Annotated in this window: 52 protein-coding genes and 1 riboswitch (1 of these 53 running past the window's edge); of the genes, 11 read left to right on the top strand and 41 right to left on the bottom strand. The window is 53.4% G+C overall.

Annotation, left to right across the window (positions count from 1 at the left end; all coding sequences use genetic code 11):
* Positions 1–2,715, bottom strand: partial view of a transcription-repair coupling factor gene (mfd, locus tag FD25_RS05710; RefSeq protein ID WP_057802247.1) — the 5' portion only. It extends 843 nt beyond the left edge of the window; 2,715 of the gene's 3,558 nt are visible here — the first part of the coding sequence; it begins with the start codon at positions 2,713–2,715; its stop codon lies beyond the left edge, outside the window.
* A 17-nt stretch (positions 2,716–2,732) separates the two neighbouring features.
* Entirely contained in the window at positions 2,733–3,290 is a 558-nt protein-coding gene (gene pth / locus FD25_RS05705; protein WP_057802245.1) for an aminoacyl-tRNA hydrolase, read from the bottom strand.
* Between the two features lie 291 nt (positions 3,291–3,581).
* Between pth and FD25_RS05700 the strand changes: the two genes are divergently transcribed.
* From FD25_RS05700 to cbpA, 3 genes are all read left to right on the top strand, one after another.
* Entirely contained in the window at positions 3,582–4,547 is a 966-nt protein-coding gene (locus FD25_RS05700) for an L-lactate dehydrogenase (protein ID WP_057802243.1), read from the top strand.
* Between the two features lie 511 nt (positions 4,548–5,058).
* Positions 5,059–6,447 (top strand): L,D-transpeptidase family protein, encoded by a 1,389-nt coding sequence (locus FD25_RS05695; protein ID WP_057802268.1) that lies wholly within the window; start codon positions 5,059–5,061, stop codon positions 6,445–6,447.
* Positions 6,448–6,668: 221 nt separating this feature from the next.
* On the top strand, positions 6,669–7,310 hold the full coding sequence (gene cbpA, locus FD25_RS05690; RefSeq protein WP_057802241.1) for a cyclic di-AMP binding protein CbpA: 642 nt from the start codon (positions 6,669–6,671) through the stop codon (positions 7,308–7,310).
* Positions 7,311–7,378: 68 nt separating this feature from the next.
* Here the strand turns inward: cbpA and FD25_RS05685 are convergent, their stop codons facing one another.
* From FD25_RS05685 to acpS, 4 genes are all read right to left on the bottom strand, one after another.
* A complete protein-coding gene (locus FD25_RS05685) occupies positions 7,379–7,795 on the bottom strand; it encodes a type II toxin-antitoxin system PemK/MazF family toxin (protein WP_057802240.1) in 417 nt (138 codons plus the stop codon).
* A gap of 30 nt (positions 7,796–7,825) precedes the next feature.
* Positions 7,826–8,053, bottom strand: coding sequence for a hypothetical protein (locus tag FD25_RS05680; RefSeq protein ID WP_057802238.1), 228 nt, complete (start codon positions 8,051–8,053; stop codon positions 7,826–7,828).
* A gap of 82 nt (positions 8,054–8,135) precedes the next feature.
* Complete coding sequence (alr, locus tag FD25_RS05675; RefSeq protein WP_057802235.1) at positions 8,136–9,263, bottom strand: alanine racemase; 1,128 nt, start codon at positions 9,261–9,263, stop codon at positions 8,136–8,138.
* Positions 9,263–9,625: a holo-ACP synthase gene (acpS, locus tag FD25_RS05670; RefSeq protein WP_057802233.1), complete on the bottom strand. Its 363-nt coding sequence runs from the start codon at positions 9,623–9,625 to the stop codon at positions 9,263–9,265. Before acpS ends, alr begins: the two co-directional genes overlap by 1 nt.
* A gap of 287 nt (positions 9,626–9,912) precedes the next feature.
* Here acpS and FD25_RS05665 point away from each other — a divergent pair, with 287 nt between their 5' ends.
* A complete protein-coding gene (locus tag FD25_RS05665; RefSeq protein ID WP_057802231.1) occupies positions 9,913–10,629 on the top strand; it encodes a gamma-glutamyl-gamma-aminobutyrate hydrolase family protein in 717 nt (238 codons plus the stop codon).
* A 211-nt stretch (positions 10,630–10,840) separates the two neighbouring features.
* Here FD25_RS05665 and FD25_RS05660 read toward each other — a convergent pair whose 3' ends face one another.
* The 7 genes from FD25_RS05660 to lysA form a co-directional block, all read right to left on the bottom strand.
* Positions 10,841–11,893 (bottom strand): aspartate-semialdehyde dehydrogenase, encoded by a 1,053-nt coding sequence (locus tag FD25_RS05660; protein WP_057802230.1) that lies wholly within the window; start codon positions 11,891–11,893, stop codon positions 10,841–10,843.
* A gap of 33 nt (positions 11,894–11,926) precedes the next feature.
* Positions 11,927–13,123: an aminotransferase class I/II-fold pyridoxal phosphate-dependent enzyme gene (locus FD25_RS05655; RefSeq protein WP_057802227.1), complete on the bottom strand. Its 1,197-nt coding sequence runs from the start codon at positions 13,121–13,123 to the stop codon at positions 11,927–11,929.
* Between the two features lie 141 nt (positions 13,124–13,264).
* Positions 13,265–14,041 (bottom strand): 4-hydroxy-tetrahydrodipicolinate reductase, encoded by a 777-nt coding sequence (gene dapB, locus FD25_RS05650; protein ID WP_057802225.1) that lies wholly within the window; start codon positions 14,039–14,041, stop codon positions 13,265–13,267.
* Positions 14,038–14,928, bottom strand: coding sequence for a 4-hydroxy-tetrahydrodipicolinate synthase (dapA, locus tag FD25_RS05645; RefSeq protein ID WP_057802223.1), 891 nt, complete (start codon positions 14,926–14,928; stop codon positions 14,038–14,040). Before dapA ends, dapB begins: the two co-directional genes overlap by 4 nt.
* A 13-nt stretch (positions 14,929–14,941) precedes the next feature.
* Positions 14,942–16,090, bottom strand: a complete 1,149-nt coding sequence (locus FD25_RS05640; RefSeq protein WP_057802221.1) for an N-acetyldiaminopimelate deacetylase — start codon at positions 16,088–16,090, stop codon at positions 14,942–14,944.
* A complete protein-coding gene (gene dapD / locus FD25_RS05635) occupies positions 16,087–16,791 on the bottom strand; it encodes a 2,3,4,5-tetrahydropyridine-2,6-dicarboxylate N-acetyltransferase (RefSeq protein WP_057802219.1) in 705 nt (234 codons plus the stop codon). The genes FD25_RS05640 and dapD overlap by 4 nt, the downstream gene beginning before the upstream one ends.
* Positions 16,792–16,806: 15 nt before the next feature.
* Positions 16,807–18,108, bottom strand: coding sequence for a diaminopimelate decarboxylase (gene lysA / locus FD25_RS05630; RefSeq protein ID WP_057802217.1), 1,302 nt, complete (start codon positions 18,106–18,108; stop codon positions 16,807–16,809).
* A 106-nt stretch (positions 18,109–18,214) separates the two neighbouring features.
* Positions 18,215–18,399: riboswitch (Lysine riboswitch) on the bottom strand.
* A gap of 175 nt (positions 18,400–18,574) precedes the next feature.
* Between lysA and FD25_RS05625 the strand changes: the two genes are divergently transcribed.
* Both FD25_RS05625 and dapF read left to right on the top strand, forming a co-directional pair.
* Positions 18,575–19,951 carry an aspartate kinase gene (locus tag FD25_RS05625; RefSeq protein WP_057802215.1) on the top strand — a complete coding sequence of 459 codons (1,377 nt, stop codon included), beginning with the start codon at positions 18,575–18,577 and terminating at the stop codon, positions 19,949–19,951.
* Positions 19,948–20,949 carry a diaminopimelate epimerase gene (gene dapF, locus FD25_RS05620; RefSeq protein WP_057802213.1) on the top strand — a complete coding sequence of 334 codons (1,002 nt, stop codon included), beginning with the start codon at positions 19,948–19,950 and terminating at the stop codon, positions 20,947–20,949. Before FD25_RS05625 ends, dapF begins: the two co-directional genes overlap by 4 nt.
* Before the next feature lie 128 nt (positions 20,950–21,077).
* On the opposite strand, the gene FD25_RS05615 is transcribed toward dapF, so the two are convergent.
* The 6 genes from FD25_RS05615 to FD25_RS05590 form a co-directional block, all read right to left on the bottom strand.
* Positions 21,078–21,650, bottom strand: a complete 573-nt coding sequence (locus FD25_RS05615) for a hypothetical protein (protein WP_057802210.1) — start codon at positions 21,648–21,650, stop codon at positions 21,078–21,080.
* 264 nt (positions 21,651–21,914) lie between these two features.
* Positions 21,915–23,477: a degradosome RNA helicase CshA gene (gene cshA, locus FD25_RS05610; RefSeq protein WP_057802208.1), complete on the bottom strand. Its 1,563-nt coding sequence runs from the start codon at positions 23,475–23,477 to the stop codon at positions 21,915–21,917.
* Between the two features lie 202 nt (positions 23,478–23,679).
* Positions 23,680–25,065, bottom strand: coding sequence for a UDP-N-acetylmuramoyl-tripeptide--D-alanyl-D-alanine ligase (locus tag FD25_RS05605; protein WP_057802207.1), 1,386 nt, complete (start codon positions 25,063–25,065; stop codon positions 23,680–23,682).
* A 273-nt stretch (positions 25,066–25,338) separates the two neighbouring features.
* A complete protein-coding gene (locus FD25_RS05600; protein WP_057731243.1) occupies positions 25,339–26,124 on the bottom strand; it encodes a hypothetical protein in 786 nt (261 codons plus the stop codon).
* Positions 26,125–26,199: 75 nt separating this feature from the next.
* Positions 26,200–27,093, bottom strand: coding sequence for a zinc metalloprotease HtpX (gene htpX, locus FD25_RS05595; protein ID WP_057802204.1), 894 nt, complete (start codon positions 27,091–27,093; stop codon positions 26,200–26,202).
* Between the two features lie 8 nt (positions 27,094–27,101).
* Positions 27,102–27,680, bottom strand: coding sequence for a LemA family protein (locus FD25_RS05590; RefSeq protein ID WP_057802203.1), 579 nt, complete (start codon positions 27,678–27,680; stop codon positions 27,102–27,104).
* 107 nt (positions 27,681–27,787) lie between these two features.
* Here FD25_RS05590 and FD25_RS05585 point away from each other — a divergent pair, with 107 nt between their 5' ends.
* Positions 27,788–28,246 carry a low molecular weight protein-tyrosine-phosphatase gene (locus FD25_RS05585; protein ID WP_057802200.1) on the top strand — a complete coding sequence of 153 codons (459 nt, stop codon included), beginning with the start codon at positions 27,788–27,790 and terminating at the stop codon, positions 28,244–28,246.
* A 271-nt stretch (positions 28,247–28,517) separates the two neighbouring features.
* Entirely contained in the window at positions 28,518–29,129 is a 612-nt protein-coding gene (locus tag FD25_RS05580) for a LysE/ArgO family amino acid transporter (RefSeq protein ID WP_057802198.1), read from the top strand.
* 122 nt (positions 29,130–29,251) lie between these two features.
* Here FD25_RS05580 and FD25_RS05575 read toward each other — a convergent pair whose 3' ends face one another.
* The 21 genes from FD25_RS05575 to FD25_RS05475 form a co-directional block, all read right to left on the bottom strand.
* On the bottom strand, positions 29,252–30,283 hold the full coding sequence (locus tag FD25_RS05575) for a WxLIP family cell surface protein (protein WP_057802197.1): 1,032 nt from the start codon (positions 30,281–30,283) through the stop codon (positions 29,252–29,254).
* Positions 30,284–30,461: 178 nt separating this feature from the next.
* A complete protein-coding gene (locus FD25_RS05570; RefSeq protein WP_057802195.1) occupies positions 30,462–31,157 on the bottom strand; it encodes a WxL domain-containing protein in 696 nt (231 codons plus the stop codon).
* A 25-nt stretch (positions 31,158–31,182) separates the two neighbouring features.
* A complete protein-coding gene (locus FD25_RS05565) occupies positions 31,183–31,806 on the bottom strand; it encodes a WxL domain-containing protein (protein ID WP_057802192.1) in 624 nt (207 codons plus the stop codon).
* Positions 31,807–31,826: 20 nt separating this feature from the next.
* Positions 31,827–32,240, bottom strand: coding sequence for a hypothetical protein (locus FD25_RS05560; protein WP_057802190.1), 414 nt, complete (start codon positions 32,238–32,240; stop codon positions 31,827–31,829).
* A 538-nt stretch (positions 32,241–32,778) separates the two neighbouring features.
* On the bottom strand, positions 32,779–33,477 hold the full coding sequence (locus tag FD25_RS05555) for a class A sortase (protein WP_057802188.1): 699 nt from the start codon (positions 33,475–33,477) through the stop codon (positions 32,779–32,781).
* A 126-nt stretch (positions 33,478–33,603) separates the two neighbouring features.
* Positions 33,604–34,521 carry a dihydroorotate dehydrogenase gene (locus FD25_RS05550; RefSeq protein WP_057802186.1) on the bottom strand — a complete coding sequence of 306 codons (918 nt, stop codon included), beginning with the start codon at positions 34,519–34,521 and terminating at the stop codon, positions 33,604–33,606.
* A gap of 271 nt (positions 34,522–34,792) precedes the next feature.
* Positions 34,793–37,969 carry a carbamoyl-phosphate synthase large subunit gene (carB, locus tag FD25_RS05545; protein ID WP_057802184.1) on the bottom strand — a complete coding sequence of 1,059 codons (3,177 nt, stop codon included), beginning with the start codon at positions 37,967–37,969 and terminating at the stop codon, positions 34,793–34,795.
* Entirely contained in the window at positions 37,969–39,054 is a 1,086-nt protein-coding gene (locus tag FD25_RS05540) for a carbamoyl phosphate synthase small subunit (RefSeq protein WP_057802182.1), read from the bottom strand. The genes carB and FD25_RS05540 overlap by 1 nt, the downstream gene beginning before the upstream one ends.
* A 1-nt stretch (position 39,055) precedes the next feature.
* Entirely contained in the window at positions 39,056–40,342 is a 1,287-nt protein-coding gene (locus FD25_RS05535) for a dihydroorotase (protein WP_057802180.1), read from the bottom strand.
* A 2-nt stretch (positions 40,343–40,344) separates the two neighbouring features.
* Positions 40,345–41,280, bottom strand: a complete 936-nt coding sequence (locus tag FD25_RS05530) for an aspartate carbamoyltransferase catalytic subunit (RefSeq protein ID WP_057802178.1) — start codon at positions 41,278–41,280, stop codon at positions 40,345–40,347.
* Between the two features lie 163 nt (positions 41,281–41,443).
* Positions 41,444–41,986, bottom strand: a complete 543-nt coding sequence (pyrR, locus tag FD25_RS05525) for a bifunctional pyr operon transcriptional regulator/uracil phosphoribosyltransferase PyrR (RefSeq protein ID WP_057802176.1) — start codon at positions 41,984–41,986, stop codon at positions 41,444–41,446.
* Between the two features lie 591 nt (positions 41,987–42,577).
* On the bottom strand, positions 42,578–43,393 hold the full coding sequence (locus FD25_RS05520; RefSeq protein WP_057802174.1) for a transporter substrate-binding domain-containing protein: 816 nt from the start codon (positions 43,391–43,393) through the stop codon (positions 42,578–42,580).
* Between the two features lie 24 nt (positions 43,394–43,417).
* Positions 43,418–44,170, bottom strand: a complete 753-nt coding sequence (locus tag FD25_RS05515) for an amino acid ABC transporter ATP-binding protein (RefSeq protein ID WP_057802172.1) — start codon at positions 44,168–44,170, stop codon at positions 43,418–43,420.
* A gap of 9 nt (positions 44,171–44,179) precedes the next feature.
* Positions 44,180–44,875, bottom strand: a complete 696-nt coding sequence (locus tag FD25_RS05510; protein WP_057802170.1) for an amino acid ABC transporter permease — start codon at positions 44,873–44,875, stop codon at positions 44,180–44,182.
* A 14-nt stretch (positions 44,876–44,889) separates the two neighbouring features.
* Positions 44,890–46,041, bottom strand: coding sequence for a trans-sulfuration enzyme family protein (locus tag FD25_RS05505; protein WP_057802168.1), 1,152 nt, complete (start codon positions 46,039–46,041; stop codon positions 44,890–44,892).
* Positions 46,042–46,273: 232 nt separating this feature from the next.
* On the bottom strand, positions 46,274–47,392 hold the full coding sequence (locus tag FD25_RS05500; protein ID WP_057802166.1) for a 5-methyltetrahydropteroyltriglutamate--homocysteine S-methyltransferase: 1,119 nt from the start codon (positions 47,390–47,392) through the stop codon (positions 46,274–46,276).
* Positions 47,393–48,869: 1,477 nt separating this feature from the next.
* A complete protein-coding gene (locus FD25_RS05495; RefSeq protein ID WP_057802164.1) occupies positions 48,870–49,121 on the bottom strand; it encodes a type B 50S ribosomal protein L31 in 252 nt (83 codons plus the stop codon).
* A gap of 102 nt (positions 49,122–49,223) precedes the next feature.
* Positions 49,224–50,513, bottom strand: a complete 1,290-nt coding sequence (locus FD25_RS05490; RefSeq protein ID WP_057802162.1) for a UDP-N-acetylglucosamine 1-carboxyvinyltransferase — start codon at positions 50,511–50,513, stop codon at positions 49,224–49,226.
* Positions 50,514–51,005: 492 nt separating this feature from the next.
* Complete coding sequence (locus FD25_RS05485) at positions 51,006–52,613, bottom strand: CTP synthase (protein WP_057802159.1); 1,608 nt, start codon at positions 52,611–52,613, stop codon at positions 51,006–51,008.
* Positions 52,614–52,778: 165 nt separating this feature from the next.
* Positions 52,779–53,441 (bottom strand): DNA-directed RNA polymerase subunit delta, encoded by a 663-nt coding sequence (rpoE, locus tag FD25_RS05480; protein ID WP_057802157.1) that lies wholly within the window; start codon positions 53,439–53,441, stop codon positions 52,779–52,781.
* A gap of 44 nt (positions 53,442–53,485) precedes the next feature.
* Positions 53,486–53,926 (bottom strand): YwiB family protein, encoded by a 441-nt coding sequence (locus FD25_RS05475; RefSeq protein ID WP_057802156.1) that lies wholly within the window; start codon positions 53,924–53,926, stop codon positions 53,486–53,488.
* Positions 53,927–54,201: 275 nt separating this feature from the next.
* On the opposite strand from FD25_RS05475, the gene FD25_RS05470 reads away from it, so the two are divergent.
* The 3 genes from FD25_RS05470 to yidA are packed head-to-tail and all read left to right on the top strand — an operon-like array spanning position 54,202 to position 57,224.
* Entirely contained in the window at positions 54,202–55,032 is an 831-nt protein-coding gene (locus tag FD25_RS05470) for a lipoate--protein ligase family protein (RefSeq protein ID WP_057802154.1), read from the top strand.
* 14 nt (positions 55,033–55,046) lie between these two features.
* On the top strand, positions 55,047–56,411 hold the full coding sequence (locus FD25_RS05465) for an HD domain-containing protein (RefSeq protein WP_057802152.1): 1,365 nt from the start codon (positions 55,047–55,049) through the stop codon (positions 56,409–56,411).
* 3 nt (positions 56,412–56,414) lie between these two features.
* Entirely contained in the window at positions 56,415–57,224 is an 810-nt protein-coding gene (gene yidA, locus FD25_RS05460) for a sugar-phosphatase (RefSeq protein WP_057802150.1), read from the top strand.
* A 58-nt stretch (positions 57,225–57,282) separates the two neighbouring features.
* On the opposite strand, the gene FD25_RS05455 is transcribed toward yidA, so the two are convergent.
* Positions 57,283–57,477, bottom strand: a complete 195-nt coding sequence (locus FD25_RS05455) for a hypothetical protein (RefSeq protein ID WP_057731325.1) — start codon at positions 57,475–57,477, stop codon at positions 57,283–57,285.
* Positions 57,478–57,671: the final 194 nt, after the last annotated feature.

Below are 57,671 nucleotides of genomic sequence, written 5' to 3'. Positions count from 1 at the left end.
TTCCACGAACAGGGTGTTGGCGTTGGGGATGTCGATCCCCGTTTCGATGATGGTCGTGGTGACCAGGACGTCGTATTCCCCGCGTAGAAAGTCAAATAAGACCCCTTCGAGTTGAGCCTCGGTCATCTGCCCGTGAATGTACCCAATCTGGGCTTCGGGCACTAAGGCCTGCAACTGGCTTACCGTTTTTTCAATATCGTCCACCCGGTTGTGCAGGTAGAAGACTTGGCCCCCGCGCTGCATTTCCCGACGAATCCCGTCCTGAATGGCCCCCGCGTTTTGCTCCATCACGTAGGTCTGAATCGGGAACCGGTTAGCCGGTGGCGTCTCAATCACCGACAGGTCGCGGACCCCGAGCATCGACATGTGCAACGTCCGGGGAATCGGTGTCGCCGTCAGCGTCAAGACGTCAACGTTAGCTTTCAATTGCTTCAAGCGTTCCTTATGCTTCACGCCAAACCGTTGTTCCTCATCGACTAAGACCAGCCCTAAGTTCTTAAATTTTACATCCTTGGACAGGAGCCGGTGGGTCCCCACCACGATATCCAATTGACCGGTTTCTAAGTCCTTGATCGACTGGTGAATTTGCTTCGTGGTCCGGAACCGCGAGAACATTTCCACGGTGATCGGGTAACCTTCAAACCGGTTGACCATGGTGTCGTAGTGTTGTTGCGCTAGAATCGTCGTTGGCACCAGAAAAGCCACTTGTTTGCCGGCTTCGACCGCCTTAAAGGCCGCCCGTAAGGCAACTTCGGTCTTGCCGTAGCCCACGTCGCCGACCAACAAGCGGTCCATCGGCCGCGGTTTTTCCATGTCGTGCTTCACTTCGTTGATGGAACGCAACTGGTCCGGCGTTTCGGCGTAGGGGAAGCTGTTATCGAAGTCGGTTTGTAAGCTATCATCGGCGGGAAAGGCGTACCCCTTCTCGGCCGCTCGTTTGGCGTACAAATCGACCAGCTCGTCGGCGATGTCTTCAATCTTGGCCGCCACTTTGCTCTTGGTCTTAGCCCATTCGGACCCGCCCAATTTGTTAATTCGCGGCTTTTTATCTTCGGATGAGACATACTTTTGGATCAGGTTTAACTGGGTCACCGGAATGAACAACTGCGCGTTGTCCTGATAGTCGATGGTCATGTAGTCCTGGTGGACACCATCGACCGTTAACGTCTGCATCCCGATAAACTTCCCGATCCCGTGATTGACGTGTACCACGTAATCCCCGGGCTTCAGGTCGGTGTAACTCTTCAACCGTTCGGCATTGGCCATACTCTGGCGCCGCGGGCGTTTCTTGGTAATTTTCTGGAACATCTCGGCTTCGGTGATAACCACCAATTTGGCCTCGGGGAGTTCAAACCCCGTCTGTAAGCGTTCCGGCACTAACTGGGTCAAGCCTGGTTGCAGGTTCTCCCGTTTGGTCAACACGACCTGAATCTCAAAATCGTCGAGCGTTTTTTCGATCTTCGCCAGCCGCTCTTCGTCCTGGACCAGCAGCACCACCGTTTGTCCCTGCTTGTGCCACCGGTCAATTTCGGTCTTCATCACCGGTAATTGACTGAAGAACTGTTGCATCGCCCGGGTCGTCACGTTGGTGATCGCGGTAAACCGTAAGCTCCCCATGCCCTTTTGAAACAGCGAGAGCATAATCTGCGCGTGCTTATCGTCACGCACGATGGGCCGGAGTTCGCCGCCGAAGGTCTGCTGCGCAAAAATCTGGTGGTGAGCCAACTTATCGGTCGCCCAATTGGCCTCGTCTTCTAGGAGTTGGCGCTCGCCGTCCTGTAACCGGGCGTAGTCGCCAAACAACACCGTTCCAGCCGCATCTAAGTAGTCTAAGATCTGGTGATGGGCCGGAAACAGGTAGTCGGCAAATTCCAGGAGTTGGGGATCGACCGACCCCTTCTTCAGGCCGTCAATCAATGGTTGGACTTGGTTGGTCAGCGTTTCAGCGTCTTCGGCCGATAACGTGGCCGTCTGGGCCGCCAACTCCTGCGTTAGTTTGTCCGCCCCCGTCTGGCGTTCAGCCGCCGTTAAAATAAAGTCGGTCGCCGGTAAGACTTCGACCTGATCGACGTTTTCCACACTTCGCTGGGTCGCCGGATCGAAATACCGCAGGGAATCGACCTCGGTATCGAAAAAGTCAACTCTGACCGGATAGTCCGCGGCCAACGGATAAATATCGACAATTGACCCGCGGACCGCAAAGTCCCCGGGTGCTGCCACTAATTTTTGATGGGTGTAGCCCATGGCGAAGAGTTGCTTTTGCAACGCCTCTAAATCAAATTCATCGCCCACCTTGACGGCAAATCGTGCCGCCGCAAAGTTCTGGGGCGCCGGTAAAAACCGCCGCAGGCCGGACAACGCGGTGACCACCACCACGGGCCGGTCGCTTTGAAGCGCCCGTAAGGCGTCAATCCGATCCGCTCGATATTCCGGTGAACTGGTCGCCACTTCCGCCGCTAAGAGTTCCTCGACCGGAAATTCATAAAGTTCATTCTCGCCCAGTAGGTTTGCCAAATCATCGACCAACTGCCCTGCGTGATACAGGGTATCCGTCACGTAGATCAGTGAGCGGTGTTGATCATGAAGGAGACTGGCAATGAGGAGCGTTTCGGCCGAGCCGTTCAGCCCGGTCACCAGTTGCCGCTGGCCCGGGGCGATGGCCTGGTGAATGGCCATATAAGGTGCCGTTTGGGTCAAAAATCCTTCTAAATTCACTAGAATAACTTCCTATCTTAATTGTACCGGTTCATCAATTGGGCAAAGTCCATCCCGGCCACCCAGTCTTCCAGCGCAGCGACCGCGTGATCACTAGCCTGGTTAAAGACCGGTTGCTGGTCCGCCGTGAAGCGACCCAGCACGTAGTCTACGACCGTGTGTTGTTGGGGATGGGCGATGCCGACCTTAATCCGGGCAAAGTCTTGGGTGCCGACATGCGCAATCAAGCTCTTGATTCCGTTGTGGCCCCCCGCGGACCCGTGATCTCGTAAGCGAATGCGGCCCAACGGCAGGTCCATGTCGTCTTGCACGACGATCAGATCTTCCACGGGTACCTTGTAGTACTGCATCAACGGGTGGACTGCCCGTCCCGACTCGTTCATAAACGTGGTCGGTTTCACAATCATGACCTTTTCCCCGTTAATCACGCCCATACCGTACCGGGCATCCATCTTGCGGGTGGTTAGGTCGATCTGGTGGGCCTGTGCCAAAGCGTCGACCACCATGAAGCCGGTGTTGTGCCGGGTATTATCGTATTGGGGACCAATGTTTCCCAAACCAACAATCATTTTCATTTTTAAGTAAGTTCTCCCTTATTACTATTGAATTTAAAATCAGAAACAAAATAGCCGGACGACCGCGTGGCCGTTCAGCTGGCTGTTTACTTTTTCGTTCTTAGTCAACCGTCATTAGTATAGCATAGTCCCCTAGCAACTTCACTCCTGGCGACTAGGCTTAGCCGTTGGGCGCCAAAACAATTCAATTTGTGAAATTTACGCCTTTGGGTCGTGGCCGCTGGTTAAGTTACATGTTATACTTACATTTGGGTATTTTAGCGTACCTGGATGTCAAAATTTATTTAGGAGATGAAGAATTTGACTACTAAGAATCATCAAAAAGTTGTTTTAGTCGGTGACGGTGCCGTTGGCTCGTCTTACGCCTACTCAATGATGAACCAAGGTATTGCCGAAGAATTCGTAATTGTGGATGTTATTAAGGAACGGACTGAAGGAGACGCTTTAGACCTTGAAGATGCCCAAGTCTTCACGGCACCTAAGAAAGTCTACTCTGGTGACTACTCCGACGCCAAGGATGCTGACGTAGTTGTCATCACCGCTGGTGCCCCACAAAAGCCAGGCGAAACGCGTTTGGACTTGGTTAACAAGAACTTGAAGATCTTGTCTTCCATTGTTAAGCCAATCGTCGACTCCGGTTTCGATGGTATCTTCGTTGTTGCTGCTAACCCAGTAGACATCTTGACCTACGCTACTTGGAAGTTCTCTGGCTTCCCTAAGGAAAAGGTTATTGGTTCCGGGACTTCTTTGGACACGGCTCGTTTACGGGTTGCTTTGGCTAAGAAGCTTGACGTGGACCCTCGCGACGTGAACGCCTTCATCATGGGTGAACACGGTGACTCCGAATTCGCCGCTTACGACGAAGCCTCAGTTGCCGGCAAGCCATTGAAGACCATTGCTAAGGAAAAGGGCATCACTGATGACGACTTAGCAAAGATCGAAGACGATACGCGGAACAAGGCTTACGAAATCATCAACCGTAAGGGTGCAACCTTCTATGGTGTCGCGACCTGCTTAATGCGGATCACGCGGGCAATTTTACGCGACGAAAACGCCGTATTGCCTATCGGGGCTGCTCTGAACGGTGAATATGGCTTGAACGATATCTTTATTGGTACGCCAGCCATCATCAACGCCAGTGGTTTAGCCGGAGTCGTTGAGTTACCACTTTCCGCTAAGGAAAAGGACTTAATGGCCAAGTCCGCTGAAACCTTGAAGAAGGTTACGGCCGACGGTTTAGCTAACTTAAACAAGTAATCTACCTAGATTACGGCAAAAGGTCATCCCGCGGGATGACCTTTTTTGTGTCACCATGTGTCTTGCTTCCAATTTTTAGCCGTTCTGGTGGTCACTCCCGGCTTATTTACGAAGACCTTCCCGGGCGGAAAAAGCTCCCTAATACTTCAGGCTGTTAAAGTTTTTCAAAACCGGTCACTTCCCTGTAACGTCAACGATGAAACCCCTCTCAAAAATTGCTTTTCCATTGTCTTTTAAGGCTATTTGAAGTAACCTGATGATATGATATCGGTGATTGAACGAGTTGCCAGCTAGGACCTTAGTTGGTCGCTGGCGCCAATTAATGAGGGGTTTGGATTGGCGTTGTCAGCTCGTTAACTTACCTATTGTTGCTCTGGGACGCACCGAGCTCATTAATTCTGTCATCGGAAACGAACTCACGTTCAAAAAGGGGCTTCACACTATTTAATCCAGGAGGTGAACCGGATCTCTCTGCGAAGGTTAAGTGACCGGAGCAGCCGATCCGAACTTAATGAAAAAGCGAAAAGCAGTCGTTATCGGCATCGTCACCGCCTGCGTGGCGGTCGGTGCCATTTACGTTGGCCAAGCACTCCACTACTCGTCAGCCAACGTCTTCTTTAAGGATACCCAAATTGCCGGCGTCAACGTCGGTGGGAGTACGGCCAAACAAGCCGCAACTAAGTTAAAGGCCGCCATGCAGGATCAGAAATTAACCTTAAAGGACGGTCAGAAAACGGTCGCGGCGTTCAACACTCAGCAGGCCGACCTAAAGGTGACGTCGACCAAGGCCTTACAACAACTCATCAATAAGCAAAACGCTTGGAGTTGGCCCAGCCACGTGACCACGGCCACGGCGGATAGCATCAAGCTCAACGCCAGCAATGAGAATCATCAAAGCATTTTAACCCTGGCTAAGCAGATTACGACCAAAGCTAACCAGACGCGGACGGCTTCGAAGGACGCCTCGTTCACTTACCAGAACGACCAACTCCAGGTAACTAAGGAAGTTAACGGGAACCAACTGGACACCGCCAAGGTTGCCAGCTCAATTACCGCAGCCATCGAACAGGGCCACACCACAGTCAACGTCGACCGGGATTACATCAAACCCCAGGTCACCACGACTAGTGCCAGTTTCAAGACGGCCAAGGCTAAAGCCCAAGCCATCACCAAGCAAACCTACGTTTATAAATTAAGCAACCATAAAATTACTTTGTCCGCTAACACTTTGGGCAACTGGTTGACCTTGAAGAATGGCCAACTCACGACCAACCAAACGGCCATCAAACAATACCTGACCAAGCTGAGTCATCAGTACGGCACCATCAACAAGACCCGGACGTTCAAGTCCACGAAACGAGGCACGGTCAAGGTTAAGGCTGGGCTGTACGGCTGGAGCATCAACGTCAAAAAGGAAACGCCAGCCCTCAGCAAGTTGATCCTCGCGGGTAAGGGCATGACCCGGACCCCCGTTATCCAAGGCTCCGGCTACCACAGTAACGGAACGGATATTGGTAACTCCTACGTGGAAGTCGATAAGACCAACCAACACATGTGGGTCTACAAGAACGGTAAGGTCGTCGTGTCAACCGACGTGGTCACCGGCTTACCGACGACGGCTCATCACACCCCGACCGGTGTCTGGGTCATCTGGAGCAAGCAACGAAATACGACGTTACGCGGACAAAACGACAACGGTTCCAGTTACGCTTCCAAGGTGAAGTACTGGATGCCCGTTGACGATACCGGTGTCGGGATTCACGATTCGTCGTGGCAACCGCAATACGGGGGCACGTGGTACAAGCAACACGGTTCCCACGGGTGTGTCAACACACCACCTTCTCAGATTGCGTCAGTTTACGCAAACGTGAAGGTCGGGACCCCCGTCATCATTTTCTAAAATTTAATCATATTCTCAAAAAACGGCAGTCGTTTTCAGGCGACTGCCGTTTTTTTACTGGGGGAGGTTCGTACGGTACGGTTGATTTATCGGGACCGTCTTCGTCAATCTTAACCCGTCGTTTACCACCTTTATTAAAAATAAACTACCTAATAATCGCCGAATATGGTATCATTAGAAAAGATTATGAGAAGTTTTCTAATTTTAGGAGGTCATCTGCTATGTTGCTTAAATCCCTAGTGAAACCGAAGGAACGCTTAGTGACGGTTCGCGAGGATGTTACCCTGGAACAGGCCTTAAAAGTCCTTGAAGATTCCGGGTACCGTTGTGTGCCGATTCTAGATGAAACGGGGCAAATTTTCCGGGGGAACATCTACAAGATGCACATTTACCGCCATAAATCACGGGGCGGCGATATGCAGTTACCAGTGACGTCCCTGTTAAAAAATGCCACGAAATTCATTTCCGTAAACGCCGCTTTCTTCAACGTCTTCTTCTCGATTAAGGACTTACCTTACATCGCGGTGTTAGACGACAAGAACGCCTTTTACGGGATTCTGACCCACACCCGGTTGATGGACATGCTGTCCCAATCCTGGAACGTCAACATCGGTAGTTACGTCTTAACCGTCGTTTCAGCCGGTGAACGCGGTGACCTAGCTGGCATGGCCAAGGTCATCACCAAGTACACCTCGATTGCCAGCGTCATCAGTCTGGATGCACAAGAAGGCGAACTGGTTCACCGGACCATGTTCACCCTCCCCGCCGAAGTCGACGAAGATAAGCTCGACCGGATTGTGCACGCCCTGGAACGCAAAGAATTCCACGTGCCCGAAATTGAAGATTTACGTCACGAAAACTAAGCTATTACGTAAAAACGGGCGGTTCCCAAAAGGACCGTCCGTTTTTGTTTGACCAAAAACGCGCAGCATCACTGCACGCGCGTCTGTCGATTACTATGTACTTTTTTAGTTGGTCGTTTCTTCCGGGACCGATCCGCCAGACCGATGCTAGTGGCCAACGCCGCGTCAACCGCGGCCATGGTCTTAACATCTAAATGTGTCACCTGGTCTTTTAACCGTTGCTTATCAATCGTCCGGATTTGTTCAAGCAAAATGACGGAATCCCGCTCAATGCCGGTATTGTCCGCCGAAATACCGACGTGCGTCGGCATTTTGGGCTTCTCAATCCGGGCGGTGATTGCCGCCACGATTACGGTCGGACTGTAGTGGTTCCCCACGTTGTTTTGAATCACCAACACGGGGCGCATGCCACCCTGTTCCGAACCAACGACCGGTGATAGATCGGCGAAGAATACGTCACCGCGTTTAACTTCAACACGGGCCATGGGCCGCCATCCCCTATCTCTATTATATTATTAATGTTGTGTCATGCGAAATTGAGTCAACCGGCGCTCTGCTTCTTCCTCACAGGGCGTAAAGGCCCGCGTTAAATCGCGATTGATCAACGCCATTGCCTGGTAACCAATAATCAAGGCCAACTGCTGCGCATCCGCCGCCGGTAGGGGCACTAACGCCTGTCGCCGAACATTCCGAGAGATCTGCACCCGAAACTTAGGGTGAACTGCTTGCTGAGAACGGATCATGATAACCCTCCTAGTGGTTAATCAACTCTTCTCATACAGTTTACCACGAATCAATTACCCTTGAAACGACAATCCATATAAATTAATTGAGATAGTGTCGCGGCAAACGACTGGTGAAGCCGCACGCAATCTCGTAATGGATCGTCCCACAGTAGTCCGCCACATCTTGTAACGTGATCGTCTGGCCACCATTTTGACCGACCAACGTTACCCGGGTCCCCCGCACGTAATTCTGCGGTAAGCGCACCATCAGTTGGTCCATGCAAACCCGGCCGACGATTTCGCAGAACTGGCCCCCGACGAGCACGTGGAAACCCTGAAGACGACGTTCGTAACCGTCCGCGTACCCAATTGGTACCGTGCCGATCCATTCGTCGGCTTGCGCCGTATAGGTCGCGCCGTAACTCACGGATTCGCCCGCGTGTAACCGTTTCGTGTAGACCAGTTCGCTGACCAATTGCATAGCGGGCTGTAACGGATAAGGCGTGGTGGTAATGGCCGTCCCAGACGGGTTTAGCCCGTAACCGGCGACCCCAAACCGGACCATGTTGTCGTTGCAAGCGTCGTGCCACAGGCTCGTGGCGGAATTCGAGACGTGCACGTAACGTGGCCGGAACGGCAAGACTGCCGTTAAGGCTTGCCACTTCGCGACCTGTTGTTTAAAGTACGTGTCGTCCGGATCGTCGGCCGTGGAGAAGTGGGTAAAGATCCCTTCAAAGTTAAAGTCGTCGACCTTAACGCTCAGAAAGTTCAGGGCGGCCTTCAGGTCATCGGTAGTCCGAAACCCAATTCGGCCCATCCCGGTATCTAAGCCTAAGTGGACGTTAAGCGGTCGGTTATGGTGTGTAAGTTCCAGATAACGACTGGCCTCTTGCAACCACTTCAGGTCCGCCACCACGGTCGATACCTGGGCTTGGGCCATTAACACGGCATCCTCTGGTCGCGTCACGCCCAAAACCAGAATCGGTTCGTTAAAGCCGGCAGCCCGTAATTCTAATGCTTCGTCTAAAATCGCCACGCAAAAACCCGTGGCCCCCGCGTCCTTAGCCGCTTGGGCGACCTGCGCGGCCCCGTGACCGTACCCGTTAGCCTTGACGACCATGAAGAGTTCACAGTCCGACTTTAAGCGTTTAACCTCTGTCTGAATGTTGTGCCGTAAGGCTTGGCGATCAATCACCAAGCGCGTTGGCCGATGTTTCCCTACTGCCATTATGCCTGCCCTCTTTCTAGAATAACCTGTGTCATGACCACGCTCGCGGTGTGGGAAATCGACACGTGAGCCATGCCCCCAAATGGTTGAAACTTAACGACGGGACGTCCCGCGGTATTGTCGCGCACCTCGAGGTCTTGAAACCCAAAGTCGTGCCCGATACCGGTGCCCAGAGCCTTCCCATAGGACTCCTTAACCGACCAACGCCCACCCAGATACTCGATGGCCCGCTGACCACTTAATTGTTGATAATCGGCAAGTTCGCCGGGCGTTAATACCCGCGTCAAAAAGTTGGGATACTTCGTCACCACTTCTTTGACCCGGGCTAAATCCGTAATATCAATACCGGTGCCGTAAATCATGGTCTCGCCCCCTAAAACGTCTAAGCCATATTTTAACACAGCAGCGGATTGATGGGTGCACCGTTTAACTGGTTAGCCTAAAATGTTACCAAATCACTAGAAATCCCGCGGTTAAGGTGCTGAGTGGCCACCCTAACGTGATGAATTTTCACGTTTCCCTAGGACTTTTCTCGTAACGGTTACGGACCTGACCACCACAACCGTCGTCAGAGAAGAACACCAGTTGACAATCAGGGCCCTTCAGCTAGAATTAGCTCTATGACAACAGCATAAGGGAGTTGGCTTTAATGCGTAAACTTATTGGGATCACGGCGGATGTCCTCTTCGAAACGACACCCGTCATCAACGAAAAACACGCCGACTTCGTCCCCCGTGACGCGGTCAACGCGGTACTGGCGACCGGTGGCATTCCCGTCAGTCTGCCCCACTTACCGGCAGACCAGGTAGACGGCCTGCTCAGTCGACTGGACGGCATCATCTTTACCGGCGGGCCGGACATCGACCCCACCCTCTTCGGGGAGGACCCCGTTCCGGCGTTAGGCCTCACCTACCGCCCCCGCGACCTGTTCGAAGTCGCTCTGGCTCAGCACGCGGTGGCCCAGCACATCCCCATTCTAGGCATCTGTCGGGGAATGCAAATCATTAACGTCGCCCTGGGGGGCACCCTCTATCAGGATCTGGCCTCCCAATACCCTAGCGACTATCGGATTCAACACCACCAACAGGCGCCCGGAAATCTGCCGACCCACCACGTCACGGTCGGTCCTTCGGCACTCCAACGGGCGGTGGGTCCCCACCCCTTCGTTAACTCGCGCCATCATCAGGCCATCAAGACCCCGGCGCCCGGTGTGCGGGTGGTTGCCCGGGCCAACGACGGGGTGATCGAAGGCATCGAAACGCCCAACGTCAACGTTCAGGGCGTTCAGTGGCACCCCGAAAACATGTGGGCGGAAGACCCGCGGCAACGGGCCCTGTTTCAGGCCTTCGTGGATCGTTTGAACTAGCCTGCAAAACTAACCGGAAACGTTAATAGGGGACCTTCGCAACTTGCGAAGGTCCCCTATTAGTCTGGTCTGAATTCAGTTGATTGGGAATGCCCAAACCCGGTCATGAAACACCAGCCGGATATCCCCTTTTCTAACGTGTCGTTTGGCTCACCGGTACCCGTTTTGCCCACACGCACCGGTCAAACGTTTCTTCACTTTAAGACAATACTTAGACCAGCTTTTGGGCAACTAAGCGTTCCGCGATTTGAACCGTGTTCCACGCCGCACCCTTTAACAGGTTATCGGACACAATCCAGAGATTGAACGCCCCCGGATTTTCCAAATCGGCACGAATCCGCCCCACGAAAGTCTCGCGCTTGCCGGTCGCGTTGATGGGTTGCGGGTAGACCTGATGGGCCGGGTCGTCCTGTAAGACCACGCCGGGCGCCGCGTCGATCGCCGCTCTGAGTTCGTCGACCGTGGCGTCCGGATCGCCGGTATCGATCCAGACGGATTCCCCGTGACTAATCGGGACGGGCACCCGCACACAGGTCGCCGTGACCTTAATGTCGGGCGCGTCCATGTCGTTCAACATGATTTTCTTGGTTTCGTGAATCATTTTCCACTCTTCGTGGGAGTAATAGTTATCTTCCAACACATCAATTTGCGGCAATAAGTTAAAGGCTAACGGGTAGTGCTTGGGTTCCCCCTTGGTCGGGAAGATCGTCGCTTGCATGTCTTTGTGATCCAGGTAATCCTGGGCTTCACTGTACAGTTCGTTTAGTGCGGACTGGCCCGCACCAGAAGCGGCCTGATAGGTCGACACGATGATCTGCTTGAGTCCCACGGCCTGACGAATCGGTTCCAAGGCCACCATCATCATGATGGTCGAACAGTTTGGGTTGGCGATAATACCGTGATGCCGCGGCAACACGTTCTCGTTGACCTCGGGAACCACCAACGGCACGTCTGGCTCCATCCGAAAGGCACTGGTGTTGTCGACACAGACCGCCCCGCGCTTAACGGCTTCCGGCAGGAATTTCTTAGACACGCTCCCGCCCGCCGAAGCTAACACGATGTCGACGCCGGTAAACGATTCCGGCTTGGCTTCTTCCACCGTCACCTGCTGGTCCTTAAACGTGAGCACCTTGCCCGCCGAACGTTGGGAGGCTAATAACTTCAACTTGGCGACCGGAATCGTCGAAGCGGCTAACTGTTGAATCATCCGCGTTCCCACGGCACCCGTCGCCCCTAAAATTGCCACTATATACCCTTCACTCATAAACCTGTCACCCTTTCTCATATGCCACTAAATCTAAGCGTGTTGCGTTAATTTCTCCGTAAAGACGGCCAACCGAGCCATCGCCGTTTGAATATCGGCCATGGACGCCGCATAGGAAATCCGGAAGTAGCCTTCACCGCTCTCCCCGAAACAGTTCCCCGGCGTCACCCCCACCTTGCCTTCTTCGGCTAGCTTCTCGGCAAATTCAACCGAACTCAACTGAAATTCGGCGGGAATCTTCGAGAAGGTATAGAAGGCCCCGGCAGGTTTTAAGGTCTGGTACCCTAAAGCGTTTAACTTTGCCACCACGAAGTCGCGCCGTTGACGGTAGGCTTCGCACATGGGCTTAGCATCGTCGCGGCCGGTGGTCAACGCCGCTAGCGCCGCGTACTGGGCCGGGTTCGACACGCTGGTCACGGCAAACCCGTGGACCTTCGTGGCGTTGGCGATAAAGTCGGCCGGACCCACAAAGTAGCCCACCCGGTAGCCGGTCATCGCGTGCGATTTGGATAGCCCGTTAACTAAAATGCTTTTACCGGGCAGCAGTTCGGCCATCGACACGTGGGGTTGGTCGTACGTTAATTCGGCGTAAATTTCGTCGGTCATCACGTACATGGATTGATCACGTACCACGTTGGCGATCTCTTCCAGTTGCGCCCGGGTGTATTCAAATCCCGTGGGGTTGCCCGGGAAGTTCAGGACCAACGCCTTCACGTTCTCAGCACCTTCGCGATCGATCACCGCTTGTAAATGCTTACCGGTCAGTTGAAACCCGTCGGCCGTGGTATCGATTTCCACCGGAATGGCCCCGAACAGCTTCACCACCGCCATGTACAACGAAAATGTTGGCGTGGGAATTAAAACCTTGTCACCGGGGTTTAAGATGGCCCCGAACGCCGCGAAGATGGCCTCCGTCGCGCCGACCGTGACCACCACTTCCGTTGCGGGATCGTAATGCACCCCAAACCGGTCGTCTAGGTAGTCACTAATGGCCTGCCGCAAGGGTAAAATTCCCTTTTGCGGGGCGTAGTGGGACTTGTTGGCCTTGATACTGTCGATGGCGGCCTGCTTGACGTGTTCGGGCACGTTAAAGTCGGGTTCGCCTAACGTTAACTTGATTAAATCGGGAATCTTTGCGAACTTCTGGGCGAAGTATCGAATCGGGGAAATCCCGATGGGAGCTACGGTTTGGTTCACGATATCCTTGACGTTTGCATCTAATTGGGGCATGCGCCCTCACCTCATTCGTTAAATTTTCGCTGGTGCTGGTCGTCTAATCAGCCAGCCTGCTACTAGCATACCCTGAAACCATTCACTTGTCTGCGTTTTCACAAATTGTTCATTCTTTCGTCCGAAGCACTTATCGGCGCCCTAAATCAATTGCTCCAACCCCACGATTAATTCATCGCGCGTCATCACCGCATCCAGCGCCAGCCGCACACCGGTCATAAATGACGTCCGGTCGGTGGTGCTTTGCTTGATGGTCAACGTTTCACCGGGCCCACCGAAAATGGCTTCCTCGTCGGCCACAAAGCCGGGTAAACGAATCGCGTGGATCTTGATGCCGTGATAGTCCCCACCGCGTGCCCCCAGGGGATCTTGTTCCCGGGGATTTCCGGACTCGTCGTGGCCCTGAGCGTCGTAAATCAACTTGGCCGTGTTCAGGGCGGTGCCGGACGGTGCGTCTAGCTTATCGTCATGGTGGTATTCCACCACCTCGGCGTGAGCGAAGTACTTAGCCGCCAATTGGGCGAACTTCATCATTAGTACGGCCGAAACCCCGAAGTTGGCGGCAATGATCCCGCCCACGTGCCGTTGGTCGGCCAAGCGTTTCAGGTCCGCAATCTGGGCCTCACTCATCCCGCTGGTCCCGATAACGGGTCGGATTCCGTGTTCAATGGCGAACTGGGTGTTGGCAAACGCCCCACCCGGCGTACTGAAATCGATCCACACGTCGGCGCCAATCGTAATCTGCTCGAGCTGGTTAAAGACCAAAACGGTCGGTTCTAGCCCGTACGTCGTGGGCGTCAAGTCCGTCACGGACGGATTGTAGACGCCAACTAGTTGGAGTTGCGCGTCCGCTTGAAGCATGGCAAGGACCTTTTGCCCCATGGCGCCGGTAAACCCGGACACAATCGCTGAAATCATTCCTGGACCTCCTCTTTGTCACCTAACGCCTGGTAAAGCCGAGCCTTTTCGTCGGCCGTTAGGGTCTGAATCGGCAACCGACAGCCGCCAACTTGATAACCCCGGTCGTTCAACACGGCCTTGACCGGCGCCGGTGACGGGTACATAAACAGTGCCGCCATCTTGGGCGTCAATTGGCGTTGCAGTGCCCCGGCGTGTTGCACGTGGCCGGTTTCTAGACTGTGATACATCGCCGCCATCTGATCGCCGTAAAGGTGTGAGGCCACGGAGACCACGCCGGTCGCCCCGATCACCTTGGCGAACAAGGCTTGGGCGTCTTCACCGGTGTAAACCAGAAAGTCCTGCGGCGCGTGTTCCACAATGTATTCCAGGTCACTCAGCGACCCACACTGCTTGATGCCCGCCACGTTAGCGACCTGCGCCAATTCCACGACAGTTTCCTTGGTCATGGTGACCCCGGTCCGGCCGGGAATGTTATAGATGATGATTGGCAAACCCGCCGTGGCCGCGATGGCCTTAAAGTGGGCAACCATCCCCCGTTGATTAGGTTTATTGTAGTACGGTACCACTTCTAAGGCGTAGTCGATCCCCGGAATCTGGGCGACCTGCCGGGTAAAGTCAATGGTCGCTTGGGTATTGTTGCTCCCACAGCCAGCAATGATCATCGCCCGGCCGGCCACAATTTTAGCGAACCGGGTGTAAAGTTCTAATTTTTCGGCCGTGGTCAACGTCGGGGTCTCCCCCGTGGTCCCGCCGATGACGAATCCGTTGGTCCCCGTGGCCAGCAACCGGTTGGTCAGGTGTTCTAGGGCCTCGTAATTGATGGCCGTTGCGTCAGCGTTAAACGGTGTGATGATTGCCGTGATTAAATCTGCTGTTTTCACCATGTCCACTCCTTTTTTAAGCTTGCATGCGTTGTTCTAAAAATCCGGTCATGGCCGTCACGCCCGCTATGATGGCTGCCTCGTGCGGCACAAAGGTCGCGGCGTGCAGCGCACCGGGACTATCCACGCCCAACCAGAACATGGTCCCCGGAATCTGCGCGAGTAGGTAGCCAAAGTCCTCACCCGTCATGGCCGGTCGGGTCTCCTGAAAGGCCACTTGCGGCGCCCGTTGCATGTACGTGATGAATCGTTGGGTGAGTTTGGGATTATTTTCAACGGGATAGTACCCGCCCTGATTAAAGTCAACGTCAATGGTCGCGTTGTAGGTTGCCGCCACGCCGTTAGCGACCTCCTGGACCCGTTGGCGGATCCGTAAGAGCATCTCCTGAGTCAGCCCCCGAATCGTCCCTTCTAACCGGGCCTCCCCGGCAATCACGTTGCGAATTGTCCCGGCCGTGACCTTCCCAAATGTGATCACGCCACAGCGCGTGGGGTCAATGTCCCGCGAGATAATGGTCTGCAGTTGCAGGATCAAAGCCGCGGCGATCACCACGGCATCGGTCGCTTCGTGGGGAAAGGCCGCGTGACCACTCTTACCGTGAACGGTCAGGTTGACCTCCGTGGTGCCGGCGAATAATGTCCCGTTGCGACACCCGATCGTCCCGGTCGGTAAATCGGGATTATCGTGTAGCCCGTAGAACTCGTCGACCCGGTAATCGCCGGTAAAGAGGCCCAAGTCATAGGCCCGTTTGCCCCCGCTTTCGCTTTCCTCGGCGGGTTGAAAGAAGAAGACCAGGTTATCGAGCGGCTGGTGGGTCGCAAAGTAACTCAGGATTCCCAAGGCGACACTCATGTGAATGTCATGTCCGCAGGCGTGCATCACGCCGGGATGCTGTGAACGCACCGCGTGGTCGGCCGGCTCACTGACCGGTAAAGCGTCGATGTCGGTCCGGTAGCCGATGGTCCGTTGGGGCCGACTACCGGCCACCCGAACTAGCAACGCCGTGGGTAACCGGGAATCCTCGTGGACGGTCAGGTAGACCTGCGAAAAACTTGCGATAACTTCCTTTAAATAGGCGTGTGTTTGCGTTTCGTGTAGCGCCAGCTCCGGAATCTGGTGGAGGTGGCGGCGAATCTGGATGAGTTGATCTTCAGTTAAGGTCATAGGCGGCGGAGGTCCTGTTCGATGTGGGTCTTATCAACGGTCTGCTGGTCTTTGACCTTCAAGATCCGTGCGGGAACCCCGGCGACCACGGCGTTTGGGGCCACGTCCTTAGTGACCACGGCCCCCGCGCCGACCACGGCGTTATCCCCGACTTCAATGCCTTCGAGGACCACCGCGTTGGCGCCCACCGTGACGTTGTTGCCGATGGTGACCGGCTTAGCGGACGCAGGTTCGACCACACCAGCCAAAACGGCGTTGGCGCCGATATGGGAATTTTGACCAACCGTGGCGCGGCCGCCCAAGACGGCCCCCATGTCGATCATGGTCCCCGCCCCAATCTCAGCGCCGATATTAATCACGGCGCCCATCATGACCACGGCGTTATCGCCAATCGTAACCTGGTCGCGGATAATGGCGCCCGGTTCGATCCGCGCGTTGACGTGTTCGATCGGGAGTAACGGGACCGCCGAGTTCTGGGCAGTCACTTCTAAATGATAGTCGGCCGCATCCCGGTCGGCGAGTAACGGGGCGATGGCCCGGTAATCGCCGTAGAGAATGGCGAAGTCCGCCGTCAGAAAACTCTGGACGTCTGCCGGAATGTCGGCGGCCGTGAAGTGACCTTTCAGGGTGACCTTGACCGGGGTGACCTTCTGGGCGTTGCCGATGTAGGCAATGATTTCTTCAGCACTTAATTTTTGCATCTCATTCTCTCCTATCTATAGGTACGGTTGATCCAACCGGGTTAAATCGGCATAACTTTCACGTTGGACCACACACTTGGCTTGGCCGTTTTCGACAAAAACCACGGCAGGTCGCGGATTACGGTTATAGTTTGACGCCATCGAGTACCCGTAGGCACCGGTCGCAAGGACCGCCACCAAATCACCGGGCACCACGGCCGGCAGTGCGGCCTGGTCGATCAGAATGTCGCCGGATTCACAGTACTTCCCCGCTAAATGCACGGGTTCTACGGTGGGGGCGTTTAGGTGATTGGCGCAAACCGCTTCGTACTTGGCCTGGTAGAGTGCTGGCCGAATGTTATCGCCCATCCCCCCGTCGACTGCCACGTACGAGGTTAGTTCCGGAATATCCTTGCGTGCGCCCACGGTGTAGAGGTTGTAGCCGGCCGGTCCCACGATTGAGCGGCCCGGTTCGATCCAGATCTCTGGAAGTTCCAGTTGCCGCTGCGCGACTCGCTTCTTCAAGGCCGCCGCAATGTCGTCGATAAACGTTTCGGGTCCTAGGGGATGGTCGGCTTGCGTGTACCGAATTCCAAAGCCCCCACCGAGGTTTAAGATCTGTGGCACGTAATGAAACTTCGCGCGCCAATCGGCGGCAATATCCACCAACTTGTTGACCAGTAATTCAAATCCTTCGGGGCCAAAGATTTGGGACCCGATGTGGGCGTGAATCCCGATCAAATGCATCTGCTCGATGTTCAACACGGCCTGGACCGCTTGATCGGCCTGACCGGAATCCACGTCAAACCCGAATTTACTATCGACCTGGCCGGTCTGGATATACTTGTGAGTGTGCGCCGAAATTCCCGGCGTCAACCGGAGCATCACGTCGACGTTCGTATTCTTTTCCAGCAAAATTTCGTGTAGGAGTTGAATCTCGTAAAAGTTATCGAGGATGATGACCCCAATGTGGTGATCGACCGCCATCTCTAATTCGGCCCGGGATTTGTTGTTCCCATGAAAGCTGATGCGCTCGGCCGGTAACCCCGCCTGTAAGGCCGTGTAGAGTTCGCCGCCGGACACCACGTCCGTGTGGATTCCCGTTTGGTTGACCAGTTGGTACATGGCCACCGTGGCAAACGCTTTGCTGGCGTAACTGATTTGGTACCGTAGTCCGTTAGCCACTAAACTATCCCGAAAGGCTTGAATCTGGTGGCGAATCGCCGCCACGTCGTAGACGACCAACGGTGTTCCGAATTGCTGGGCCAGTTCAACGGTGTCCACCCCACCAATCATTAAATGTCCCGCGGCACTCGCGGTTAAGTCTGGATTCTTCATTTGCTTGTTCCTACCTTTCACCTTAGCCCGGGAACGAAAAAAGGGATCTCTTTGTTTGCTCACGTAAACAAAGAGATCCCAGATCTGATCAGAGTCTGTATCTTTTATCGTCGTAAGCGCCCCGTAGCCGACTATTTTTTGCTACGACAGTTCGGGTCCTCTTGGTGACCCGTCCCAGCTCACTAGGTTCTGTATCCCCTAGCGCTTCGGCAACCGTCCCTTTCTCCCCGGTCAGCGTTCATACAGGAACTCACGGAGATACTCATGTTGGTTGCAACCTCTATCATTCAATTGTGTTTTAGATTATAACAGTTCTCATAATTCGTCAAGGGGTCTCATCGTTTTTCCAAATGTTTTCTAACTTTACAAATCAAATTTAAAATTCACCGCTTGATTTAATCCCAAAAACTGATAAAGTCGTCATTAAAAATAGATGAGTCTTTTTTAATTCTTTGAGGTGATGAATGTGAAAGTCGTTAAGTTTGGTGGGAGTTCATTAGCCACCGGCCAACAGGTTAATAAGGTTATTAATATCATCAAGGCCGACCCGGATCGGCGGGTCGTCGTGACCTCCGCCCCCGGCAAACGGTTTGCCGGCGACATCAAGGTCACCGATCTCTTGATTCAATACGCGACCCAGGTTCAACAAGGAACCGATTTTCAACCGACCGTCACCGCCATCAGTGACCGGTACCAGGAAATCAGTGACTACTTCGAACTTCCCGCCGCCACATTGACGTTGATCCAACAAAAGTTGACCGCCCTGGCCACCACGTCATTTAGCGACGACGACCACTTAATGGCGGCCTTCAAGGCCCACGGTGAGTTGTTAAACGCCATTTTGCTGGCGGCCGTCTTAAATCAACAGGGGATTCCGGCCAAGTTCATAGATCCCCGTACCGCCGGCATCCTGGTCACCGGCCACCCCAACGACGCCGACGTTCTACCCGCCACCTACGCCAATCTCGCCCAACTGCACCCACAAGACACCCGGTTGGTCTTTCCGGGCTTCTTCGGCTATACGCCGGCTGGCGAGATCTATACGTTTGCCCGCGGGGGTTCCGACATCACTGGGGCCATCCTGAGTCGGGGCCTCAACGCCGACCTCTACGAAAACTTCACCGACGTCGACGCCATCTACGCGGCGAACAACCACGTGGTCGACCACCCCGCCGTCATCCAGAAGATGTCGTACCGGGAAATGCGCGAACTTTCGTACGCCGGCTTCTCCGTCTTCCAAGATGAAGCCATCATCCCCGCCGTGCAGGGTCAAGTGCCCGTTAACGTCAAAAACACCAATAATCCGAGCGCACCCGGAACCCTAATCGTCCCGTCCCAGTTCGTGTTCAACCCGGCTTCGCCCATCACGGGGATTGCCAGTTCGAACCGCTTCTCGGCCCTGTACCTGCACCGCTACCTGCTGAACAAGGAAGTCGGCTTCACCCTGAAACTGCTGGAAATCTTCCGGCGTTATAACATTTCGTACGAACACATGCCTTCCGGAATCGACGACCTGACCATCATTTTCGATCGGTCCAAACTCGACAGCGCCACCATCAAGGCCCTGTGCAACGACGTCCGCCAAACGTTGGCTCCCGATTACCTGGAATGGATCGACGATTACGCCATCATTATGGTAGTCGGCGAAGGCATTGCCCACAACATCGGCACCATTGGCAAGGTCATCGATTCGTTGACCGAACACAACATCGCCATCCACATGATCAACCAGGGGGCCTCGCGGATCTCCATCATGCTCGGCGTCCAATCCAAGGACGCCGATAACGCCGTCCGCCGCATCTACCAGACCTTCTTTCAACCTAGCGAGGTGACTAATCAATGAGTACCCTAACCAAAGCCCACGGCTCCGAAAATCAATTCTTCATCCTCGACCAGACCCAACTCGACCTACCACTAACCGACGGCGAATTAAGCCAACTGGCCATTCAACTCTGTAATCCCGCCCACCACGTCTTAGGCGGCGCGGACGGCGTACTGGTGGTCAACCACACCACCCATCCCGGCTGTTTGGGCGAGATGCGCATCATCAACGCCGACGGGAGCGAAGCCAAGATGTGCGGCAACGGACTCCGGACCGTGACGCGGTATTTAGCCGAGAAGTTTCAACAAACTAAATTCAAAGTCGCCACGCCGTTCATGGATTTGGCCGTCGAACAAGCCCCGGCCTTGGCACCCAAAGTCCCGGCCTACAGCGTGCAAATCGCGCCGATTTCCATGGCCGCCACCGACCTGCCGCTGCACTACCACGACCAACCCGTGCTCGACAACCAATTAGTGCCCGAGTTTCTTCCGCAACAACGGTTTACGGCCATCGCCGTGCCCAATCCGCACCTGATCAGCTTCGTCGACCAGATCGATCAGGCCGATCTCGGTCAACTCGGCCAGGGGTTAAACGCGGCTAACCCCTACTTTACGGAGGGCGTCAACGTAAGCTTTGCGGTCATCGAAGGTCCCAACCAACTCTTCGTGCAAACCTACGAACGCGGCGTGGGCTTCACCAATGCCTGTGGGACGGGCATGTCGGCCACCAGCCTGGCCTTCGCCCGACAATTTGCCGACCAGTTCGACCCGGCCCACCCCATTACGGTCCGGAATCCGGGTGGCTTAGTTCAGGTCCGCGTGGTGTTAGGCGCTACGGCGGCGACTAGCCAGTTGCACTTGATTGGTAACGCCACGTTTAACGCCAAATTGGATTTACCGGAAGCCGACTTGCACCACGCCGTTTTAAACCAGATTACCGTACGGCCGACCGACGAGGAAGTGGCCTACCAGGCCTTCGTCCAAGCGGCCAACGACCACGCTGCGTCGTCTGAAAATTAAAGTCATAACCTTCGACTCACCCAACTTAACGTTGGGTGAGTTTTTTGCTTGGGCGCAGCACGTTGACCGTTGCAAAAGAGGGTTGCCCAATTCGGCAACCCTCTTGATCTGCTATATTTGATACTTGATTACTTCACGTTAGCGTAGGCCTCCGCCAAACCCAATTTATCGCCTTTCGTTAAATTACTATGCCACTCATTATCGTTCATCAAACTCCCCTTATTCTTAGTGGAGTGGTCAAGACCTACTCCGGCCGCAATAGCTTCTACTGGATATCTTGACTCACCGTAAACTATAGTATTAATTTTAGCTATGTACAATTTTTCGTTGCAATCTTTTCGACTCAACCGTAAACGTGCAGACGTCCGTACTCCCGTCGCATCATCGTCACTCCATGAAGCATCCCAAGTCCCATGATTCTTAAACTTCGCGACGGTGGTCAGCGTCAGTTGGGCCTTTTTCTTCGTAGTGGCCTTTAATTTGATGGTGCCGTTGTGGCCGAACTTATGGATTGCCTTTTTCCAAACCTTTTGCCAGTGTTTGGATGACGAATTAATATGATAAGTGACTGTGCGCGAAGCAAAATGGCCGTTATTGGGCGTAACCGTACTGGCACTGGCCGGCATGACGCCGCCAAAGGCGAACATGCCAACGACTACGGCACCGCTTACGACAATTTTCTTAATCAAGCTGTTCTTCATTCTGATAATTCTCCTTTTTGCAAGTAATGCGCTAAGTGTAGCATAGCCCCACGACACATTATGGCGTTGTTTGCTAAAGAAGATATTTTTTTCAAATATAAATGTTTTTGCGGGTCATCTTCACCATGGGTGGCTGGTTCAGAATCACTGATTCCATGCCCTTAGCCGTTCCGGGCAGATGCTAACATTCAACTACTGCAAAAAAAATCCCGCATCAGCCATACGCCAATGCGGGATTCCCTAATCATTCTCTTTTAGCTGAAACTAGTCTTTTTTCCGAATCGTGAAGCCATGCTTGGCCCCTTCGGAACGCCGACCACCGTTGCTGCGCCGGTCACGATTGCCGCCCCGGTTCCGGTCATTGCGGTCGTTACCGCTCCGCCGGTTCCGGTCGTAGTGCCGGTGTTCGCCACCACCATGGTGACTGCCGCCGTTACCACCACCACGGTGGTAACCGCCGCCGCGGTGATACCCACCGCCGCTACCATGACGTTTGCCACCGCGCTTAGGCAATGGCCGTTCTGGCGTAATCTTAACGGGTACTTGGCTGTTGTCGTCCTTGGTTACCGCGTTTAATAACGCCGCAGCTAAGTCTTCAGCATCGTACTCGTCCAGTAAGCTCTTCGCCGCGTCCGCGTACTTTTCCGTATCCGTCTTGTTGATTAAGTCGGAAACAGCTTCCTTTGCCACACCCAATTGGCCGACAAAGGCTTCTTCAGCCGAAGGTGGCTTCAAAGGCAGCATCCGCACTTTAGTCAACTTCTCGATTTCACGTAAGTACCCCATTTCGTTCGGCGTCACGAAGGTCATGGAAACCCCGTGCTTCCCGGCACGGCCCGTCCGGCCGACCCGGTGAACGTAACTGTCTGGATCTTGCGGAATATCGTAGTTGTACACGTGGGTCACGTCGTTGATATCGATCCCCCGGGCAGCCACGTCGGTTGCCACCAGGATATCTAACTTCCCATGACGGAATTCGTTCATGATCTGGGTCCGCCGCTTTTGCGTCAAGTCCCCGTGAATTCCGGCAGCGTTGTAGCCGCGGGCTTGTAAGCCGTTGGAGATTTCGTCAACCCGACGCTTCGTCCGCGTGAAGACGATGGTCAAGTCTGGGTCTTGGACGTCGAAGAAGCGCGTCATGACGTCAAACTTTTCAAAGTCCCGGGACCGCACGTAGTATTGGTCGATCAAGTCCGTGGTCAATTCCTTGGCCTTGATCTTCACGTGCTTCGGGTCTTGCATGAATTGCACACCAACCCGCTTGATTTCGGGTGGCATGGTTGCGGAGAACAGCATGGTTTGCCGTTCCTCTGGTAATTGCTTGATAATGTCTTCAATGTCGTCCAAGAAGCCCATGTTCAACATTTCGTCGGCTTCATCTAACACCAACATTTGAACGTGATCCAGCTTCAAGGTCCGACGCCGGATGTGGTCTAATAATCGACCGGGCGTCCCAACCACCACTTGAGGGTGGTTCTTTAAGCTCTTGATTTGACGCCGGATGTCGGCCCCACCATAAACGACTTGGACGTTAGCCCGTTCGTTACGGCCGAGCTTATAGATTTCTTCTTGGGTTTGGATGGCCAGTTCCCGGGTTGGGGAGACCACTAAGGCCTGCACGTTAGGATTGCTTTTATCAATCTTTTCCAGAATAGGAAGTGCAAAGGCCGCCGTCTTACCAGTCCCAGTTTGGGCTTGGCCAATCACATCTTGGCCAGCCAAGACCATGGGGATGGTTTCGGCTTGAATTGGGGTCGCTTCTTCGTAACCTGCTTCAGTAACAGCTTTCAGTAGGTCCTCGGAAAGACCCAGTTCTTTAAACTTCAAGTATAATTTCCTCCTAATAGTGAGTACGTCACCCTAGTGCCTTGTTCGTCTTGGAAAAAATCCGTTTCCCGTGGTGCGGCTAACAATTGGCTAGAGCGGAGTAAGTTCGATTCTTAAATTTTACAACTCAACCATCATACAACGCCGGATTAAAATAAGCAACTTCCAAGACTCCTGGAAATTGCTTACATTTAAACTATTTTCATTTTTTTTCAGTCGGTAGGAGTTGTGCCAGCACGTTTTCAAGGTGAATGCCATGCGACCCCTTTAATAATATTTGGTCGTCGGCCGTCACCGTCGCTTGTAACGCCGCCGTGACCCCCGCTAAATCCGCACTATCAAAGTGCGTCACGGGTAATTCCGGAGCTTGCGCCGCTAACGCCGCCTGCAAGGCTTTCATCTGCGGGCCCACCAAGTAAACGTGCGCAAACTTGGCAGGATCTAGGGCGCTAGCTAACCCGGCGTGCAGTTCAGCGGACTGGTCACCCAGTTCCAACATGTCGCCTAGGACCACTAAACGCCGCCCCTTAACCGGCGTTTGCCCGAAGGCGTGTAAGACCTCACGAACCGCCGTGGGGTTAGAGTTGTACACGTCGCTCAGCAGGTTTTCACCCTGCGCACCAGTCAACCATTCGGCCCGGTTCTTGGTCAACGGGACCGTCTGCAGCGCCTTTTGCGCATTTTCAGGCCGAATCCGGTACAGGTCAGCCACGGTTAGGGCCGCCAACGCGTTGTTGACGTTATAGTCCCCAATCATCGGTACCGTAAACCGCACCTTAGGCCACTTATTGGTGGTGAAACTGGTACTGGTTGGCGTGTCGGTCACATCGGTCGCGTAGAGATCGTCCGTCTCGTGCCGCCCAAAGGTAGCTTGTTGTTGGTCGAGGTCGGTCACCCGTTGGCGTAACAGCGGTTCGTCGCCATCGTAGACGAAGAAGCCGTCGTCACTCAACCCGTGGGTGATCTCAAACTTAGCGTCCGCAATCTTATCCCGAGTGCCGAAGAATTCGATATGGGCTTCCCCAATCATGGTGATCACAGCGACGTCCGGCGTAACCAGCTTACTCAAGAAGTCCAGCTGGCCGGGCCGGTCCATCCCCATTTCCACCACTAGCATTTCGGTATTGGGCTCCATCGACAACACCGTCATCGGGACCCCAATCTCGTTGTTGAAATTGGCGTAGGTCTTAGTCACATTGAATTGCGTGCTCAACAGCGCCGCAATCATGTCCTTGGTCGTGGTCTTCCCGTTGCTCCCGGTAATGGCAACCACCCGGGGATTGATCTTGGTCAAATAATAACGGGCTAACGTTTGTAAGGCGGTCAGCGAGTTTTCGACTTGAATTACGGGGAAATCGGCCGGGGCCTTGGCTAAATCTTGGGCCCACAGGGTCGCCGCCGCACCGTGATCAATCGCCGATTGGATAAACTGGTGACCGTCTTGTTCCCCGGTCAATGGGATAAAGAGGCCCCCTGGTTGGAGGTGCCGACTATCAAACGCCACGCTGGTCACGTTGACGCCCGCCCACTGTTCGTAATCATTGATTGCCCCGACTGCATGGGCAATTTCCGCAAGTTGCATCTTCATTTTGTCTAACTCCCATTTTCGCGTGGCACTGCCGCCACCCGTCATTAGCTTTCTCGGGCCAAGCCGGTCCGGGATAAAATTCTGATTCTCATTATACCATGAATCCCCGACAGAAAATTTAAAAAGCCGGATGGACGCCCCCACCGGTCACCGTCTTTTAAGGCCAAACGCCCACCATTCGGCCTTAAACCGGTTCCGGTAGTCCCCGGTAAAACCCGTCAATGGCCAAAATAAAAACCCCTGTCACGATTAAATCGTCCGGGAGCCTTCGCGTTAAATTAAATCCGCCACCTCGCTGAATTCCTGGTTGTCGTGAATCGTTAGTGCCCATTCGCGGGTGGTCAGGTCGTAGCGCAGACTGGCCACTTCCTTGGAATCGGCGTACACCTCTTCTTGGGTGTGCCAGGTCGCCTGGTGTTCGGGATGGTGGACGGCCCGGACCGGGATCATGTAGACCCGGTGCCGTTCGACCAATTGATCGAACGCAATCACCGCGCCATCCATTAACCCCTCCGTGAGTTGCAGCAAGATTTCGTGGGGCACGTCGCTGATGGCTAACGGCCGGGCAAAGACCCACCGGTTGTTGTGCATCGAGCGCAAGTGCCGCTTGATACTGACATCCAACACGTGGTTGAAGTTGCCAAGTTGCCGGTAGTAAATCTTATAAAACCCGTCGCGTAGCGTCAAAAAGGCGTACTCATTTTGTAACTTCGCGTAAAACGGGGTCCGAAGATGGGTCTCCATGTGCCCCAGGTACAATAGTTCCGCAATTTCTGACGGGAGTAAAAAGTCTAAATCATCCGCGTGAACGTAATCGAGCCATTTGACCGCGGCCGTGTGCTTCGCCAGTAAGTAGCGCCGCACTTGGGCCTGGCCCGCGATGGTTTGAAAACGCGTGTGCGGATTCAACGTGACGTCGGTCCCAGCCTCCGCATTAAGCAAAAGAAGCTGATTGGGGACCTCGGGGACCCCGTTTAAAAAATCGGCGGGGGACACCCCGAGCGAGTAAACCATGTTGGTAACGGGTTCTAAACTGAGATAGACAAAATTTCCACGCATGCGCTTTACACTCTTTCTACTAAAATTCCTTTCCCATTGTACACCGAAACACCGCCGTTTCGGTGAGTTTTTTCGTTACATTTTTTCCAGCCGGGCAATCCGATCGGCGATTGGCGGATGCGTCGCAAAAAGGTCCGTCATTTTCCGCTTATTTTTAAACGGATCGCCGATGTACATGGCCGCGCTACTGGGGTCGGCCTCCTGCATCGGTTCGCTATCGTCAATCTTTTCTAGCGCCGAGATCAACCCCTGGGGATTTCGCGTCAGCTCCACGCTAGACGCGTCGGCCAGGTATTCACGGTTACGCGATAATGCCATCTGCGCGATACTGGCCGCCAACGGTGCTAAGAAAATCAATAAGATGGAAACCACCATCGCAATGGCGCCACCGGCCGAATCCCGATCGTCATCGTTGCGCCGGCCGGCCCCGAACCACATCAGGTTACTAGCCAGGTTGACCAAAAAACTAATGGCGGCCGACAACGCCAGGGCAATGGTTTGCAACCGAATGTCGTAGTTCCGAACGTGAGAGATTTCGTGACCGATCACGCCCTCAAGCTCTTCACGGTTCAACCGCGTCAATAACCCGGTGGTCACGGCCACGGCCGAGTGTTCGGGATTATTCCCCGTGGCAAACGCGTTCGGGCTGGCATCGTTAATGATGAACACCCGGGGCATCGGGACCTGACCGACCATGGCCATGTCTTCGATCAGGTGCCAAAGTTGCGGCGCCTGGTCTTCATTTTTGATCTCTTGCGCGTTGTTCAAGCTCATGACCACGTCGGTCGAGTTACTGATCATGATGACCATATACACGGCCGTCACGACTACCGCCCACAGACAGCCGGCCACCCAGCTGCCCGCAAAGACGTCACCGAGGGCCGCCCCCAACGCGACCACTAATAGCGTAAAACCGGCCATCACGTAGCCGGTTCGTCGTTTGTTCATGGCAATTTGTTCATACAGCATACAATCGCCTACTTATTATCGTTGCCAAAGTCGTCAAAGTTCACGTTTGGCGCCGTTTTTTCTTCTTCTGGAACCTGTAAGTACGCTTCTTGCTTGAAGTGGTGAATGTTCGCCACAATATTGCTAGGGAAGGATTGAACCTTCATGTTCAAGCTAGCCACGGTACTGTTATACAACTGCCGTGAGTACGCAATCTTGTTTTCCGTGTTCGTTAATTCTTCCATTAACTTAGAAAACTGCGTGTTGGCTTTCAAATCTGGGTAGTTTTCCGCGACCGCAAACAGGGAACGTAATGTTCCGGATAAGGCGTTGGACACTTCCATGGTTTGTTGCCGATCACCGGCAGGAACCGCCGTTAACTGGTTCCGTAATTCCACAACCTTCTTTAAAGTTGATTGTTCATAGTTCGCGTATCCCTTAGTCGTGGAGACCAAGTTCGGAATCAAATCGTTACGTCGTTTGAGTTGCACGTCGATTTGACTCCATGACTCTTGCACGTGCGTGCGGATCTGGATGAAGCCGTTGTACAGCATCACATACCAGATCACCAATAAAACCACCACAATAATGGCAATAATCCAAGCCATCGTGACCACTCCTCCAATTAAATTTGTTAGACTTATCATAACAAACGCGGTAGGGCGACACCAGCATCTACCCAGCAATTTTACCAATCCTTTAGGAGGTTCACCATATGCACCATATCTTATTCGTTTGTCTCGGCAACATCTGCCGCTCCCCCATGGCCGAAGCCATCGCCCAGCAGGTCATTGACGATCACGGCTGGCAAAATCACTTTACCGTCGAGTCCGTCGCAACTAGTCCCGAAGAAGAAGGGAATCATCCCCATCCCGGGGCGTTACGGGTCATGCGCCAACACGGTCTCGACGCCAGCGCCCACCGCTCCCGGCCCATCACCGCGGCAGACTTCGACTGGGCCGACACCATCATCACCATGGATCACGCCAACGTCGCCAATCTCCAACGGCTGGCCCCCTCGGCAGCCGACGCCGCTAAGGTCAAGCTCTGTTTAGACATCTTGCCTGGGCGACAGGGTCAAGCCATCGACGATCCCTGGTATACGCACAAATTCGAGTTGACCTACCAAGAACTAGCCGCCGCAGTTCCGGCCTGGTTAACGGCCTTACAATAGCCTTTTTCTTCTATTATAGTCGTTTAAATGCCTTTAGCCGCTACCGGTTCTCCGTTAGGTCTCTAGTCCCGAAAACTGGCCCAGTGTGGCTCTCAAAATAGACCCGTTCCGGATTTTACTATTCCCGAACGGGTCTATTTTCAGTTGGCTTTAAAAATCGCTCACTCATTTTTTACTTGGTTGGGTGCCCAATTCTGATTTGGTTGGGGACGCCGTTGCTCTGGGTCCCTATACTGAACCTATCCATTCAATCAAGTGAGGTAATTCAACCATGACTTTTCTGTTCCAAGGACTCACAATGGGGCTGGCCTACGTGGCCCCCATCGGCCTACAAAACTTATTCGTCATCAACTCCGCTCTGGGCCAACCAAAACACCGGGCGTTGCTGACCGCTTTGATCGTGATTTTCTTCGACATTGCCCTTTCGCTCAGTTGCTTTTTTGGCATCGGCGCGTTAATGCAACGTTACCATTGGTTGCAAGCCGCGATTTTGCTCGTGGGGAGTTTAATTGTCATTTACATTGGGGTGGGGCTACTCCGGACACACCCCACGACCCAAGCCCCCCAGGAAGTTGTCACCGCCCTCGGCAAGACCATCGTGACCGCCTTTGTCGTGACCTGGTGCAACCCCCAGGCCATCATTGACGGGACCATGTTGCTGGGCGCCTTCCACGTCTCGATGCCGGCCAGCAGTGCGACGCCGTTCATTACCGGTGTTGCGCTAGCTTCCGTCGTTTGGTTCTTGAGCATCACCTTACTCATCACGCGGTTCAAAACCGTCTTTAACGCCCGCATCTTACGTGTGATCAACCTGGTCTGTGGCGTGATCATTCTCCTATACGGGGCTAAACTGTTCGCGACGTTTATCCAACTCACCTTTTAATAAACGTAAAAGCGCCAACTATTCCAAATCCAGGAATAATTGGCGCTTTTTAGCACCCAGGTTACGCACCGTTCAATTAAGTGGTCGCCACGAGTGTCCAGTTTTAAGATTAGTGATCCGACTTAGTCCTTATCTTGACGGCGCCGGTTCTTCAAAAGCAGGTAGAGAATAACCGCTAACAACGCCACGATAATCACGCCACCACCCACGAACCACCAGAAATAACTCTTCTGTTGGGGTTGGTTGAACTTGTTGCTCAATTTGCTTAATTGCTTTTGGGTTACCGTGAAGTTCTTGACGAAGTGCCACTTGTAACCACCCTTAGCCGTTGCGTCCAAGGTCAGCGTATAGGTGCCAGCCTTTAGTTGGGTGTTCCCCCACGGAATGGCGTACTTGAAGTTACTGTTTGGCGCCATCGACATGTTAGCCTTTTCATTCTTTAAGATGACCTGACTATCACCCTGCTTCGTGACCTGGGCCTTCACCTTCAAGTTGTTCATGATCCCGGGTTCCGGGTTCTGTAGCTGCGCCTTGACCTGGTTCAACGAATTCGTTTGACCGGCCTCTACGGCGAGTAACTTCAGATTTGGTGCAACGTTCACGCCGGATTCACGTAGCCGGACGCCAATCACGTAGGCAAACCGGTTATTGATCATGACACCCTTCTTGGCCTTTTTCTCATCCGCATTGAGTTTCTGCACGTTGATGCCGCCCAGAATCATCCCGTTCAGCTGAGTGGCGGGCATCTTAACCTTTAATGAAACCGTCTTAGACTTTTTCCCGGGGATGGTTACTGTTGGTAAACTGGGCTTGGCAAAAATGTCTTTAATCCCCGTCTTCAGCGATTGATCAAGCGTTGGGTTGCTTTGACTATAGTCAATGACCCCGTTTTCATTCGTAATGGCTTGATTGACCCGCACCTGAAACCGCTGAGTCTGCTTCGTTTGGTTCGTGATCACGACCGCCAATTTTTGTTGTTGGTTAGGTTTCATCCGTAACGCAAAATACGTTGCCGCGGCATCATCTTGGTTTTTAGGAAGAATCGCGTTAACGGTATAACCAACCGATTCAGCATGCGCGAGCTGGTGGTACCCCCCCAATGTCAACAGCATGGTCCCCAAAACTAACAACCACTGCAAAAGACGTTTTTTCATGCTTAATGACCTCCAACTTCTTTATTTACTTCCATCTTCCTTATTTGCCTTCATTATAGCAAACCTGCTAGGAGTTATTCTTGATTTTGAATCCGGCAAAGTCACCGCATTCACTGTCGGTGATTAAAAAAAGCGATGGTTGTGCAGCACACCCCCATCGCTTGATTTCTATTATGACTCATTGTGGCGCATCCGTTAGTAACCACGAGAGCGTCCCCTGATAGTTCTGTTGTGTCGTCACCGCCGACGATGCCACGTTGAGGGTTGTTGGGTCCGTTGATTTCGTGTTTAGCCGCAACAACCACGTCCCCATCCCCTGTCGATCGCCAGGAACGCTCTGAGCGCGGGCAACTAACGAGTAACTATTCATCGGTAAGGCCGACTTAGCGACGAACGCGGGCGCCTTGGTAATATTCGCACCGCTAGCGAGGAAGTACGCCGAGCCCAAAGACAGGGTCGCCGCCTCAATCGACGTCGCATCCTTTTGACCCACTAACGGCTCCGGCTTCAGCAGCAAACTCCAGCCGGTCCCAGTTCCCCGTCGGTCACTAATTTGGACGAACGCCCGCTGATTAGTGGCGGTAGCCGTAATGAAATTACCCGTAACCCCCCGTTGCTGAAATTTCAAATTTGAAATATAGTCCAACGTGAGATGTCCGCGCGATCCAGTTCCCGGATTATTCGGATCATTTGGATCTCCCGGGAACGGATTTCCCGAGCCATCCGGATCCACCGGGGGGACCGGATCCGTCCCCAAGTCCGAGTTGACCGTAACTCTCGCGGATGTCGTTTTATCGGCACTCGCTGAAGCAATTGCCGGCCAACTCGCTCCGAGTGCTAACGAGGCCACAAATATTAGCAATAAGTGCTTCATTGTGGTGCCTCCTTATTCCTTAACGTTAAGCTGGCGCGTTCGTTAACGTCCAAGTTAAGTCAGACGTGTACGTTCCGGCAACGTTGTTCGCGGGAACCGTCAAGTCCGCTTTGGAGTAGTTCACGTTCCAAGTTCCTAGACCGGACTTAGCTGCCGCCGTGGCTACCGGCACAGCCTCAGTCCCTTGGGTGTTCAAGCTAACGTTACTTGGGGTTGGGACGTTCGTTGCGTCCGTGTTGTCAGTGTTTGACGTCGTTGGCGTCGAACTCGTTAAGACCATACTTCCGGCCTTGATTATATCGCCGGCACCGTTAGCCTCAGTTGCAAAAGCGGTGTTAGCTACCGTCACGTTCCACCCAGTAGCAACCCCGGGGTTGGTAATGACCACGGGATCGACTTTATCCAGAGTCGACGTCTGGGCGGACGCCCCGTCTAACTCCAGGGCATTAAAGTTCAACGTTGGTGCGGAAACTAACTTAATTCCCCCGGCGTTACCTGGATCAGTCGGGTCAACGGGACCCGCGTTTAACGTCACGGTGGCGGACGTACTCTTAGTCCCCGTTTCCGCGTGGGCCGTAGCGGTCGTTGCTAATCCTAAGCCCGTCACCGCAGCAACGGTCGCTAATAATTGTAAGGTTTTCTTAGTCATAATTCATACACTCCTCATTTTTATGAACGCCGGTTTTTCCGGCTCAGCTTCCATACCCAAAACATCAATCCCAAAATGATGACACCGAGCAATCCAAATCCGGTCCATTGCTGTTCCGACAATTGCGGTAATCGACCGCTCAACGACGTTGGGGCCGCAGCCGCATACTGCGGTGCCGTCGTTTGAGCGGGTGTTGAACTTCCCGTGACCGTTGCGCCTTGGCCGTTAGTATTATTGGTCACGGGGTGACTAGAGTCCCCCGTGCTACCGCCGACTTGTGACCCACCATTGCCGGTGCCAATCTGATTTTCGGGAGTTAACTGCACTTCGTACTGCGATTGTTGAACGTCTGACGCCCCCTTTACCGGGACAATTCCGCCCCAGGCAAACGTGACGAGACTGAGTAACAATAGACAACCATATCGAATTCGCATTGTGCTCCCCATCCTTAAGCCCATAGACCTAAAAACAAGCTCTTCGTCTTATCAATTCTCTTTAATAGGCCGACCACTTTAATGTGTAAAAGGTCATGCCAGCTAGGCTTTTGGCTATTGTTCTTTGAAGTCATCGATGATTCACAAGTATAATAACATGCTCGTATTTTTTTGTCCACAATTTACCATGTGTGCAACAAAGACACTTATAATTTGATACCCAAAATTTTAAAAGCTGCATCGTTTGGTAATTTTTAAATCAATATAATCCCTAATATATCAACGATAGAACTCGATTATCAACTTAAATAACCTAATATTTTTATTTTTATATACCAGATAAGTCAAACAATTTTAAAACCGATATTTTTAATTACAATGTAAAACAGTTTCACTATAACAATAAGTTTTTTTCCGTCGTTCGCGGATACCCGCTGACCACGAGATTCAGCCCCATAAGCATCCCGGATGCCATTCACGGGACTCAAAAGGGACCCAGAACTGATTGTCCTGGGTCCCTTAATCATTGGTGGTTAACTTAGTAACGGTTATTAAAGCTACCCGCAAAGCCCTTACGAACGCTCAACGGTGCTTGCTTATACGGCATCTGCTTGACGTACTTTCCCCGAATCATCAAGCGGTTAGCCCCCGTTGCATCACAGGTAATCAACGTGACCAGTTTCTGCTTGGTCTGAGCCACCACCTGAACGGCGGTCGCCGGAATGAACTTTCGGACCGTGACGCGGTATTCGTAAACCTTCGTCGAATTCGTCAGATAAATCTTCTGGCCCACTTGCGTCTTGAAGTACAACGGACTGAACAGAATCGTATGTGAAACCATGTGGTGTCCGGCTAACGGATAGTTGCCCTGACCCATTTTCTGGTCCGCACGCATGGTACCCGCGGTCAACGCCAGCACCTCGTTACTGACGCCCTTGGCAATTGGCAAATGAATATCCGATTGGGGCATGTAGATCTGACCAACGACGTGAATGTCTTTGGAATTCAAACGGGCCTTAGCCACCGTCGAGAAGTCCAACGACTTAACTTTTTTAAAATCGTACGAGGCTTTTTTCTTTTGATTTTTCCGGACCGAACCGGCCGTTACCTTCGGTTGATAGGACGACACCATCCAGGTCTTGATTTGCTCGTTAAAAATCAAACCTAGCGATACTAGAATCAAGATTAGGAACAGTAACGTTCCCCACCACCGGCGACGGGTCTTTTTTCTTGGCATATTCCCAAGCTCCTTCCCCAAGTCTCCTTGATTCTACCGCATAATCGTAAAAAAAGTCCACAAGCAATACTTCTCATAGGTAAACTGCCGCGCCCCATTGTACAACAATGGGGCGCGGCAGTCTGGTTAACCCTGAACCTGGGCGATCAACGTTTGTAAACAATCAATGCCGTACCGGTCCATCGCGGCGGGAAGTTCCCGCACGATGTCGGCACAAGCCGTGGGCCGACCATAAGTCGCCGCTCCAACTTCCACCGCGTTGGCGCCGGCCAGATAAAATTCCAAGACATCTTCGGGTGTAAAGACCCCACCCACCCCAATGATGGGCAACTTAGTGTGTTGGCGAACCTGGTGAATCATCCGGACCGCCAAGGGATGAATCGCTTTGCCCGACAACCCGCCGGTCCCGTGGGCCAGAATCGGCTTGCGGGTGGTCAAATCGATGCCCATCCCCGTTAAAGTGTTGATCATGGTCAACCCGGATGCGCCCCCCGCTTCGGCGGCTAACGCAATCGGCACGATGTCCGTCACGTTCGGCGTCAGCTTCATGAACACCGGCTTAGTCACCGCTGCGGTAATCTCGCGCGTCAGGGTCTCTACCGTGTGGGGGTCCGTCCCGAAGGCCAAGCCCCCATGGTCGACGTTGGGGCACGAAATATTAATTTCCAAGAGTTTCACGTTAGGCACCGCGTCCAGTTGCCGGGCGACGCTCACGTATTCGGCAAAACTCGCCCCGGCCACACTGCCCACGATGGGTAAATCCGGATAACGAGCCGCCAGCCACGGTAGCTTTTCTTGCACCACGTTGGCCACGCCAGGGTTCTTCAACCCGATAGCGTTCAACCACCCCGCGGTCGTCTCCGCCGTGGTGGGACGGGGGTTCCCCGCTTTCGGTTGGGCCGTGGTCGACTTGATCACCAAACCACCCAATTCGTTCAAATCCAGTTGCTGGGCCAACTCCTGGCCGTAGGCGGCCGTCCCACTTGCCGGCATCACCGGGTTCTTCAAGGTAACCCCCGCTAAATTGACGCTTAATCGTTCCATGGTTTCCTCCTATATATATGTGACCGTTCGCTCACCGAAATAGGTTAGCCGATTCCACTTAATCCCTGTTAGGCCCCCACTCCGGTGTCGAGACGTGCCAGCCGGGGCAGCCGGTTCCGCTTAATCCCCGGTAGGCACCCACTCTGGTGTCGAAACGTGGCCCCCAAGGCAGTCAATTCCGCTTAAATCCGCTAATCAAATTATCCAAGCCCAGGATAATCTGATTAGCGGCCTTAATGCTCACCGACTAACCGCCTTGGGGCCCACTCTTTTACAAGGCCTGTGTGACAAACGACCTGGATTCCAACACTTGCAAGATCGCGGCCACGGTATCCAACGCCGTAAACAACGGCACCCCGTGCGCAATCGACGTGTTGCGGATCACCGCGCCGTCGTCGGCCGCATGGCCCTCGTCCGAAATCGTGTTGATGACCACCTGAATCTGACCGGCTTCCATTTGTTGCAACAAGTCGTGCTCACCGGTCGCAATCTTGTCCACAATCCGTACGGGTAACTGGTTGTTTGTCAAACAGGCCGCCGTTCCTGGCGTGGCTAACAGCTGGTACCCCAAGTTATGGAACCGGCGCGCTAATTTAACAGCTTCCGGTTTATCCGCATCGCGGACGGTAATCAAGACGTTACCGTGACTTGGCACGTGCAACTTGGCGGCTTCGAAGGCTTTGTAGAGGGCCTTGGCCAACGTGCGATCGCTACCCATGACCTCACCGGTCGACTTCATTTCCGGTCCCAGCAGGCTATCCACCCGGTTGAGCTTAGAAAACGAGAAGACCGGTGCCTTGACGTGTACCAGCGCTCCCGGTTGCACCAACCCGTTATGGTAACCCTGGTCGCGTAAGGACTGCCCTAAAATGACCCGGGTGGCGACCTGGGCCATCGAGATATCGGTGACCTTACTCAAGAAGGGCACCGTTCGACTGGCCCGGGGGTTCACCTCGATCACGTAAACCTGCTCGTCGTGAATCACGAATTGAATGTTCATCATCCCAATGCAATTCAACGCCTTAGCCAGTTGTTCCGTGTACCGGACGATTTGTTTCTGGACCGCCACCGACAACGATTGCGGCGGGTAGACCGCCATCGAATCACCGGAGTGGACCCCGGCCCGTTCGATGTGTTCCATGATGCCCGGAATCAGCACCGTTTCCCCGTCACAGATTGCATCGACTTCACATTCCTTACCCACCAAATACCGGTCGATCAAAACCGGGTGGTCGTGGGAGACCTGGACCGCGTTATGCATGTAATGGTCGAGGTCGGCGCGTTGGGTCACGATTTCCATGGCCCGTCCCCCTAACACGTAGCTGGGCCGCACCAACACGGGGTACCCCAACCGGTCGGCAATCGCTAAGGCCGTGGCCTCGTCGCTGGCCGTATCCCCCGCCGGTTGGGGAATCTGCAGGTCTTCGATGACCCGATTAAAGGCGTCACGGTCTTCGGCCCGGTTAACGTCGGCCACGCTAGTTCCCAGAATCTTAACCCCGTGGCGTTCTAACGGGGCCGCCAGGTTAATTGCGGTCTGGCCGCCAAACTGAACGATGACCCCCAGGGGACGTTCCAATTCGACCACGTTCAACACGTCTTCGAGCGTTAGCGGTTCGAAGTACAGCTTATCGGAGATGGAAAAGTCGGTCGATACGGTCTCGGGATTGCTGTTCATGATGATGGCCTCGTAACCGGCCTTTTGAATCGCCTTAACCGAGTGCACCGTGGCGTAATCGAACTCCACCCCTTGGCCGATGCGAATCGGACCCGATCCTAATACCAATACGGACGGCTTGTTGCTAACGACGCTTTCGTTTTCCAGTTCATAGGTGCCATAGAAGTACGGGGTACTGGAGGCAAATTCCCCGGCACAGGTGTCGACCATCTTGTAAACTGGCGTCAGGTGATGGGTTTCTCTGAAGGTTCGGACCTGGTCCGGTGTCTCGTGCCAAAGGTCAGCCACCGTCGCGTCGGCGAACCCGTTGCGCTTAGCGATGGTCAGGACCGCTAGATCGTTGACGTGGGCGCTGAGGTCCCGTTCCAGTTCGACGATGTGTAAGAGCTTATCCAGGAAAAAAACGTTGATCTGAGTCAAGACATGGAGCCGTTCCAGCGAGTAACCGCGGCGTAAGGCTTCGGCCAAATAAAACAACCGGTCGTCTTGGGCGTGGACTAATTTATCTTCGAGGGTTGCCTGGTCGACCGACTTCAAGGCCGGTTCAATGATGTGGTGCACGCCAATTTCCAGTGACCGCACGGCCTTAAGCGTCGCCTCTTCGATGTTCCGGCCAATCGCCATGACCTCCCCGGTGGCCTTCATTTGAGTCCCTAGCCGCCGATCGGCCTGGGTGAATTTATCAAACGGCCAGCGCGGAATCTTGCAGACTACGTAGTCTAAGGCCGGCTCGAATTGCGCGTAGGTGGTCCCGGTGACCGGATTTTTCAGTTCGTCGAGGTGTAAGCCCACGGCAATCTTGGCCGCCATCTTGGCAATCGGGTAACCCGTCGCCTTGGAGGCCAACGCCGACGAGCGGCTGACCCGCGGGTTCACCTCAATCACGTCATACCGAAAACTCTGTGGGTCAAGGGCCAGTTGGACGTTACAGCCCCCTTCGATCTTTAACGCCCGAATAATCCGCAGGGCCGCATCCCGCAGCATCTGAACTTCGCGGTCCGCTAACGTTTGAATCGGCGCGTAAACGATGGAGTCCCCGGTGTGAATCCCCACGGGGTCGAAATTCTCCATGCCACAAACCACCAACGCGTGATCCGCGGCGTCGCGCATGACTTCAAACTCAATTTCCTTATAGCCGGCAATACTTTGCTCGATTAAGACCTGGGTGACCGGCGATAACGACAGACCATTTTCGGCAATGGTGCGTAATTCCGCTTCATTGTTGGCGATGCCACCACCGGTGCCGCCCATGGTGAAGGCCGGCCGGACGATGACCGGGTACCCTTCCCGTTGGGCAAAGGCCACGGCTTCGGCCACCGTCGTTGCGCTACTCGACGCCGGGACCGGTTCGCCCAGTTGTTCCATCAGTTCCTTGAACTGCTCACGGTCCTCGGCCTGGTTGATGGCACTAAGCTTGGTCCCCAATAGCTCAATCTTCAGCTCGTCTAAGATGCCCGACTTAGAAAGTTCCATGGCCATGTTCAACCCCTGCTGGCCGCCCAACGTGGGTAAGATGGCGTCGGGGTGTTCCTTGCGTAAAATCTGTGACACAAATTCCAACGTGATGGGTTCCAGGTAAACTCGATCGGCAATTTCTTTATCGGTCATAATCGTCGCCGGGTTCGAGTTGACCAGTACCACCTGGTAACCCAGTTCCTTTAGCGCCAAGCACGCTTGGGTCCCCGAGTAGTCAAATTCCGCGGCCTGACCGATGATAATCGGCCCGGACCCAATCACCATAATCTTATGAATATCCGTGCGTTTTGGCATTACTTGTGCTCCTTTTTCGTCGTCTGGTGGGCGTGCATCAAGTCAATAAAGTCATCAAAAATGTGGGCGGCATCGTGCGGGCCCGGGGCCGCGTCCGGGTGATACTGGACGGAAAAGGCGGGGTAGCGATTGTGCCGCAAGCCTTCAACGGTCCCATCGTTAATCTCCTCGTGGGTCACGGTCAACTCGGTCTGAGCCAACGACTCGCGGGCGACCGCGTAACCGTGGTTCTGTGAGGTGAAATCGATCCGCCCGGTCCGTAAGTCACGAACCGGATGGTTGAACCCGCGGTGCCCGAACTTCATCTTGAAGGTGTCGGCGCCGTTGGCTAACGCAAAGAGTTGGTGGCCCAGACAGATGCCAAAGAGTGGCACGTGTTGTTCAATCTCGCGAATCATCGGTAAGGCCCCTGGGACGTCCTTAGGATCGCCGGGCCCGTTAGTCAACATCACACCATCGGGATTCAGGGCCATAATTTCACTGGCCGTGGTGTTGTACGGTAAAACGGTCAAGTTGCAATGGCGCTTAGCCAGTTCGCGTAAGATGGAATGTTTGAGACCGAAGTCGACCACCACCACGTTCAACCCGGTCGCCGGGTTGGGATAAGCGTTGGCCGTCGAACTCTCGGCGACTTCATGGGTTTGATCAACCGGTCGTTGGAGTTGTTGGTGCACGGCGTCCGTGACCGAATCGACGATGGCCGCGCGCATGGCGCCCTGCGTGCGAATATGTTTGGTAACGGCACGGGTATCGATGCCGGTAATTCCCGGAATGCCGTTAGTCTTCAGGTAGGCATCCAGCGTTTCGTCACAGCGCCAGTTACTGGGGCGCCGGGCAACCTCGTGGGCCACCACACCCCGGCATGTCGGGTGAATCGACTCGTGATCGTCGCGGTTAATGCCGTAGTTGCCGATCAACGGGTAGGTAAACATCAGGATTTCCCCGTTATAGGACTGGTCGGTGATGGATTCCTGATACCCACTCATCCCCGTATTAAAGACCAGCTCTCCCATCGTCGTGGCGGGCGCCCCAAAACCGGTGCCGGGATAAACGGTCCCGTCCGCTAAAACTAAGTATCGTTGCATGCTAATTTTCCTTTCTGTAGGCGACTTTACCGGCCACTAGTGTTAACAACGTGGCCCCCACCACGTGCCAACCAATAAACGGCGAATTGCGACCCTTGGAACACATCTTTTGGGTGTCAATGGTGTAGGCCCGATTGAGATCAAACAGTGCAAGGTCGGCCGGCGCCCCGACCTTGAGTTCCCCGGCGTTCAGGCCAAATAACCGCGCTGGCCGGGTACTCATCAGGTTCACCAATTGCCCCAGCGTTAAGAGTCGCGGCTTGACCAGATGGGTGTACAACGTGGCAAAGGCCGTCTCCAACCCGGTAATCCCAAAGGCGGCAGTGGTCATCGACCCTTGCTTTTGTGCGGCGGTGTGCGGCGCGTGATCGGTGGCAATCATGTCGATGGTCCCGTCCAACAATCCGGCTAATAAGGCGGCACGGTCGGCCGGTGACCGCAACGGTGGGTTCATCTTTAACATGGGATTGTCCTCGGTAATGTCCGCATCGGTCAGTAATAAATGGTGTGGCGACACCTCACAGGTTACATGAATCCCCGCCCGTTTAGCCTCGCGAATCACCCGAACGCTTTGGGCGGTCGACACGTGGCAGACGTGGTAGTGCACCCCGCTGGCCTCGGCCAGCATCAGGTCGCGAGCCAGTTGCGCGGACTCGGCCACGTTGGGAATTCCCGGCAGTCCTAGCCGTTTGGCCACCGGTCCGGCGTTCATGACGCCGTGGTGGGTCAGCGAGTCGTCCTCCACGTGGGCGGCTAACGGTAAACCGGCTTTGGCGGCACCACACATGGCTCGATACATGGTCTCGGCGGTCTGAACGCCGGACCCGTCGTTACTGACGGCAAAGGCCCCGGCGGCCTTGACCCCGGCAAAGTCGACGAGTTGGTTCCCCGCCCGACCGGTGGTGATACTGGCGTACTGGGCGACGTGAACGTGGGCTTTTTCTTGATTGCGAGTCATCATTGCGGTCACCTTGGCCGGCGTGTCCGGGACCGGGTCAACGTTGGGCATCGCCCCGATGGTGGTAAACCCGCCGTGCGCCGCGGCCAACGTTCCGGTTTCAATGGTTTCCTTGGCGGTCAGTCCGGGGTCGCGTAAATGCACGTGGACGTCGACCAACCCGGGACTGAGAAAGTGCCGGTGGGCGTCGATCACCTGGGTGGCCGAACCGGATTGCACGGCTAGATCGGGCCCGATAGTCTGAATCCGCCCGTCTTGGATGCGGACGTCGGTTACTTGCAGTTGATCGTGTTGCAGAATTTGGGCGTTGCGAATCAACGTGGTCGTCATGGTTACACCTCCAATTGGTCAACGTTTACTAACCCGCGGTGAGCTAGTAACTGGGCAATCATGGCCATCCGAACGTACACACCGTTAGTCATCTGTTGAAAGATTCGGGATTGCGGTGCATCGACCAGTTCGCTAGCCAGTTCGACGCCCCGGTTGACCGGGGCCGGGTGCATGATGATGGCGTGCGCCGGCATCTTAGCGGCCCGAGCTAACGTCAACCCGTAGCGCTGGTGATAGTCGGCGGCATCAAAGGCGGCGTTACTGTCCGCAGCTAAACGTTCGTGTTGCACCCGCAGGAACATCAAGACGTCCATCTCCTTGACTAGGTCGTCCAGCGGTTGGTAGGTCCCGTAAGCCGTAAAGTCGTTGGTGATCCAATGTTTGGGCCCACTGAAGTAGACCGTAGCGCCCAGTTGCGTGAGCAATTCCATGTTGGACCGTGCCACTCTGGAATGGCTGATATCACCAACGATGGCAATTTTTAACCCGTCGAAGTGGCCAAATTCCTGATAAATCGTCAACATGTCCAGTAACGACTGGGACGGGTGCTGGCCGCTGCCATCCCCCGCGTTGATCAAGCTAAGGCCCAAGCCGGCCTGAACCAGGGGCCGGTAGTAGGCGTTTTGGGGGTGCCGGACCACCGCTAAGTCCACCCCGATGGCCTGAATGGTTTTTAGCGTATCTAGTAAGCTTTCGCCCTTGGTCATCGAACTAGTCTTGGGGTCAAACGCCAGGACTTGCAGGCCTAACCGGCGTTCGGCCATCTCAAAACTGGTGTGTGTCCGCGTGCTATTCTCAAAAAATAAGTTCATCGCAAACGTCGGTCGCTTTAGCTGAACGGTTGCGCCCGCCTGAAAGGCCTGCGCCTGATGTAAAATTGCCATCACATCTTGATTATTGAATTGGTCCACACTAACTAAGTCGTTTGTTTGTTCCATCGTTTCCGTCTCCCTTTCGTTTTGGCCCAAAGAAAAAGTCTAGCCTCCCTGTAATTGCTTACAGAAAGGCTAGACGACGGCTGCTTCAAAAAGGGCCCAGTTAGGTTAGGTCCCGGCCGTTTCGTTCCTCTCTGGAAACAATTAAATGGCTAATTATTCACTTTTACGTTACCTGCGTCAGTTGAATGGCGTCCCGCCCGTCACACTCGGTCAACAGTACGGCGACCTGTTCCGTTAACGCGGTGGGGATGTTCTTACCCACAAAATCCGGGCGAATCGGTAGTTCCCGGTGCCCCCGGTCAACCAGAATGGCCAATGACGTTTTAGCGGGTCGGCCCAACGTCATCAGTTCATCTAACGCCGCTCGAACCGTGCGTCCCGTGAACAGGACGTCATCGACTAAAATCACGTGTTTGCCGGTAATGGCCACGGGAATGTCGGCCCCGTTCACCCGGGCCGGCCCCGCCACGTCGACCGTGTGGGGTTGATCGTCCCGGTACAACGTGATGTCTAACGTGCCCACGGGGACCGTCACGTTCTCCAACTGTTGGAGCCGTTCGGCAATCCGCTGGGCCAGATAAATACCCCGAGTCTTGATGCCCACCAGGACCAGGTCACCCACGCCCTTATTCTGTTCAATAATCTCGTAAGTAATCCGAGTTAGTGCGCGGCGCATGGTGACCGCATCCACAATCTCTCGAGCCATATTGGCCGGCCTTCTTTCTCGATTCAGTGAGTCGCTTCGCGGGGGCCACAAAAAAAGTCCCCACACTGCTCCTGCAAAAGAGTGTTAGGGACTTCCTCAAAAAAACACGTTCCCCTTCTCAGTCTCACAGGACCAATTTAAAGGTGCTTGTTTAATTGGACTAAGTGTACGCAACTTTCCCGGGGATGTCAATAGAGGTTGGGGCAAGAATACATGAAATTGGTTGTGAGTCAGGCGCTTCCGAGCAAGGCAGAAAACGAGCTGGAACGGGGTGGGCACGGCTTCAAGCCCCATAGACTGGGTCTTGAAGTCCGACCTTTGTCTAGGCCGACAAGAAACGTCGACCAAGATAAATTTCACCCCTGAGCTCATTTTCTGCCTTGCTCTCCAGCTCACACTGGTCTTGATAGCAACTTAGTATGATTTAACGATGATCGCTTAATCAATTGGAAAATATAACCCTAGTAATTGTATTAGTCAATTACCGACAAGCAGCTATCTCGCAAAACTGGATTTACCATTTAGTCTACCACCATCCCCCATTAAAAGTACCTGACGCAATACCTTCACTTTCCGACCGCCAACTGTCTCCTACTCGGTCGTAATGTCGCTCCCGAAGTACTTCACCGACAACTTCTTCAACGTACCATCCTGACGCAACTGCTTTAACTCCTGATTGAACTTGGCTTGTAGCTTCTGGTCTTTCTGGTTGAACAACGCCGAAATCTTGGCTGGCGCCTGTTCCTGGTTGGTCAAAACCCGATATTTCAGCCCTTGAATATCGTTGCTCTTTTTGTAGGTCAATAGCGCCGACTCGGCATTAATGGTGGCATCGGCTCGCCCCTCTCTGACCAGATCCAGGGTGGTCGCAAATTCACCGGACGGAGAAATCGTGGCGCCTAACTTCTTGGCCACGATGGCGTTATCCGTCCCGGTCCCCTCGGCTAACTTTTTGCCCTTCACGTCACTCAACTTTTGGATACTCGTATTTTTCTTGGCCGTAATCAACACGTACTTCGAGTAGACGTACGGCGTCGAAAACAGATACTGTTTCTTCCGCTCCGGCGTTTGGGTGATGTTGTTTAAGACCGTATCAAACTTACCACTGCCCAGGCCGGCGACCAGACTGTCCCACTTGGTCGGCACAAACTGCGCCTTCAAGCCCAGCCGTTTGGCAACAGTCTTGCCCAAATCAACTTCAAACCCGGTCAACTTGCCGTTCTTACGGTAGGAATATGGCGGGTAGGTTCCTTCCAGGCCAATCGTTAGGGTCTTGCTCTGCTTTAATTCCGATTGATATCCCCCGTTGTTGGCAGAACTTTGTTTGGCCCCGCAGGCCGTTAGCAACGCCCCCGTGGTCAGGACCGCTAACCCTAACGTCAAAAGTCGTAATCGTTTAATCTTCATCCTCAATGCCTCATTTCTCTGGGTCTAATTCTCGGCAAGGTCCGAAAAGGTCATCGCCGAGATAAAGTCTAAAATACGTTGATTCTGCGTGCCGAAGAAGTCCTGGTTAGGCCCGTCGAACAGGATGTGCCCGTTTTCCACAAACAGGATCTTATCGGCGACCTGCCGGGCAAACGCTAAGTTGTGGGTCACAATAATCATCGATTGTTTCTCCTTAGCAATCTGCAACAACACCTTGAGGACCCCCAGTTCGAGCTCCGGATCCAGCGCGCTGGTCGGCTCGTCTAGGAAGATATATTCCGGGTGCATCGCTAGCGATCGCGCAATGGCAACCCGTTGTGACTGGCCCCCGGAGAGCTGGCTTGGGTACTCGTTAGCTTTATCCGCTAACCCCACCTTAGCCAATAATTGCCGGGCTTCGGTCTGAGCGGCCGCCTTCTCGTGGTGCAGAACGTGAATCGGCCCCTCCGTGATATTCTTTAACACCGATAAATGGGGAAACAGATTATAGCCCTGAAACACCATTTCCGTGTGACGACGAATCTGTAAAATCGTCGCGTTACCGATGGGCTGCGACCAATCGAGATTCTCGCCGTCGAAGTCGTAATGCCCACTTTCCGGCCGCTCGAGGAAGTTCAACGACCGCAACAGCGTCGATTTTCCCGAGCCGGACGGGCCTAAGATCACCGTCGTCTGGTGGTCAGGAAAACTGGTGGTCAGGCCGTGGAGGACCTCTTGGTCGCCAAAACTTTTAGTTAACTGACTGACTTTTAACATCGCGACCTCCTACTTCGCCACGATATAGCGTGACGTGACTTTTTCTAAGTAGCCCTGCAACCAGGTCAGTACCGTACAGAAAACGGCATAATACACGGCGACTAACATGTACATCACCAGCGGCTGGTAATTCTGCGCCGCAATCTGCTGGCTGACCTCAAACATTTCCACGATGGTGATCGATGCTGCCAACGAAGTGTCCTTAACTAGGCTGATAAAGCTGTTGGCCAGCGGCGGCAACGAGATGCGAATCGCTTGCGGCAGGATGATCCGAAACAACGCCATGGTGCGGGTCATCCCGATGGAGTAGGCGGCCTCCCATTGACCCTGGTCGATCGACAGGATCGACGCACGGATGGTTTCAGAACAGTAAGCCCCGGTGTTTAACGAAAACGTCAAAATTCCGGCAACCACCGGATCGAGTTGAATCCCGTGGGGGGACAGGCCCCGAATCTTAAGGTACGGCAGACCAAAATACACGATGAATAGTTGCACCAACAATGGGGTACTCCGAAAGACCCAGACGTAGAAGCGAAAAAGCACTTTGATGGCCAGAAACCCACCCCGTTTTGACGATAACCGGATCAACGCGGTCACCAGCGCAATCGCTAGTCCAATCGCAAACGCAATCAACGCAATGGGAATCGTGTACTTCAGCCCCGCCTTAATCAACTGCGGACTAGCGGTTTGAATAATCTGCCACACAGGCTACGCCCCCCTTACGCTTGGGCGACTTGGTCGAGGCCCTGCTTCAGGTCGGCAATCAGGTCGTCCGCATCTTCTAAGCCCACTGACAACCGTACTAATTGGTGAGTAATGCCCGCCTTTAACTGTTCTTCTTCGGATAATTCGGCGTGAGTCATCTTGTACGGTAATTCAATCAGGCTTTCCACAGCCCCCAGACTTTCGGCCAACAAAATCAGGTGCAAACTTTCAACGAACTTAGTTGAATCCAGTCCCGGCCGCAGGTCAAACGACACGATACCGCCGTACCCATCCGTTTCGGCCTTGGCAATCTCGTGATCGGGTGTACCGACGATGCCCGGGTAGTAGACCTTGGCGATTTCGTCACGGGATTCCAAAAATTCAACAATCTTGCTGGCGTTGCTTAAATGCCGGTCTAACCGCACGCCCAACGTTTGAATTCCCCGGCGCACCAGATTGGCGTCTTCCGGTGACAGCACCCCACCAATTCCGTTTTGATTAAAGTAAACTTGTTCGGCGAGTTCGTCGGTCTTGGTGACCACGATGCCGGCGATCACGTCGGAGTGCCCACCCAGGTACTTGGTCGCGGAGTGAATCACCAGGTCGGCCCCCAGGTCTAACGGCCGTTGGAGGTAGGGCGTTAAGAAGGTGTTGTCCACGATGGTCAATAAACCGTGGTCGTGGGCAATCTTGGCAATCGCTTTGACGCTGGTGACCTTCAGGAGGGGGTTGGAGAACGTTTCAAAATAGATGGCCTTGGTGTTGGGCCGAATGGCGGCTTGAACCGCCTTTAAATCCTGCGTGTCGACCTCGGTAAACTCCAGTTGCCAGCGTTTGAAGAAGTCGTTGATCAGCCGGAAGGTCCCGCCGTAAATGGTGTCACTAACCAGGATATGATCACCGGGTTTGAAGATGGCGAGGACCGCGTGGATGGCGGCCATTCCCGAGGAAAAGGCAAACCCATGGGCGCCGTTCTCTAAGGCCGCCACCTGATTTTCCAGGTAGTCGCGCGTTGGGTTACCAGAACGCGAATAGTCCCAAGTTGGCTTGTCGGCGACGCTAGGAAAGGCGTAGGTCGTGGAAGTGTAGATCGGCACGTTGACGGCCCCCGTTTGGTTGTCGTTTTGTGATTGGCTGTGAATTAATTTAGTATTGAATTTGGTCATTAGAACTCTTCCTCTCTGATTTAAAAAATCGCCCCGGACAACGTGACGTTGTCTCGGGACGACTGCTCGTGGTACCACCCAAGGTTTATTCCGGTCTCCCGGAACCTCATTTGCTGTTAACGAGTGCTCCCGTGACGCGTGTTCTCAGGCTCATTTTCAACGGGCTAACCGACCTAGTCTCAGCAATTCCTAGGTTCTCTGTACGGTTCGCCGCGTCTCTCTTCCTGAACGTCTATGCTTCCGGCCAAACGGCCTTCGCCGTTTGAACCACTAAATTCAATTTTTGCCACTGATCGTCTTCGCTCAGATGGTTCCCCTCCTCGGTCGAGGCAAACCCGCACTGCGGGGATAAACACAACCGATCCAGCGGATAATACTGGCTGGCCGCGGTTAAGCGCTGCTTCAACGTGGTCACGGGTTCTAACGCCGGTTGCTTGGTAGTGACCAATCCGAGGACCACGCGTTGGTCCCGGCCGTTCGCCGCCAATTTAGCTAACGGCTCAAAGCCCCCGGAGCGTTCATCGTCGTATTCCAAGAAGTACCCGTCGATGTGTAGCTGGGCTAAGTAGTCGGCTACGGGATCGTAGGACCCCGCCCCGGCCCAATTGGAATCGTAGTTTCCCCGACAAACGTGCATGGTCAACGTCAGGTCGGCCGGTTTGTTGTCGGCAATCGCGTTGATGGCGGTTACGGCGGCTTCGCATAACGGTTTTAAATCGGGGTTGATCACCTTGTCGGAAAAGCTAGCCCACATCCCCCAGGACGTATCGTCGAGTTGGAGGTACCGACAGCCCAGGTCGTAAAAGTGCTGAATGGTGGCCTGGTAAGCCTGAATCTCATCGGCTAAGAACGCGTTGAAATCGTGATGGTAATACTCATCGTAAATCTCGGCATCTTCGTTGGGGAATAGGACCGACGGACTGGGAATGGTTTGCTTAGCGGTTACGTTGGCTGGCACCAGGTTGTTTAGGAACTCGAACCCCTTAAAGAACGGATGGTTCGGATTATACCCAACCTTTCCGGTAATGCGGATGCCACCCTTGCGTGTTTCCTGACCGTTAAAGATGAACCCGTGATCCGGGGTAAAGAAGTCGGCGCCGGTCAGGCCAGCCAGAAAATCGAGGTGCCACCAGCTCCGCCGAAACTCGCCGTCGGTCACGTCCGTCAAGCCTAACTCGACTTCCTTGGCCACCAACCGTTTAATCTCATCGTCCTCTACTTCGGTTAAGCCCGCTTGGTCGAGCTTTCCCGCGGCGAAATCGGCCCGGGCCCGCTTGAGCCGGGCGGGACGTAAGAAACTCCCGACAATATCGAAACGGTTTGGATACTTCACTTGTGTTTGTACTGGCATAAAAACGTCCTCCTTAAAATTGACTGCTGAAAGTTTAGGTAGTTTCGCTGGTTCACTAATTAGCCGTGTTTACGCATCACTGATTAGGACGGGCTAGCTTATCGCCTGAGAGGGGCGTCATTTGCGGCCGCTGAAACGTGCTCCTGACGGGCAACCGGCTCCGCTTAACCCCACTAGAACACTGATCATTGCTAGCAAGTGTTGGTTTCTCGGCCCTAGACTAGCGCCATCTGCGGCCACTGAAACGTGCTTACCAGGGGCAACGGGCTCCGCTTAATCCCAATAGAACACTGGTCATTGACTGCTCGTCCTTTCCTCTAGACTGGCGTTATCCGCGGCCGCTGAAACGTGCTCCTGACGGGCAACTGGCTCCGCTTAACCCCGATTGAGCAATTAGCCTTTCTCCAGCGATTACTTGTAAGTGATAGTGTCTTGCCCTGATACTAGCGTCATCTGCGGCCGTCGAAACGTGCTTACCAGGGGCAACGGGCTCCGCTTAATCCCAATAGTGAATTCATCCCCTAAGCCCGGGGATAAATCCACTATTGGCCTTAATGCTCGCCCGCTGACCGCCCCTGGACGCACTCTGATACAAAAAATCGCCCTCGACTAATCTCTTAGTCAAGGGCGAATAATCTCGCGGTACCACCTTAATTTTTACCCAGCTCACGCCAGATAACTCACTAAGTACAGCCATAGCTATACTCGGGTTCGATAATGGGAACCAGACCAATACCGCTTAACCTTAAGGCTCACCGGTATATCGCTCAAAGACCATTCTTCACGCTTGGACCGTCACCCCTTCACATCACCCAGGGGTTCTCTTGGCACGGTCGGCGGCGTTACTCATCTTTTCACCGCGAAATCTCATTTAATTTTCATTGCTATCTCATCTGAATGACATTAATTTAAAACTTATCGGCCAAGCTGTCAAGCCCGTTCGCTAAAATTAGCTGTTAACTAATCGAGTGATTACCTAGCCCTAACCGCAGTCTGAGGGTATTTATCGTTATTTCAATAAATTTTAAATTTATTTTGGTAGCCCCTTGAAGCGCCACGATTCCCAACTAACTGGCCGCTCGGTACAGATATGGTCGCAGTTGATCGCCAAGTAAAAACAGATCGGCCTCGAGAACCTTCACAAAGCCATTCTAAACCACGTCCGCGGCCGTTTCCGAGTCCAGCCCCCGGTGTCAAAGATAATGCCGCAAATCGACTGCTAGCCGGTCGAGCAGCTGCTCGTATTGTCTTAAGTTCATGATTCCCCCTCCCCTACCCGAACAACGAATGACTTGCGCAAAGGTAACGGTCTTTGGGCAAAAGTATACGAAAAACTCGCGACAACAGAGGAAAAACGCAAAAACGAGTCGTTAACTTTTAAATTAAGGGCACCCCACGGAACGTGGTGCGCCCTGATCACTCATTTTGGTCACAAAAAAAGCCCCCTGCCAATGGCAGAAGGACTTCAGAACTTGCTTTAGTTGTTGGTAAGACCGTACTTCTTGTTGAAACGGTCGACCGCACCATCGGCTTGAGTAAACTTTTGCTTACCCGTGTAGAATGGGTGGGAATCAGAAGTGATTTCAACCCGGATCAATGGGTAAGTGTTGCCGTCTTCCCATTCAACCGTTTCGTCAGACGTTGCCGTCGAACCGGACAAGAACTTGTAACCAGTAGAAGAGTCTTGGAAGACAACTTCCCGGTAATCTGGATGAATACCCTTTTTCATAATGTAATACGCTCCTTTTGCCCTAGCCCATTGACTGGACCAGAGATTGATTTTAATCGTCAACCGTCACATTATAGCATGAAACGATGTTCTCAGCAATGCCTAATCTTGGCCGTCCTCAACTAAAGTGGCTGCGCTTTGAATACTCACGTCGGCATTTAGCGCCGTCAGTTTTTGAACGATGCGGTCATACCCCCGCAAAATATTGTCGGCGTTATCGATCACCGTCGTGCCTTGCGCCATGAGTCCGGCAATTACCAACGAAGCCCCGGCCCGGATTTCCCCGGCTTGGACTTCACTGCCAACCAGGTGCGTCGACGGATCGACAACAATCATGTCGTTTTCGGAGCGAATGTTGGCGCCCATTTTTCGTAACTCCGCAATGTGCTTGATCCGCTTGGGATAAATGGTATCGATTACGACACTACTCCCCTTGGCACACATCAATAGTGGCGTTAAAGGCTGCTGTAAATCGGTCGCAAACCCCGGGAACGGCATCGTTTTAACCTGAATTGGTTTCAGGTTTTCCGAACGCGGCACAAAAATACTGTCCTCGTCGATTTCCAGGTGAACGCCCATTTCAATCATTTTGGCCGTAAAGGACTCCAAGTGTTCCGGAATCACGTTTTTAATCACGATTCCGTCACCAATGGCCGCCGCCATGGACAGGTAGGTCCCGGCTTCGATCCGGTCGGGAATAATCGTGTGGGTGTTCATCGCCCGCAACGTACTAACCCCTTCAATCCGAATCACGTCGGTTCCGGCTCCCCGCACGTGGGCGCCCATGTTATTCAAGAACGTGGCGATATCAATGATTTCGGGTTCTTTCGCGGCATTTTCAATCACCGTGGTCCCCTCAGCTTTAACCGCTGCCAAAATAGAATTAATGGTCGCACCGACCGATACCACGTCCAAAAAGATCCGAGCGCCGTGCAATCCGGCGGGACCGGTCGTGATATGAACGGTATTGTCCCGTTCACTGACCGAAGCCCCCAACGCCTTAAAGGCCTTGATGTGCTGGTCAATGGGGCGGGGCCCAATGTTGTCACCACCGGGAAAACTTAACGTTGCGCGTTGGAACCGACCCAATAATGAGCCCATGAAATAGTATGATGCACGTAAACTCTTAATTGCTTTACTTGGTAATGGGGCCTCCACGATTTCCGTTGGGTCAATAGTCAGGACCCCGTCTTCAAACGTCGAGTGGACGTTCATGGATTTTAAAATCAGCATCAAGTTGTGCACATCCAGGATATCCGGAACCATATCAAAACGAACCGGCGTGTCCGCTAAAATTGCGGCCGGAATGAGTGCGACTGTGCTGTTTTTGGCGCCACCAATGGTAACCTCTCCGGTTAGGCGTTGGCCGCCATGAATTATCATTTTTTTCATCGTGATGCGATCCTCACTTAAACTTATCTCTCATAGATGACTCCATACAGTCAGCTATAATGATAAATAATGCGCGGCAAAAAGACAACCGTTTCCCGAGATTTCAGCAAAATTGTAATATTGGGGGGCCAAAAAACCGAGCCGAAGCGGCTAAAAATCGGGTTAAAGCGGTTACACGGTTCTTCTGGTCTTCTAATTCTGAGAAATTGATGATAAACCGGTGGTCGAATTTCGGTCACGTTTCCTCGATTAGTTTTTTTAGGATTCGAAAATCAAAGCTCCTATTACCTTTACTATACCCGGTTGACCTTTAAAGGAACCTAAGCGACGCTCGTTTTGATTCCCGTATGGCCGGTAACTTACCTTGAAACCAGCAGAATCCATTGAAAAAGTCATTTAAAAGTTCGGTTTTCAATCATTGCAAAAAAAGGGCTAGGTCACTGACAAAATTGTCAATAGCCTAGCCCTCTCACTTAACTTAAATTAACTGTTTTAGTCTTGAACTTCCTTGCTGGCCGCCGCGATAAAGTCCCGGAACAAGCCTTCGGGACGGTTCGGCCGGGAAAGAAATTCTGGGTGGTATTGGGCCGCCACGAAGAACTTCTTTTCTGGCAATTCAATCACTTCAACCAGGTGATCGTCAGGTGACGTCCCGGAGAAGACCAGGCCCTTGGCCGCCATTTCAGCCCGGTACTGGTTATTGAATTCGTAACGGTGACGGTGACGTTCCTGAATAATGTCCTGGTCGTCGTACGCCTTGGCCGCTACACTGCCCTTCTTTAACTTGCAAGGGTACAGGCCCAACCGTTGCGTTCCGCCCATCTCGTGGACGTCGGCTTGGTCGGCCATCAGGTCAATAATCTTGTGTTGGGTGTCCGGATCCATTTCCGTGGAGTTGGCGTCCTTGTAACCCAGGACGTCGCGCGCAAATTCGATGCTGGCCACTTGCATCCCCAGGCAGATTCCCAAGAATGGCACGTCCTGTTCCCGGGCGTAACGAATGGCCGTCACCATGCCTTCGATCCCCCGGTCACCAAATCCACCAGGGACGATGATACCATCGGTGTCGCCCAGAAGGTCGGCGACGTTATCCGCCGTGATCTTTTCGGCATCGATCATTGACAGATCAATCTTGGCATCCACCGGGTAACCCGCGTGTTGCAAGGCTTCGTCGACCGAAATGTAAGCATCATGCAAGGCCACGTACTTCCCAACCAAAGCAATCTTGATGGTCCGCTTCAGATTTTGCATGTGCGCAACCATCTTGGACCAGGCGTTCATGTCGGCCTTCGGCGCGTCAACCTTGAAGTGGTCTAAGACCAACTGGTCAAATCCTTGTTCTTGCAACCGTAACGGAATCGAGTAAATCGTCGGCACATCCATGGATTCAACCACGGCCGATGGCTTCACGTCACAGAACAACGCAATCTTTTGCCGCATGTCGTCGGTAATCGGCTTTTCCGTCCGGACGACCAAGATGTTCGGTTGGATCCCGATGCTCCGCAATTCCCGCACGGAGTGTTGCGTCGGCTTGGTCTTCATTTCGTGAGCCGCGTGTAAGTAAGGGACCAACGTGGTGTGAATGTAAACCACGTTCTCGTCGCCGACTTCACTCTTCATCTGCCGAATGGCTTCCAGGAAGGGTTGGGATTCGATGTCCCCCACGGTCCCACCGATTTCGGTAATCACGAAGTCGGCGCCCAGCGTCTTACCGGCCCGCATAATCTTTTCTTTGATCATCCCAGTGATGTGGGGAATGACCTGCACCGTGGCCCCTAAGTAATCGCCCCGGCGTTCTTTTTCCAAAACTTCCGAATAAATCTTACCAGTCGTCACGTTTGAGTACTTGTTCAGATTGTTATCAATGAACCGTTCATAATGACCTAAGTCTAAATCCGTTTCGGTCCCATCGTCGGTCACGAAGACTTCCCCGTGTTGGTAGGGGTTCATCGTCCCGGGATCGACGTTAATGTAGGGATCAAATTTCTGAATGGTTACGTTCAGGCCCCGGTTCTTTAACAACCGCCCGAGAGAGGCTGCTACAATCCCCTTACCTAATGATGAAACCACGCCGCCAGTCACAAAAATATATTTGGTCATTGTCTAGCTCCTTGTAAGATTATTTAGGGTCGCTCTGAAACCAATAAAAAACTCCCTATTCGTTGGAATAGGGAGCTAACCGTTCAGTTGTCCTCGCTACAAGTAGCAAGGAGCCCAAAAAATATAGTACCTGGTTTTAAGACTTAAGTCAAGCACGAGTCTCAATTACTTTTGAGAGTCGTCTTCCTCTTCGTCATCATCATCGGCTTCGTCGTCATCGTCGGAGAAGTCTAAGTTATCGGCTTCATCGTCGTCTGGGGCGTCCATCTGGGATAACTGATCTTCAATACCATCCGGAATGTCTTCCGTATCGTCTTCTTCATCTTCGTTATCCAAGCCTAAGCCGTTTTGCAACTTGCCTAAGTCCGGTGTGCTGCCACCCGTGGTGTCATCATCATCGTCATCGTCGTTGGCATAAGTCGTGTCCGTATCATCTTCCGGATCGTCGTCATCGTAATCGATCACGTCGTCATCATCCGTAGTGTCGGCCAGAAAGGCGTTAACCTTCTTGCGCTTCTTACGCTTAGGTTGGTCCTCGTCCTCTTCGGCGTGGACCGTTGCTTCATCGATGGATTCAAACGGATACCAAGTTCGCAGTCCCCAAAGGTTATCACCCAGAGAAATGAAACTACCATCAACGTTTAAATCCGTATAGAATTGGGACAGCCGTTCCCGAATTTCTTTGTCGCTGTCACCCAAGTACGTCTGTACGGCGTTTGCCAAGTCGGCAAAAGCCATCACGTCACCATGTTGTGACAAAATGGCGTGGGCAACCTCGATCATTGATAATTCCTTTTTGTTCTGGCCCTCAAAGACTTTTAATTCCAAACTGGTGCACGTCCTTTCCACAGTCTACGAAATATAATACTCGTTTACGCCGTAAAATGCAATCGAATCTTGTAGTTCCCGACTAATTGTTCGCCCGCGTAAAGGAGGTAATCGATCTTGATGTTCCCACTGAAGGGCCGTTCCTTGAAATCGGCCTCAAGATACGGGGTCACCGTCTCGATCGGCATCACGCCATACGGGGTCTGGTAACGCGCCGTCACCCGCTTACCACTGACAAAGTGCAGGCGTAATTCGGCTTCGGCGTTACGGGTCAAGTGAATCTCACCGTTCGGCGTGAACTTCATGGTCACGGGAACCTGTTCGCCCGTTTCCTGGTTCGGTTCCAGGTAACGAAGATACATGTTGGTCCCCACCTGGACCAGTTGACCATCCACGTCTAAACTGTAATCCGACACGTCTTGGTCTTGTTTGATGTGGGTTTCCAAGTGAATCGCGACTGGAACGCCCGCTGAAAGTTGATCCATCTCTCGGTCCTTCCTTTCCATGAGTCATATCAAGCCTAATTATAGTCCATTCACGGGTAAAAACCTACATATTCTATTTCTCAATTTGAGGAACGACTTCGAAATTTGAAACTCGCCACCCCAACACCGCCGAACTGATCCTAAAACCGCTTAAAACGACGTGTCACCATTTATTTACCGGATCTTCCGCCAACACATTTCCGTGACCTGACGTTCGGCTTGAAATTTAGTATAATGGGACGATAAGAACTTTTCAGGAAAGAAGGCCGGTTTGCATGTTGCCCTTGACGTTTTCAAGCGAGTCCCTGCAAACACTCACTACCCCCATCCCCGCCGATCAGAAAAATCTGGCGTTTGGCTATACCAATGCGCTCTTGGATTTCGTGGCGGAACTGGGACAACCCATTCTCCACTTCTGGGAGATGACGCCCACGGTCATTTTGGGGTTGAAAGATAAACGGCTTCCCGATTTACCGGCGGCTATCCGCGCCGTCCAGGCTCACGGCTATAACTGGGTCTTACGTAACTCTGGCGGTCTCGCCGTTGTGGCCGATGCGGGGGTTTTAAACGTGTCCCTGTTTAGTCCCCTGACCTCGCCACCCGTTAGTGTCGACGCGGCCTACGCCCAAATGATGGCCCTGGTCCGGCAAGCTTGGCCGGAACTCACCATCGATCACTTCGAAGTCACCCGCTCCTATTGTCCGGGCGATTACGATCTCAGCGTCAACGGTCAAAAGATCGCGGGGCTGTCCCAGCGGCGGAATCCGCACGCCATGGTGACCATGCTCTACCTCAGCGTTGATGGCGATCAAACCAGCCGCGGCCGGTTAGTTCAGGACTTTTACCGTGCCGGATTGGCCGGCCACCCCAACCAATGGGGGTTCCCGGACGTTGATCCGGCCGTCATGACTACCACAGCCGCCTTACTGCAACATCCCGTCACCCTAGCCGACGCCCGGCAGCGCTTCATTACCGCTAGCGAAGCGACTGGCGTGCGGGTCAGTCAAGCCAAGTTAGCCAGTCTAATCACGCAGCCGCGGTTCACCACCGCTTTGACGCACGCCACCGCCCAAATGGCCCGGCGGCAACCCAACCTTAATCTCTAAAGGAGGTCTTCACGTTGTCCTACGCAACCGCACGCTTACCCCACGAGAAAGTGCTTCGCGATCCCGTGCATAACTATATCTATGTCCGTCATCAGGTCATCTTAGACCTCATTAACACCCGCGAATTCCAGCGTTTACGCCGGATCAAGCAGCTAGGGACCGCTTCACTGGTCTTTCATGGCGCCGAACATACTCGGTTTGCCCACTGCTTGGGGGTCTACGAAATCACCCGTCAAATCTGTGACAACTTCCAACGCAATTACCCGACCAAGGTGCCGGGCGACGGCGGTTGGGACGACCACGAGCGCTTGACCGCCCTGTGTGCCGCTCTGCTGCACGACATCGGCCACGGCCCATACTCGCACACCTTTGAACACATCTTTCATACCGATCACGAAGCCATCACGGCCGAAATTCTGACGTCACCGGAAACGGAAGTCAATCAGGTCTTACGCAAGGTCAGCCCGACCTTCCCCGCCGAAGTGGCCAGTGTGATTCAGAAGACTTACCCTAATCCTCAAGTGGTCCAAATGATTTCTAGCCAAATTGATGCCGATCGAATGGACTACCTCTTACGTGACGCCTACTACACCGGTACGCAGTACGGGACCTTCGACCTCACCCGAATTTTGCGGGTCATGCGCCCCTACAAAGACGGAATTGCCTTTGCGATGAACGGGATGCACGCGGTCGAAGACTACGTGATGAGTCGTTTCCAGATGTATCAGCAGATCTACTTCCACCCGGTTTCCCGGGCCATGGAAGTGATTTTAGATCACTTACTGGCACGGGCTAACTACCTTTATCAGCAAGGCAAGAGCGACGAGAGCTTCATTCCCCATCTACTATTGCCGTTCTTTAACCACGAGTTCGACTTACAGGATTACCTGTACCTCGACGACGGCGTCTTGACCACCTACTTCACCCACTGGCGCCAATCGCCCGACGATATTTTGGCCGACCTGGCGCACCGATTTCTGGACCGTAAACCACTAAAGAGTGCCGTTTACACCACCGAAACCCAACCGCTATTGACGCCATTACGGCAAAAGATCGCCTCGGTCGGGTTCAACACCGACTACTATACCGCCACGGACAACAGCTACGACCTGCCCTACGACGACGCGTACGATCCCAAAATGTCTCACCCATTGACTCAAATCGAGATTCAACAACCCGACGGTTCCCTATTGGAACTGTCGACGGTCTCGGACTTGGTCAACGCCTTGCGGGGCAAGTTCACCGGCGATCAACGGTTCTTCTTCCCTAAGGAGATGTTGAACCCCGGCGACGACGCGCCCGAACTGTTCCAACCGATTTATGACGACTTTAGTCACTACATTCAAAACAACCAACTTATTCAGCCAAAGGAGCACTAATTCATGTCTATTAAACTGATTGCCATCGACATCGACGGCACCCTGTTAAACGAAAAGAACGAACTGGCCCCCGCCACAATCGACGCCGTGAAGGCCGCTTCCGCGCAAGGCATCAAGGTCGTCTTGTGTAGCGGCCGGCCCCTGACCGGTGTGGCCCCATACATCCAAAAGCTCGGCATTAGCGGGGACGACCAATACGCCGTGACCTACAACGGGGCGGTCGCTCAAACCGTTTCCGGCAAAGTCCTGATCAACCACGCGTTGAGCTTTAACGACTACATCGACCTAGAGGCCCTGTCACGGAAATTACAGGTTAGCTTCCAGATCGAAACGCCCGACTACATTTACACGGCCAATAAGGACATCAACCCCTACACCATCTTCGAAAGTAACCTGGTCAAGATGTTGATTCGTTACCGTGAAGTGGGTGAGATGCCCCGCGACGTGACCGTCTCCAAAGCCATGTTCGTGGACTCCCCGGAAAATATCGACCGGATCAAGCCGTTAATTCCGCAGGACTTCCACGACAAGTATTACGTGGTCCAAAGTACGCCATTTTTCATCGAAGTCATGAACAAAGAGGCCAGCAAGGGCAACGCCTTGCGCGGATTAGCCGCAGAATTGGGCTTAGAGCCCGCTGAAATCATGACCTTAGGTGATCAAGGCAACGATCTGACCATGATCGAATACGCCGGCTTAGGGGTCGCCATGGGCAACGCCATCGACGAAGTCAAACAAGCTGCCAACGCGGTTACGTTGACCAACGCCGAAGACGGGGTCGCCGCCGCAATTCGCAAATACGCGTTAAACTAATTCTGACAACTAAAAAACAGGCTTGGGCAATCATGTAATTGATTGCTCAAGCCTGTTTTCATTTACTCACATCGTGCTGCGGTTGCGGCTGGGTTAATAACCGGTACGCATACCGCCCCATCACGACCACTAGGGCTAACGTGCCACTAATGACTAACCAATGGGGCATGGTATCGCGGTTGTCTTCTAAGAAGAAGCAGAGGCCCATTAACACCACGACCAGCACTAAGTTGAGGTTACACCAACGTTTCATGAGGAATTCGCCGCCAAGTCTATGTATAGTTTAAAGCTAATTTGTATATTTCAAACCAGATATAGTCTATCACAGAAATGATTTTCGTAAACCCCCAAATTCGAATTTTTGGCCGAACGATTACCAGTACTCAAAAAGGAGTTTGGGACATAAGTCCCTAAATTCCAGTAATTAAAAATTGGTCCTAGAAATCG

This window comes from Levilactobacillus acidifarinae DSM 19394 = JCM 15949, assembly GCF_001434835.1.
Classification (GTDB): Bacteria; Bacillota; Bacilli; order Lactobacillales; family Lactobacillaceae; genus Levilactobacillus; species Levilactobacillus acidifarinae.
The sequence above is the reverse complement of the archived record's forward strand: the minus strand, read 5'-3'. Positions and strand labels throughout refer to the sequence as shown.

Excerpts from the sequence above, each read along its gene's own strand:
- dapB (WP_057802225.1), bottom strand. The coding sequence starts at position 14,041 with ATGATTTCAGCGATTGTGTCCGGGTTTACCGGCGCCATGGGGCAAAAG.
- FD25_RS05605 (WP_057802207.1), bottom strand. The coding sequence starts at position 25,065 with ATGAAGATGCAACTTGCGGAAATTGCCCATGCAGTCGGGGCAATCAAT.
- FD25_RS05455 (WP_057731325.1), bottom strand. The coding sequence starts at position 57,477 with ATGAAACGTTGGTGTAACCTCAACTTAGTGCTGGTCGTGGTGTTAATG.
- FD25_RS05695 (WP_057802268.1), top strand. The coding sequence starts at position 5,059 with ATGAAAAAGCGAAAAGCAGTCGTTATCGGCATCGTCACCGCCTGCGTG.
- FD25_RS05655 (WP_057802227.1), bottom strand. The coding sequence starts at position 13,123 with ATGCCCCAATTAGATGCAAACGTCAAGGATATCGTGAACCAAACCGTA.
- FD25_RS05585 (WP_057802200.1), top strand. The coding sequence starts at position 27,788 with ATGCACCATATCTTATTCGTTTGTCTCGGCAACATCTGCCGCTCCCCC.
- FD25_RS05570 (WP_057802195.1), bottom strand. The coding sequence starts at position 31,157 with ATGAAGCACTTATTGCTAATATTTGTGGCCTCGTTAGCACTCGGAGCG.
- FD25_RS05665 (WP_057802231.1), top strand. The coding sequence starts at position 9,913 with ATGCGTAAACTTATTGGGATCACGGCGGATGTCCTCTTCGAAACGACA.
- FD25_RS05580 (WP_057802198.1), top strand. The coding sequence starts at position 28,518 with ATGACTTTTCTGTTCCAAGGACTCACAATGGGGCTGGCCTACGTGGCC.
- cbpA (WP_057802241.1), top strand. The coding sequence starts at position 6,669 with ATGTTGCTTAAATCCCTAGTGAAACCGAAGGAACGCTTAGTGACGGTT.
- FD25_RS05600 (WP_057731243.1), bottom strand. The coding sequence starts at position 26,124 with ATGCGTGGAAATTTTGTCTATCTCAGTTTAGAACCCGTTACCAACATG.
- FD25_RS05535 (WP_057802180.1), bottom strand. The coding sequence starts at position 40,342 with ATGACGACCACGTTGATTCGCAACGCCCAAATTCTGCAACACGATCAA.
- FD25_RS05640 (WP_057802221.1), bottom strand. The coding sequence starts at position 16,090 with ATGACCTTAACTGAAGATCAACTCATCCAGATTCGCCGCCACCTCCAC.
- FD25_RS05660 (WP_057802230.1), bottom strand. The coding sequence starts at position 11,893 with ATGAGTGAAGGGTATATAGTGGCAATTTTAGGGGCGACGGGTGCCGTG.
- lysA (WP_057802217.1), bottom strand. The coding sequence starts at position 18,108 with ATGAAGAATCCAGACTTAACCGCGAGTGCCGCGGGACATTTAATGATT.
- FD25_RS05520 (WP_057802174.1), bottom strand. The coding sequence starts at position 43,393 with ATGAAGATTAAACGATTACGACTTTTGACGTTAGGGTTAGCGGTCCTG.
- FD25_RS05700 (WP_057802243.1), top strand. The coding sequence starts at position 3,582 with ATGAAGAATTTGACTACTAAGAATCATCAAAAAGTTGTTTTAGTCGGT.
- FD25_RS05560 (WP_057802190.1), bottom strand. The coding sequence starts at position 32,240 with ATGCGAATTCGATATGGTTGTCTATTGTTACTCAGTCTCGTCACGTTT.
- FD25_RS05565 (WP_057802192.1), bottom strand. The coding sequence starts at position 31,806 with ATGACTAAGAAAACCTTACAATTATTAGCGACCGTTGCTGCGGTGACG.
- dapD (WP_057802219.1), bottom strand. The coding sequence starts at position 16,791 with ATGCAAAAATTAAGTGCTGAAGAAATCATTGCCTACATCGGCAACGCC.
- FD25_RS05495 (WP_057802164.1), bottom strand. The coding sequence starts at position 49,121 with ATGAAAAAGGGTATTCATCCAGATTACCGGGAAGTTGTCTTCCAAGAC.
- FD25_RS05490 (WP_057802162.1), bottom strand. The coding sequence starts at position 50,513 with ATGAAAAAAATGATAATTCATGGCGGCCAACGCCTAACCGGAGAGGTT.
- dapA (WP_057802223.1), bottom strand. The coding sequence starts at position 14,928 with ATGGTGAAAACAGCAGATTTAATCACGGCAATCATCACACCGTTTAAC.
- FD25_RS05530 (WP_057802178.1), bottom strand. The coding sequence starts at position 41,280 with ATGGAACAAACAAACGACTTAGTTAGTGTGGACCAATTCAATAATCAA.
- pyrR (WP_057802176.1), bottom strand. The coding sequence starts at position 41,986 with ATGGCTCGAGAGATTGTGGATGCGGTCACCATGCGCCGCGCACTAACT.
- FD25_RS05470 (WP_057802154.1), top strand. The coding sequence starts at position 54,202 with ATGTTGCCCTTGACGTTTTCAAGCGAGTCCCTGCAAACACTCACTACC.
- FD25_RS05475 (WP_057802156.1), bottom strand. The coding sequence starts at position 53,926 with ATGGATCAACTTTCAGCGGGCGTTCCAGTCGCGATTCACTTGGAAACC.
- pth (WP_057802245.1), bottom strand. The coding sequence starts at position 3,290 with ATGAAAATGATTGTTGGTTTGGGAAACATTGGTCCCCAATACGATAAT.
- dapF (WP_057802213.1), top strand. The coding sequence starts at position 19,948 with ATGAGTACCCTAACCAAAGCCCACGGCTCCGAAAATCAATTCTTCATC.
- alr (WP_057802235.1), bottom strand. The coding sequence starts at position 9,263 with ATGGCAGTAGGGAAACATCGGCCAACGCGCTTGGTGATTGATCGCCAA.
- yidA (WP_057802150.1), top strand. The coding sequence starts at position 56,415 with ATGTCTATTAAACTGATTGCCATCGACATCGACGGCACCCTGTTAAAC.
- htpX (WP_057802204.1), bottom strand. The coding sequence starts at position 27,093 with ATGCTGTATGAACAAATTGCCATGAACAAACGACGAACCGGCTACGTG.
- acpS (WP_057802233.1), bottom strand. The coding sequence starts at position 9,625 with ATGATTTACGGCACCGGTATTGATATTACGGATTTAGCCCGGGTCAAA.
- FD25_RS05575 (WP_057802197.1), bottom strand. The coding sequence starts at position 30,283 with ATGAAAAAACGTCTTTTGCAGTGGTTGTTAGTTTTGGGGACCATGCTG.
- FD25_RS05555 (WP_057802188.1), bottom strand. The coding sequence starts at position 33,477 with ATGCCAAGAAAAAAGACCCGTCGCCGGTGGTGGGGAACGTTACTGTTC.
- carB (WP_057802184.1), bottom strand. The coding sequence starts at position 37,969 with ATGCCAAAACGCACGGATATTCATAAGATTATGGTGATTGGGTCCGGG.
- FD25_RS05615 (WP_057802210.1), bottom strand. The coding sequence starts at position 21,650 with ATGAAGAACAGCTTGATTAAGAAAATTGTCGTAAGCGGTGCCGTAGTC.
- FD25_RS05590 (WP_057802203.1), bottom strand. The coding sequence starts at position 27,680 with ATGGCTTGGATTATTGCCATTATTGTGGTGGTTTTATTGGTGATCTGG.
- FD25_RS05500 (WP_057802166.1), bottom strand. The coding sequence starts at position 47,392 with ATGCCAGTACAAACACAAGTGAAGTATCCAAACCGTTTCGATATTGTC.
- FD25_RS05485 (WP_057802159.1), bottom strand. The coding sequence starts at position 52,613 with ATGACCAAATATATTTTTGTGACTGGCGGCGTGGTTTCATCATTAGGT.
- FD25_RS05515 (WP_057802172.1), bottom strand. The coding sequence starts at position 44,170 with ATGTTAAAAGTCAGTCAGTTAACTAAAAGTTTTGGCGACCAAGAGGTC.
- FD25_RS05680 (WP_057802238.1), bottom strand. The coding sequence starts at position 8,053 with ATGATCCGTTCTCAGCAAGCAGTTCACCCTAAGTTTCGGGTGCAGATC.
- FD25_RS05685 (WP_057802240.1), bottom strand. The coding sequence starts at position 7,795 with ATGGCCCGTGTTGAAGTTAAACGCGGTGACGTATTCTTCGCCGATCTA.
- FD25_RS05540 (WP_057802182.1), bottom strand. The coding sequence starts at position 39,054 with ATGCAACGATACTTAGTTTTAGCGGACGGGACCGTTTATCCCGGCACC.
- FD25_RS05505 (WP_057802168.1), bottom strand. The coding sequence starts at position 46,041 with ATGACCAAATTCAATACTAAATTAATTCACAGCCAATCACAAAACGAC.
- FD25_RS05550 (WP_057802186.1), bottom strand. The coding sequence starts at position 34,521 with ATGGAACGATTAAGCGTCAATTTAGCGGGGGTTACCTTGAAGAACCCG.